General features: G+C 60.8%; 44 protein-coding genes and 2 tRNA genes (1 of these 46 running past the window's edge). 31 read left to right on the top strand and 15 right to left on the bottom strand.

The features are described 5' to 3' along the window. The 3 genes in view from D0T11_RS13390 to D0T11_RS13380 are tightly spaced (each overlapping or abutting the next) and all read left to right on the top strand, a layout consistent with a single transcriptional unit that may run on beyond the window. Positions 1 to 386, top strand: the 3' end of a protein-coding gene (locus tag D0T11_RS13390) for a tetratricopeptide repeat protein (RefSeq protein WP_119656304.1). The gene continues 1,426 nt to the left of window position 1, outside the view; the window shows 386 of its 1,812 coding nt (coding positions 1,427-1,812); the start codon falls outside the window, past its left edge; the stop codon is at positions 384 to 386. Then, positions 379 to 1,140, top strand: coding sequence for a DUF4292 domain-containing protein (locus tag D0T11_RS13385; protein WP_119656303.1), 762 nt, complete (start codon positions 379 to 381; stop codon positions 1,138 to 1,140). The genes D0T11_RS13390 and D0T11_RS13385 overlap by 8 nt, the downstream gene beginning before the upstream one ends. Next, a complete protein-coding gene (locus tag D0T11_RS13380) occupies positions 1,124 to 2,476 on the top strand; it encodes a murein hydrolase activator EnvC family protein (protein WP_245990862.1) in 1,353 nt (450 codons plus the stop codon). Before D0T11_RS13385 ends, D0T11_RS13380 begins: the two co-directional genes overlap by 17 nt. A 310-nt stretch (positions 2,477 to 2,786) precedes the next feature. On the opposite strand, the gene D0T11_RS13375 is transcribed toward D0T11_RS13380, so the two are convergent. Next, positions 2,787 to 3,740, bottom strand: coding sequence for a GAF domain-containing DNA-binding protein (locus D0T11_RS13375; protein ID WP_119656302.1), 954 nt, complete (start codon positions 3,738 to 3,740; stop codon positions 2,787 to 2,789). A 320-nt stretch (positions 3,741 to 4,060) separates the two neighbouring features. On the opposite strand from D0T11_RS13375, the gene D0T11_RS13370 reads away from it, so the two are divergent. The 12 genes from D0T11_RS13370 (at position 4,061) to D0T11_RS13315 (ending at position 23,429) form a co-directional block, all read left to right on the top strand. Next, entirely contained in the window at positions 4,061 to 4,285 is a 225-nt protein-coding gene (locus D0T11_RS13370) for a Sec-independent protein translocase subunit TatA/TatB (RefSeq protein WP_119656301.1), read from the top strand. 12 nt (positions 4,286 to 4,297) lie between these two features. Beyond that, a complete protein-coding gene (locus D0T11_RS23485; protein ID WP_119656300.1) occupies positions 4,298 to 4,672 on the top strand; it encodes a Sec-independent protein translocase subunit TatA/TatB in 375 nt (124 codons plus the stop codon). 114 nt (positions 4,673 to 4,786) lie between these two features. Then, complete coding sequence (gene gatA, locus D0T11_RS13360; RefSeq protein ID WP_119656299.1) at positions 4,787 to 6,226, top strand: Asp-tRNA(Asn)/Glu-tRNA(Gln) amidotransferase subunit GatA; 1,440 nt, start codon at positions 4,787 to 4,789, stop codon at positions 6,224 to 6,226. A gap of 252 nt (positions 6,227 to 6,478) precedes the next feature. After that, complete coding sequence (locus D0T11_RS13355; protein ID WP_119656298.1) at positions 6,479 to 8,458, top strand: LysM peptidoglycan-binding domain-containing protein; 1,980 nt, start codon at positions 6,479 to 6,481, stop codon at positions 8,456 to 8,458. 144 nt (positions 8,459 to 8,602) lie between these two features. Further along, positions 8,603 to 9,256 (top strand): hypothetical protein, encoded by a 654-nt coding sequence (locus D0T11_RS13350; RefSeq protein WP_147374650.1) that lies wholly within the window; start codon positions 8,603 to 8,605, stop codon positions 9,254 to 9,256. Between the two features lie 312 nt (positions 9,257 to 9,568). Continuing rightward, positions 9,569 to 10,162, top strand: a complete 594-nt coding sequence (locus D0T11_RS13345) for a hypothetical protein (protein ID WP_119656296.1) — start codon at positions 9,569 to 9,571, stop codon at positions 10,160 to 10,162. Positions 10,163 to 10,320: 158 nt separating this feature from the next. Beyond that, a complete protein-coding gene (locus D0T11_RS13340) occupies positions 10,321 to 12,597 on the top strand; it encodes an NADP-dependent malic enzyme (protein WP_119656295.1) in 2,277 nt (758 codons plus the stop codon). 286 nt (positions 12,598 to 12,883) lie between these two features. Further along, a complete protein-coding gene (ruvA, locus tag D0T11_RS13335) occupies positions 12,884 to 13,489 on the top strand; it encodes a Holliday junction branch migration protein RuvA (protein ID WP_119656294.1) in 606 nt (201 codons plus the stop codon). A gap of 131 nt (positions 13,490 to 13,620) precedes the next feature. Further along, positions 13,621 to 21,108: a T9SS outer membrane translocon Sov/SprA gene (gene sov, locus D0T11_RS13330; RefSeq protein ID WP_245990859.1), complete on the top strand. Its 7,488-nt coding sequence runs from the start codon at positions 13,621 to 13,623 to the stop codon at positions 21,106 to 21,108. A gap of 198 nt (positions 21,109 to 21,306) precedes the next feature. Next, on the top strand, positions 21,307 to 21,687 hold the full coding sequence (gene gcvH / locus D0T11_RS13325; RefSeq protein WP_119656292.1) for a glycine cleavage system protein GcvH: 381 nt from the start codon (positions 21,307 to 21,309) through the stop codon (positions 21,685 to 21,687). A 24-nt stretch (positions 21,688 to 21,711) separates the two neighbouring features. After that, positions 21,712 to 22,119 carry a VanZ family protein gene (locus D0T11_RS13320; RefSeq protein WP_119656291.1) on the top strand — a complete coding sequence of 136 codons (408 nt, stop codon included), beginning with the start codon at positions 21,712 to 21,714 and terminating at the stop codon, positions 22,117 to 22,119. Continuing rightward, on the top strand, positions 22,116 to 23,429 hold the full coding sequence (locus D0T11_RS13315; RefSeq protein WP_119656290.1) for a M28 family metallopeptidase: 1,314 nt from the start codon (positions 22,116 to 22,118) through the stop codon (positions 23,427 to 23,429). The genes D0T11_RS13320 and D0T11_RS13315 overlap by 4 nt, the downstream gene beginning before the upstream one ends. Before the next feature lie 455 nt (positions 23,430 to 23,884). Here D0T11_RS13315 and D0T11_RS13310 read toward each other — a convergent pair whose 3' ends face one another. Both D0T11_RS13310 and D0T11_RS13305 read right to left on the bottom strand, forming a co-directional pair. Further along, positions 23,885 to 24,430: a hypothetical protein gene (locus D0T11_RS13310; RefSeq protein ID WP_119656289.1), complete on the bottom strand. Its 546-nt coding sequence runs from the start codon at positions 24,428 to 24,430 to the stop codon at positions 23,885 to 23,887. Positions 24,431 to 24,767: 337 nt separating this feature from the next. After that, positions 24,768 to 25,667: a YicC/YloC family endoribonuclease gene (locus D0T11_RS13305; protein WP_119656288.1), complete on the bottom strand. Its 900-nt coding sequence runs from the start codon at positions 25,665 to 25,667 to the stop codon at positions 24,768 to 24,770. A gap of 145 nt (positions 25,668 to 25,812) precedes the next feature. Between D0T11_RS13305 and D0T11_RS13300 the strand changes: the two genes are divergently transcribed. The 4 genes from D0T11_RS13300 (at position 25,813) to D0T11_RS23360 (ending at position 33,083) form a co-directional block, all read left to right on the top strand. Next, positions 25,813 to 28,638, top strand: a complete 2,826-nt coding sequence (locus tag D0T11_RS13300; RefSeq protein ID WP_119656287.1) for a TonB-dependent receptor — start codon at positions 25,813 to 25,815, stop codon at positions 28,636 to 28,638. Between the two features lie 115 nt (positions 28,639 to 28,753). Continuing rightward, positions 28,754 to 30,406: a T9SS type A sorting domain-containing protein gene (locus D0T11_RS13295; RefSeq protein ID WP_119656286.1), complete on the top strand. Its 1,653-nt coding sequence runs from the start codon at positions 28,754 to 28,756 to the stop codon at positions 30,404 to 30,406. 183 nt (positions 30,407 to 30,589) lie between these two features. Continuing rightward, a complete protein-coding gene (locus D0T11_RS13290) occupies positions 30,590 to 31,792 on the top strand; it encodes a glycosyltransferase (RefSeq protein ID WP_119656285.1) in 1,203 nt (400 codons plus the stop codon). A 25-nt stretch (positions 31,793 to 31,817) separates the two neighbouring features. Then, entirely contained in the window at positions 31,818 to 33,083 is a 1,266-nt protein-coding gene (locus D0T11_RS23360; protein ID WP_119656284.1) for a lipopolysaccharide biosynthesis protein, read from the top strand. Positions 33,084 to 33,104: 21 nt separating this feature from the next. Here the strand turns inward: D0T11_RS23360 and D0T11_RS13280 are convergent, their stop codons facing one another. Both D0T11_RS13280 and D0T11_RS13275 read right to left on the bottom strand, forming a co-directional pair. Beyond that, positions 33,105 to 33,917 (bottom strand): class I SAM-dependent methyltransferase, encoded by an 813-nt coding sequence (locus tag D0T11_RS13280; protein WP_119656283.1) that lies wholly within the window; start codon positions 33,915 to 33,917, stop codon positions 33,105 to 33,107. A gap of 185 nt (positions 33,918 to 34,102) precedes the next feature. Beyond that, positions 34,103 to 35,083 carry an AAA family ATPase gene (locus D0T11_RS13275; protein ID WP_119656282.1) on the bottom strand — a complete coding sequence of 327 codons (981 nt, stop codon included), beginning with the start codon at positions 35,081 to 35,083 and terminating at the stop codon, positions 34,103 to 34,105. A 349-nt stretch (positions 35,084 to 35,432) separates the two neighbouring features. Between D0T11_RS13275 and D0T11_RS13270 the strand changes: the two genes are divergently transcribed. Beyond that, entirely contained in the window at positions 35,433 to 37,118 is a 1,686-nt protein-coding gene (locus tag D0T11_RS13270; RefSeq protein WP_119656281.1) for an SBBP repeat-containing protein, read from the top strand. A 74-nt stretch (positions 37,119 to 37,192) separates the two neighbouring features. Here D0T11_RS13270 and D0T11_RS13265 read toward each other — a convergent pair. From D0T11_RS13265 to mutS, 3 genes are all read right to left on the bottom strand, one after another. Further along, a tRNA-Leu gene (locus D0T11_RS13265) sits at positions 37,193 to 37,276 on the bottom strand. Between the two features lie 535 nt (positions 37,277 to 37,811). Then, positions 37,812 to 37,887 (bottom strand) — tRNA-Gly (locus D0T11_RS13260). Between the two features lie 239 nt (positions 37,888 to 38,126). After that, positions 38,127 to 40,946: a DNA mismatch repair protein MutS gene (mutS, locus tag D0T11_RS13255; protein WP_119656280.1), complete on the bottom strand. Its 2,820-nt coding sequence runs from the start codon at positions 40,944 to 40,946 to the stop codon at positions 38,127 to 38,129. A 187-nt stretch (positions 40,947 to 41,133) separates the two neighbouring features. Between mutS and D0T11_RS13250 the strand changes: the two genes are divergently transcribed. From D0T11_RS13250 to D0T11_RS13235, 4 genes are all read left to right on the top strand, one after another. Beyond that, positions 41,134 to 41,676 (top strand): RNA methyltransferase, encoded by a 543-nt coding sequence (locus tag D0T11_RS13250; RefSeq protein ID WP_119656279.1) that lies wholly within the window; start codon positions 41,134 to 41,136, stop codon positions 41,674 to 41,676. A 155-nt stretch (positions 41,677 to 41,831) separates the two neighbouring features. After that, a complete protein-coding gene (locus tag D0T11_RS13245; protein WP_119656278.1) occupies positions 41,832 to 44,522 on the top strand; it encodes a T9SS-dependent M36 family metallopeptidase in 2,691 nt (896 codons plus the stop codon). Positions 44,523 to 44,605: 83 nt separating this feature from the next. Next, complete coding sequence (locus D0T11_RS13240; protein WP_119656277.1) at positions 44,606 to 45,031, top strand: hypothetical protein; 426 nt, start codon at positions 44,606 to 44,608, stop codon at positions 45,029 to 45,031. Beyond that, the gene (locus tag D0T11_RS13235; protein ID WP_119656276.1) at positions 45,028 to 45,804 is read left to right on the top strand and encodes a J domain-containing protein; all 777 of its coding nucleotides are present in this window, start codon (positions 45,028 to 45,030) and stop codon (positions 45,802 to 45,804) included. Before D0T11_RS13240 ends, D0T11_RS13235 begins: the two co-directional genes overlap by 4 nt. Positions 45,805 to 45,899: 95 nt before the next feature. Here D0T11_RS13235 and D0T11_RS13230 read toward each other — a convergent pair whose 3' ends face one another. Together D0T11_RS13230 and D0T11_RS13225 are read right to left on the bottom strand one after the other, a co-directional pair. Next, positions 45,900 to 46,673 carry a TerC family protein gene (locus D0T11_RS13230; RefSeq protein ID WP_119656275.1) on the bottom strand — a complete coding sequence of 258 codons (774 nt, stop codon included), beginning with the start codon at positions 46,671 to 46,673 and terminating at the stop codon, positions 45,900 to 45,902. A 152-nt stretch (positions 46,674 to 46,825) separates the two neighbouring features. Continuing rightward, a complete protein-coding gene (locus D0T11_RS13225) occupies positions 46,826 to 47,314 on the bottom strand; it encodes a YajQ family cyclic di-GMP-binding protein (protein ID WP_119656274.1) in 489 nt (162 codons plus the stop codon). A gap of 154 nt (positions 47,315 to 47,468) precedes the next feature. Between D0T11_RS13225 and D0T11_RS13220 the strand changes: the two genes are divergently transcribed. Together D0T11_RS13220 and D0T11_RS13215 are read left to right on the top strand one after the other, a co-directional pair. After that, complete coding sequence (locus tag D0T11_RS13220; protein ID WP_119656273.1) at positions 47,469 to 47,918, top strand: GNAT family N-acetyltransferase; 450 nt, start codon at positions 47,469 to 47,471, stop codon at positions 47,916 to 47,918. An 86-nt stretch (positions 47,919 to 48,004) separates the two neighbouring features. After that, complete coding sequence (locus D0T11_RS13215; protein ID WP_119656272.1) at positions 48,005 to 48,472, top strand: PaaI family thioesterase; 468 nt, start codon at positions 48,005 to 48,007, stop codon at positions 48,470 to 48,472. Between the two features lie 174 nt (positions 48,473 to 48,646). On the opposite strand, the gene D0T11_RS13210 is transcribed toward D0T11_RS13215, so the two are convergent. The 3 genes from D0T11_RS13210 to D0T11_RS13200 all read right to left on the bottom strand — a co-directional run bounded on the left by D0T11_RS13210 (position 48,647) and on the right by D0T11_RS13200 (position 51,431). Next, the gene (locus D0T11_RS13210) at positions 48,647 to 49,672 is read right to left on the bottom strand and encodes an NYN domain-containing protein (protein ID WP_119656271.1); all 1,026 of its coding nucleotides are present in this window, start codon (positions 49,670 to 49,672) and stop codon (positions 48,647 to 48,649) included. A 652-nt stretch (positions 49,673 to 50,324) separates the two neighbouring features. Further along, positions 50,325 to 51,065: a metal-dependent hydrolase gene (locus D0T11_RS13205; RefSeq protein WP_182888397.1), complete on the bottom strand. Its 741-nt coding sequence runs from the start codon at positions 51,063 to 51,065 to the stop codon at positions 50,325 to 50,327. A 153-nt stretch (positions 51,066 to 51,218) separates the two neighbouring features. Next, positions 51,219 to 51,431: a hypothetical protein gene (locus D0T11_RS13200; protein ID WP_147374649.1), complete on the bottom strand. Its 213-nt coding sequence runs from the start codon at positions 51,429 to 51,431 to the stop codon at positions 51,219 to 51,221. Between the two features lie 198 nt (positions 51,432 to 51,629). Here D0T11_RS13200 and mfd point away from each other — a divergent pair, with 198 nt between their 5' ends. From mfd to D0T11_RS22565, 4 genes are all read left to right on the top strand, one after another. Then, on the top strand, positions 51,630 to 55,190 hold the full coding sequence (gene mfd / locus D0T11_RS13195) for a transcription-repair coupling factor (RefSeq protein ID WP_119656268.1): 3,561 nt from the start codon (positions 51,630 to 51,632) through the stop codon (positions 55,188 to 55,190). Between the two features lie 142 nt (positions 55,191 to 55,332). Continuing rightward, positions 55,333 to 55,725 carry a hypothetical protein gene (locus D0T11_RS13190; protein ID WP_147374648.1) on the top strand — a complete coding sequence of 131 codons (393 nt, stop codon included), beginning with the start codon at positions 55,333 to 55,335 and terminating at the stop codon, positions 55,723 to 55,725. Further along, positions 55,725 to 55,961: a type II toxin-antitoxin system HicA family toxin gene (locus D0T11_RS13185; protein WP_119656266.1), complete on the top strand. Its 237-nt coding sequence runs from the start codon at positions 55,725 to 55,727 to the stop codon at positions 55,959 to 55,961. Before D0T11_RS13190 ends, D0T11_RS13185 begins: the two co-directional genes overlap by 1 nt. 83 nt (positions 55,962 to 56,044) lie before the next feature. Beyond that, the gene (locus tag D0T11_RS22565) at positions 56,045 to 56,182 is read left to right on the top strand and encodes a hypothetical protein (protein ID WP_182888396.1); all 138 of its coding nucleotides are present in this window, start codon (positions 56,045 to 56,047) and stop codon (positions 56,180 to 56,182) included. A 48-nt stretch (positions 56,183 to 56,230) separates the two neighbouring features. Here D0T11_RS22565 and D0T11_RS13180 read toward each other — a convergent pair whose 3' ends face one another. Beyond that, positions 56,231 to 56,878 (bottom strand): HNH endonuclease, encoded by a 648-nt coding sequence (locus tag D0T11_RS13180; RefSeq protein WP_119656265.1) that lies wholly within the window; start codon positions 56,876 to 56,878, stop codon positions 56,231 to 56,233. Between the two features lie 3 nt (positions 56,879 to 56,881). Continuing rightward, positions 56,882 to 57,472 (bottom strand): AAA family ATPase, encoded by a 591-nt coding sequence (locus D0T11_RS13175; protein ID WP_245990856.1) that lies wholly within the window; start codon positions 57,470 to 57,472, stop codon positions 56,882 to 56,884. A gap of 94 nt (positions 57,473 to 57,566) precedes the next feature. Between D0T11_RS13175 and D0T11_RS23605 the strand changes: the two genes are divergently transcribed. Further along, the coding region (locus tag D0T11_RS23605; RefSeq protein WP_449547769.1) for a transposase-like zinc-binding domain-containing protein at positions 57,567 to 57,671 on the top strand (105 nt) is incomplete at its 3' end.

Genomic DNA, 57,671 nt, shown 5'->3' with positions numbered 1-57,671 from the left:
CCTACGAGGCGGCACTGGTGTTCGATGCCAACAATGCCCAGGCCCTCAACAACTACAGCTACTTCCTGTCGTTGCGAGGCGAGAAGCTGGACCGGGCCAAGGAAATGGCGGGCAAGCTGGTGAAAAACCACCCCGACAACCCCACCTACCTCGATACTTACGCCTGGGTGCTGTACCGTCTCAAGGATTACGACGGGGCCCGGCTCCAGCTCGAAAAAGCGTTGCGCAACACGTCCGATGCCACCGTGGTAGAGCACTACGGCGACGCACTCTTTCAGCTGGGCGAAGTAGACAAGGCCCTTGCCGAATGGCAGCGGGCCCGCAAGCTGGGCGGCGCGTCGTCGCTCATCAACCGCAAGATCAAAGACAAGAAGCTATATGAGTAACCGCCTCGTGCTGGTGCTGCTGAGCGCCCTGGTGCTGTTGGGCAGCTGCAACCGCAAACTGCTCCCGGCCCGCACCAAAACCAGCTCCTCGGCCTCCATGCCGGAGGCCGTGCGGGCCGCCAACGTAGACTTCCGGTTTATGACGGCCAAGGGCAAGGCCCAGTTCGGCGACCAGGCCGGCAACATCAACCTGCGCATCCGCAAAGACAGCGTCATCTGGATTTCGGCTTCGCTGATCGGCATTGAGGGCGGCCGCATCTACATCACCCGCGACTCGGTGCAGGTGCTCGACAAGCTCCACCGCGAATACTACGCCGGCGACTTTGCCTACCTGAGCCAGCGACTGAACGTGCCTATTACCTTTGACATGTTGCAGGCCCTGCTGCTGGGCAACTACCTGGCCCCCATCAGCCCAGCCACCCAGCCCGTCATCACGACCGAAGGCCCCGTGCAGCGCATTCGCTACGAGCAGGCCGGTCTGCTCATCATGCAGCTGGTGGATCTGGCCCAGGGTCGGCCCCAGCAGCTGCAGGTGCAGTCACCGGCCACCGAAAACCAGCTGCTGGTGGAATACTCCGATTTTCAGCCCCTGGAAAACAACCCGCAACCGTTTGCCTTCACGACTGCCGTGCAGATCAAGCAGGGCAAATCGGCTCCCACGATGCTCACGCTGACCTATCGCGCCGTGGATGTGGACAAGGAGCGGCTACAGTTCCCGTTCTCGGTTCCGAAAGGCTATGCGCGTAAAAAGTAACTCTTGGCTGCTGACGGTGCTGTTGCTGGCCGGGCTGGCGGGTGCCACTGCGCCCGCCTGGGCGCAGCGTACCCGGAGCAAATCGAAGGCCCAGCTGGAGCGTGAGCGGCGCACCACGCTCCAGCGCATCCAAGAAACCAGTCGTATTCTGGCCCAGACGCAGGAAAAGAAGCAGGCTTCGGTGGGTCAGCTAAACGCTATTCAGGAGAAGCTCACCGTTCAGCAGGGGGTTATCAAAAACATCAGCTCGGAGCTGCACTACATCGAAACCGACGTGCAGCAGACCGAAAGCCAGGTGCAGCGCACGCGCCAGAGCCTGGAGCAGCTCAAGGCCGAATACGCCCGCCTGATTTACGCGGGCTCCAAAACGGCCAACGGCTACAACCGGCTCATGTTCCTGTTCGCCGCCGAGTCGTTCAACCAGTTCATGCTCCGCCTGCGCTACATCCGTCAGTATACGGAGGTGCGCCAGGCCCAGGCCGCCCAGATCGTGAGCACCCAGCAACGCCTGAGCACCCAGTTGCTGGGCCTGAAGGCGAAAAAAGAAGAGAAGGGCTCCTTACTGAACACCCAGCTGTCGGAGAAGCGCACGCTCACCACGCTCAAAACCCAGCAGGATCAGGTCATTACCAAGCTCACGCAGCAGGAGCAAGGGTTGCGCAAGGAGCTGGCCGCCCGGCAGCAGGCCGTGGGCCGGCTCGACAACCTGATTGCCCAGCGCGTACGCGAGGAAATTGCCCGCGCCGCCCGCGAGGCCGCCCGCAAAGCCGCCGCCGCCAGGGCCCGGGCCGCCGCCGCCGCCGCTGGTCGCAGCCCGGGCACAACCTCCCGTACGCCCGCTACTGCCGCTGCCGAAGCCGCCGCCGCCGAAAGCGCCGAGCGCGTCGACCGCGTGACGCTGACGCCCGAAACGGCCAAGCTGGCGGCCTCCTTCCATGAAAACCGGGGCAGCCTGCCCTGGCCGGTGGGCAAGGGCTTTATCAGTCAGCGCTTCGGACGCCACAACCACCCGGTGCTCAAAAACGTGGTGGTGGAAAACCGGGGTGTCGATATTCAGACCAATGCCGGCGAGCCAGTGCGGGCCGTGTTCAGCGGCACGGTGCTCACGGTGGCCAGCGTACCCGGCATGGGCACCATCATCATGGTTCAGCACGGCGACTACTTCACGGTGTATGCCAAGCTGCGCAGCGTGAGCGTGAGCGAGGGCCAGACGGTATCGGCCCGCCAGCCCCTGGGCACCGTGGCTACCAACGCCGAGGGCACCTCCGAAGTGCAGTTCCAGGTCTGGCACAACAGTGCTAATCTCAACCCCGAAAACTGGCTGGGCCGCAAGTAGTACTGGTTGATGGTGGGTGGATTACGGTTTTGGGCGGGTTATCGGAAAGCTAAAAACCCTAAACCACCACCCACCAAAAGGCCAAAAAAAACACCGTACAGAGTACGGTGTCTTTCCGAGCTATGAAAACAAACTTAGCTATCAGAATCCCTCCCCTGCCGCCGCCGGGGGCCAAAACCCGCGGCAACCAACAGGGATAATCCCCGATAACCAGTCGAAAGATACGGGGGGGGATGGCGGCTGGTACGTCAAATTCGCTGAATGATGCTGTTCGCTCGGTGAAGCCGAGAAATTGAGGTGCGGCGCGGGGCTAGATAAGATTCAGCCGGCTCAGCAGGGCTGCTTTGAAGGAGCTGCCGATGGGCACGGGCAGCAGGCTCGCCGCGCCTTCCACGCTGCGGCCGGCTTCCACAATTACCGCGTCGCTCTCAATGGCAATTATCCGGTCCAGGCGCACGATGTACTTGCGGTGGACGCGGGCGAACTCGCGGGTGGGCAGTTTGACCTCCAACTCCTTCATGGTGCTGTACACGGTATACCGCTCCCGGCCCGAGTAGATGTTCACGTAGTCGCCCAGGGCTTCTACGTAGCGGATATCAGTGGTTTTCACCCGGATCAGCTTGTGGTCCTGTTTGATGAAAATTTCGTTTTGCCCCCCGTTCAGGTAGAGCGACTCGGCGGTATCGTTGGCCATGCGGAGGAGCCCTTCCAGCTTGCTGCGTTCTTCTTCGAGTAAAATGCGGGCCCGGCGCAGTTCTAGGTGGGCCACTACTTCCCGGGCCAGAATGCAGAGTGCTTCGCGCTGGGCTTCGGTGAGCTGACGCGGCACCGTGTCGATGGCACAGATGGTGCCCAGCGCCAGGCCTTCGGGCGTGATGAGTGGGTAGCCCGCGTAGAACCGGATGTGCGGTTCGCCGGTCACCAGGTCGTTGTTTTCGAACAGCGGATTCCGGCGGGCATCTTCCACCTCGAACAAGGTATCCGACTCGATAGTGTACTGGCAGAAGGCCATTTCGCGCGGGGTGCTGTGGAGCCACGGCAGGCCGGTGCGGGCCTTAAACCACTGTCGCTCCTCATCGAGTAACGATACCAGGGAAATGGGGGTATCGCAGATAAAGGCGGCCAGCTTCACCAGATCATCAAACGACGACTCGGGCGGCGTATCCATTATCTGATAGGTGCGTAGCGCCTCCAGCCGCCGGGCCTCATCGGCGCGCGAGGCCGATTTGCGCTTGCGGGAAGAGGGAAGCTGTTTGGTAGGCATTAAAAGAGGTGTCGGACGTGAAAAAGAATGCGAGCGGCAATGCGTCTTTTCTTCAAATAAGCCCACAAAATCCCGCACTTGCCCCGTTAAACCGTTGAATAAGCGGATTTGCCTGATTAATGAATTTCTTTTCTGGTTGGACCCGATTGGGGTGGATGAAGAGAAAATAAACCCGCCCGCTGCCCCGGCCCGGCCCGCAGAAATGGGGCCGCCGGCGGAACTGTTTTTCAAATTATGCGGTACCTTTACCAATCCCCCAGCGTACAAGGCTGCGTATACTCAGCTTTGACACCCTAAACCTGGCCGCACGGCCTGTTGCTATGAACTTTGCCACCCTTTTGCTTGGAATCGGTAATTTTGGCGGTACCGAAATCCTGCTTATTGCCGTTGTCCTGATCCTGTTGTTCGGGGCCAAGCGCATTCCGGAGCTGTTCCGGGGCATGGGCCAGGGCATCCGCGAATTCAAGGACGCCTCCAAGGAGGAAAAGCCCGAATTCCGCGACCGTCCGGTGAACCCGAACGACCCTACGGCTCCTCGTCAATAATCCCCCGCACTCATGCACACGCCTCTTTTTCTTTTCTTAGGTGACCTCGGTGGCGGTGAGCTGATGCTCATCATGGTGGTTATCCTCATTTTCTTCGGGGCCAACAAAATTCCCGAGCTGGCCCGGGGACTGGGCAAGGGCATCCGCGAATTCAAGGATGCTTCCCGCGAAATCCGCAGCGAAGTGGAGAATTACGGCCAACCCCAGCAGCAGCCCTACCAGCAGCAGTTCAACCAGCCCCCTTACCAGCCCGAAGCGGCTCCGGCCCCGCCCGTAGCGGAGGTGCCGGCCCCTACCCTGGCCCCGCCCATGGATGGGGGGAGTATTCCGCCTGTGGCACCCGCTGCCCCGGCTGAAGAGCGCCCCCGCCTCGATCAGCTGAGCTAATAAAAACAGAACCGCCGGTAGCGAAACCTACCGGCGGTTCTGTTTTTTGCCCGCCGGAGTCGTATTTTCGCGGCACTGCTCCTTACTTCAGGCTTCGTACTTAATCTTTTCGTCTTGAGACGCTTCAACTCCCTCACGGAAGTTCGCCACGAGCTGGCGGCAGGCACCACGTCCTGCCGCCAGCTCGTGGAGTATTATCTGGATAACATCCGCCGCAAACAGCACCTCAACGCCTTCCTGGAAGTGTGGCCCGAGGAAGCCCAGGCCCAGGCCGCCGCCGTAGATGCCAAGCTGGCCGCCGGTACGGCCGGCCGGCTGGCGGGCATGGTCATCGGCCTGAAGGACGTGCTGGCCTACGAGGGCCATGCCCTGCAAAGCAGCAGCCGCATCCTCGACGGCTTCAGGTCCTTGTTCACGGGCACGGCTGTGCAGCGGTTACTCGACGAAGACGCCATTGTCATCGGCCGTCAGAACTGCGACGAGTTTGCCATGGGCGCCTCCAACGAAACGTCCTACTTCGGGCCGGCCCGCAACGAGCTGGACCCCGACCGGGTGCCCGGCGGCTCCTCGGGCGGCTCGGCGGTGGCCGTGCAGGCCGATCTGTGCCTGGCTTCCATCGGCTCCGACACGGGTGGCTCGGTGCGGCAGCCGGCGGCTTTCTGCGGCATCGTGGGCTTCAAGCCCACCTACTCGCGCATTTCCCGCTACGGCCTGATTGCCTACGCCTCGTCGTTCGACCAGATTGGCACGCTCACGCGTTCGGTGGAAGACGCGGCCCTGCTGCTGGAAGTGATGGCCGGCCCCGACCAGTTCGACAGCACCGTGAGTCAGCGCGCGGTACCGGCCTATAGCCAGCAGCTCGCGCCTGCGCCCCACTACCGCATCGGCTACATCCAGGACTGCCTGGAGCGGCCGGGCCTGAACCCCGAAATAAAGGCGGCCACCGAACGGGCGCTGGATCAGTTGCGCGGCCAGGGCCATCTGGTGGAGGGAGTGGAGTTCCCTTACCTGGACTTTATCGTGCCCACGTACTACATCCTGACCACCGCCGAAGCCAGCTCCAACCTGAGCCGCTACGACGGGGTGAAGTTCGGCTACCGCGCCCCCGACGTGACGGACCTGGAGTCGCTGTATAAAAAAACCCGCGCCCAGGGCTTCGGTCCCGAGGTGCAGCGCCGCATCCTGCTCGGCACCTTCGTGCTCTCGGCCAGCTACTACGACGCCTACTACACCAAGGCTCAGCGGGTGCGCCGCCTTATCAAGGAGAAAACCGATGAGCTGCTGCGCGACTACGACTTTCTGGTGCTGCCCACCACGCCCACCACGGCCTTCCGCATCGGCGACGTGAACAAGGATACGCTGGCCATGTACCTGGCCGATATTTTCACGGTGCAGGCTTCGTTGGCGGGCGTACCGGCCATTTCGGTGCCCAACGGCCAGGATTCCGAAGGCCTGCCCATCGGCCTCCAGATTCTGAGTGGGGCCTTCCGCGAGGAGCACCTGCTGGCCTTTGCCAGTTCGTTTACCCAGGCGTCGGCTCCGCAGGTAGCGTAGCCGGCAGGGCCGATAAGTCCGTTGCGGCATGGGCGGAGCGAGTGGCCGGCGGTAGCTGATTCTGCTGACGGGGGTTGCGCACTCTGCCCATGCCGCAACCGACTTCTGCGCTGTTTCGCCCGCCCGGTTGGCTGGCCGGGAGTACCGGCGCTGGCTTTTCTGATAATCCGTGCTATTTTTGGTAAACACGCTGGGCTCAGGCTCAGCGTTTTGCGTCTTTGGCTTACCGGCCTTCTTTCCTAAGCAAGTAAGATGAAGAAGAAGCTGATGCGGGCCGCAGTTCCCGTTTTACTGGCCGCCCTGCTGGCCCGCTCCGCCGAGGCTCAAGTGCGCCCCAACCTGCCCCCGCAAGCCCCCGGCTCCGCTGACTCGCTCCGTGTGAGCCTGGAGTTGCTGCCCGATTCGCTGGCTGCCGTACCCGCTGCTCCTGACTCGGCGCGGCTGGCCTGGCTACGCACCGCGCCCGAGCTGCGCGACCTGGTGGGCGACCGGATTGGCTGCCTGGAAACCGATGTACCCCACGTGTTCAACAACCACGTGCTGTCCTTTGTACGCCTCTTTACCGAGCGCCAGCGGGCCTATACCCAGCGGGTGCTGGAGCGGGAGAACCTCTACTTCCCCCTCTTCGAGAAGTACCTCACCAAGTACAACCTGCCCACCGACCTCAAGTACCTGGCCGTGGTGGAGTCGGCCCTGGTTCCGACCGCCAAATCGCGGGTGGGAGCTACGGGGCTCTGGCAGTTCATGGGGCCTACCGCCAACGACCTGCGCCTGCGCCGCGACGACTGGGTAGATGAGCGCATGGACCCCGAAAAGGCCACTGAGGCCGCCTGCAAGCACCTGCGCTACCTCTACGGCGTGTTCCACGACTGGGAAATGGTGCTGGCCGCCTACAACTGGGGCGCGGGCAACATGCAGCGGGTAATGCGCAAGACGGGCAAAAGCACCTACTGGGAAGTGCATTCGAGTTTGCCGGCCGAAACCCGCAACTACGTGCCCACCTTCACGGCCCTGCTGTACACCATGAAGTACGCCCAGGCCCACCAGCTGCACGCTCCCACGCTCAAGTACCAGTATGCGCAGGTGATGGATACGCTCCAGCTCGGCGGCCGGGCCTTCGACCTCACCCGGCTGGCCCGGGCCTGCGGCTACGACGATTCGCTGGCACTCCTGCGCCTGAATCCGGAGCTGCGCAAGCCCTACCTGCCGGCCGGCTACCGGAATTACACCCTGCTCCTGCCCGCCGCCGCCCGTCCGGCCCTGGCCGTTGCCGACCGCCACACGCTGTTTGCTTACTGCCAGCCGGTGGCCGATTTGCCCCGGCCACTGGCTCCGCGCGCCGTGGCCCTGAACGGAGTCAGGGCTTTCCCGGGCCGCAGCCTGGTGGCCGACGCGGCCCCGCGCGAGCCGGTGCACGACGCGTCGCCGCGCTTCCGCCGCGTGCGCCACACGGTGAAACAGGGCGAAACCGTAGCCTCCGTGGCGGCGCGCTACGATGTGAGTAGTGCCCAAGTGCGCCGCTGGAACGAGTTGGGTAAAAGCGCCTCCCTGGCGGGCCGTCGGCAGCTCGTGGTGTTCGTAGCACTGCCGCCGGAGCCTGCCGCCGCTACGGGCAGCGTAGCCGCCGCGCCCGCGCTGCCCCGGCCCGTTGTGGCCCCGGAGCGCGTAGCCGCCAGCAAACCGGCCCCACCGGCCGAGGTGCCCGCCACTGCCCCGGAAACTGTGGCGGTGGCCCCGCCTCGCCCGCAACCCCGGTCGTCGGCCCGGAATGGTAGCCGGGTAGCGCCCGCAGAGACACTGGCTGCCGCCGATGACTCGGTACCGGCAACCTACGTGGTGCTGCCGGGAGACTTCCTGGAGAAAATCGCCACGGCCAACGGACTGACCATTGCGCAGCTGAAAGCCTGGAACCAGCTCACTAGCTATGTGCTCCAGCCCGGCCAGACGCTCAGCCTGCGCGCCGCTACCGAAGCCGCCGAAGATTTGGCCGAAGCCACCCGCGAAGTGGCTGCGGCCGCCCAGGCTCCGGTACGCCGCGCCGCCCGCCCGGTTCCGGCACCAACTGCTTTGGTGGTGCCGCCCGCGCCCCAGCTCCATCTGGTGCAGCCCGGTGATACGCTCTATAACATCTCGCGCCGCTATCAGGGCCTGACAGTGGAAAAGCTCCGGGAACTCAACCACCTGCAATCCGACGCCGTGAAGCCCGGCCAGAAGCTGATTGTGAAGAGCTAACCGCATTATGTGCTTATCCGGGACGTAATGACCCTATAATTCTGAAGTGCCCCTACTGGGGCACTTTTAATTTCAGGAGCATGCAACCCCCTAATGGCTGGGCTGGTCAGCCCGTTACCCACTAACCCTTCATTCTGTCACGTTATGAAAACGCACATCCGCCTTCCCTTTCTTGCTTACTTAGTCACTAGCTGCGGTCTGTTGGTGGGTACCACCGGCTGTCAGAAGGAAACTGCCATCCCGGTGATTCAGGAGGCAGAGCCCCAGCCCGCCCTGTTCGATTTCAGCCGCCAGTTCACCACTGCCGCTGGTGACACCGGTATCAGCCAAACGTATCCCGCTTCCGGCGTCAGCTATCAGGCACAACGCCTGCCTGCGGGCCTGACCGTTCTGCTCTCGCCGAAACCCGACTTGCTGGTGGCCGGCCCAGGAGCAGACCCTGGCGCGAAGGATTTTGAAACGCTTTCGTTTAGTATTCCAACGGCTCAACTCACTACGGCCGGCACGGGAGTTTACCCCCTGGTTCCGGCCGGAGCCTCTTTCGAATACCGCTACGGACGGCGCTACGGCACCGATCCTGGCACAACTTCGATGAGCTATCGAAGCAGCAATACCACCTACTCGGGCACCATTACGGTTACCAAATACAGCCAGCAACATAAGGCAATCAGCGGCAACTACGAACTCAGGCTCACCAGCATCCCTCATCCAGTGTACCAGCTTGGCAGCTTGCCCGCTCCCGACCGGGTGAATGCCACCATCAAAGGCACTTTCACCGATTTGCTTCTCACCCGCTAACACCACAAAAAAGGGGCATAGCTTTCTTTTCGCTTAGTTTTGCTTCAACTTAACAAACGACCACGTAAACGAAGTGCCCTTAGCCCAGACGCGTCAGGCCGCCTGCGAGCGATTGATTCCGCTCGCAATGGCTTAAAACCAATTCGCCAACAGTATCCCCTACGATAAGAACCCTGTTATTTGATTTGTAAATATAAAACCAGTTAAACGGAACTTTTTTTGCTCGTTTTGGCACGGTTGTTACGAACCGCCTGTTATCCCCTAATCTCAACTTCCCCGCTTATGTCACCCCGTATCCTACTATTCGCTTCTATGCTCACGACTTCGCTGCTGGGCACTTCCTGCAGCAAAGACTGCGACCCTACTCCAGAACCCGTTGCGGCGACGCACATTCAGGCCGCCACCCTGAATGTGTTCTTTGAATACGCCGGCTCTGCCGACGGGCGCTCGGTAAGCTACTTGGCTGATAAGCCAACCGGACAACTAGCTTCCGACCGGCTTACCCTGACGCTCAACAATACATTTCCTGCTGTCGGGCCTTCCGATAAAGTGGTATTCGTGCTGGCTAAAAGCCAGCAAAAGCCTGGCCTGGTTGGCACTTACTCGTTGGCTTCCCAGCCCGATGCCAGCAAGGGCGACGTGCAGACTACCTTCTTTCGCTACAGTTCCATCAAGGAAAACACGGACAATTACGTAGCCAGCAACCTAAACCAGCTGAGCGGCTCCTTCATCATCACGGCCTACGACGCTGCCCGGCAACTTATCAGCGGTACTTACGAAATCAAGGCGGCCGGCATCCGCGACGTCTTCACGTTCCGGCCCAATTTCGACTCCAACCCCGATTCGCGTCGCTTGGGCGACTTGCGGGTGCACGGCAGCTTCCAGGAAATTCCACTGCTCCCGTAGCGTCCGCTGCTCCTATTCCCCGGAACCGAAAAGCCCCAAACCCTGCCCGGTTCGGGGCTTTTCGGTTCCGGGTGGGGCGTGTACCTTTGAAGCTGGCTCATTTTGCCGCATCTTGCTTCCTTGACCTTTTTTCGGAAGCTCAACCATTGCCCCGCCTCATGCTCAAGATAAATAAACAGGACGCCCTCGATTACCACTCCCGCACGCCCGCCGGCAAAATTGAAGTGGTACCCACCAAGCCCGTCAGTACCCAGCTCGATCTGGCCCTGGCCTACTCGCCGGGTGTGGCCGAGCCCTGCAAGGAAATTGCCGCCGACAAGGATGCCGTGTACAAGTACACGGCCAAGGGCAACCTGGTGGGCGTTATCAGCAACGGTACGGCCGTGCTGGGCCTGGGCAACATCGGGCCCGACGCCTCCAAGCCGGTGATGGAGGGCAAGGGCGTGCTGTTCAAGAAATTCGCAGGCATCGACTGCTTCGATATTGAGATTGACGCCACCGACCCCGACGAGTTCATCCGCATCGTGAAGTCGCTGGAGCCCACGTTCGGTGGCATCAACCTCGAAGACATCAAGGCCCCCGAGTGCTTCCGGATTGAAACGGCCCTGCGCGAGCAGATGAACATCCCGCTCATGCACGACGACCAGCACGGGACGGCCATCATCTCGTCGGCCGCCCTGCTGAACGCGTTGGAAGTGGTGGGCAAGAAGATTGAGGAGATTCAGCTGGTGGTGAGTGGGGCCGGCGCGGCCGCCATTTCCTGCCTGCGCCTGTACTTGGCTCTGGGCCTGAAGCGCGAGAATGTGGTGGTCTTCGACAAGGACGGCCTCATCACGCCCCGGCGCACCGACCTGGCCGACATGCAACTGTTCTTCGCCACCGAGCGGCCGATTTCCACGATGGCCGAAGCCCTTGATGGGGCCGATATGTTCCTGGGCCTCTCGGCCGGCAACGTGCTGGTTCCCGAGTGGCTGCTGAAAATGGCCCAGGACCCCATCGTATTTGCCCTGGCCAACCCCGATCCGGAAATTCCCTACGAGCTGGCCATGGCCACCCGCGCCGACCTGATTATGGCCACCGGCCGCACCGACCACCCCAACCAGGTGAACAACGTGCTGGGCTTCCCCTACATTTTCCGGGGCGCACTGGACGTGCGGGCCACCGAAATCAACGAGGAGATGAAGCTAGCCGCCGTGAAGGCCCTTTCGGACCTGGCCAAGGAGGCCGTGCCCGAGATGGTGAACCGGGCCTACGGCGACAACACGCTCAGCTTCGGCCGCACCTACCTCATTCCTAAGCCCCTCGACCCGCGCCTGATTACCACCGTGAGCCCGGCCGTGGCCCGGGCGGCCATGGAAAGCGGCGTGGCTCGGGTCCACATTACGGACTGGGCCGGCTACGAGGACGATATCCGGGCGCGGCTGGGCGTGAACCAGAAGCTGATGAACCGCATCACGTCGGCGGCCCGCAGCAACCCCAAGCGGGTGGTGTTTGCCGAGGGCGACAACTACAAAACGCTCAAGGCGGCCCAGATTCTGCGCGAGGAGGGTATTGCTTTCCCCATTTTGCTGGGCAACCGCAACAAGATCGAGCGCATTGCGGCCGAAACGTCGCTGGACCTAGAGGGCTGCGAGATTATCGACATTATCCGGGAAGAGGCCAAGCGCGAGGAGTATGCCGAGCTGTTCTACCAAAAGCGGCAGCGCCGGGGCATCACGCTGTATGAGGGCCGCCGGTTGCTGCGTGAGCGGAATTACTTCGGCTCCATGATGCTGGAAACCGGCGCGGCCGACGCCTTTATCACCGGTCTGAGCAAGGACTACGGCAAGTCCATCATGCCCTCGTTGCAGGTGATTGGCGTGGCCGAGGGCACCAAGCGGGTGGCCTCCATGTACATCATTCAGCACAAAAAGGGGCCGTTCTTCTTCGCCGATACCACCGTTAATATCGACCCGTCGGCCGAGGATATGGTGGGCATTATCGGCCTGACGGCCAACGCCGTGAAGTTCTTCGACACCGAGCCCCGGGTGGCCGTCATCAGCTACTCCAACTTCGGCTCCAACCCCGGCGAGCTGCCCGACAAGGCCCGCCGCGCCACCGAGCTGGCCAAGCAGCGCTACCCCGACCTGGTACTGGACGGCGAAATGCAGGCCAACACGGCCCTCAACGCCGAGCTGCTGCGCGAGCAGTACCCCTTTTCGGAGCTGGCGGCCAAGGGCGGGGCCAACACCCTCATTTTCCCGAACGTTATCAGCGGCAACATTGCCTACAAGGTGCTCCAGGAAATCGGGGGGGCGGAAGCCATCGGGCCGGTGCTGATGGGCATGCGCAAACCGGTACACATCCTGCAACTTGGCGCTTCCATCCGCGAAATTGTGCACATGGCCGCTATTGCCGTGGTAGATGCCCAGCAACCCGGCGGCAAAGGGTTGTAGTTAGCGCCTAGGAGAAACGTCATTCCGAGCGGAGCGAGGAATCTGGCGTGCTGTCGTTGTATGAACATTTCAACGACAGCACGCCAGATTCCTCGCTCCGCTCGGAATGACGTTCTTTTTTTGGGATCTTTCCTGCATTGGCCGCCACGCTGCTTGCTACCCGTTCAGAATCTGTCCCTTCATCCGTTCATCATCTAGGTCGAAAGGAGTGTGTAACTTGGCACAAAACCCGTGGCTCCGGCGTTGCGCTGGTTTCTCCGCTACTTTCCCAACTCCCCCCCCACGCATGATTGCTTACGTTGACGGCAAACTCGCTTATAAAGACCCGGCTCAGGCTATACTGGATGTAAACGGCATCGGCTACGAAATCCGGATTTCGCTGGCTACGTATTCCAAGCTGCCGGCCGAAGAGGAAAAAATCAAGCTCTACACCTACCAGCACATCAAGGAGGACGGGCAGACGCTGTATGGCTTTCTCGACCCCAACGAAAAGGCCCTGTTCATGCAGCTGATTTCGGTGTCGGGTATCGGGCCGGGCACGGGCATCGTGATGGTGTCGTCGATGTCGGTGGGCGAAATCCGCCAGGCTATTGTGAGCGAAGATGTGCGCGCCATTCAAAGCATCAAGGGCGTTGGTCCCAAAACGGCCCAGCGCGTGATTCTGGAGCTTAAAGACAAGCTGCGCAAGGACGAATTGCTGGCCAAAGCGGGCATTGATACCGTGCCGCTGGCCAAGGCACACAATACCAGCCGCGCGGAAGCGTTAGCAGCCTTAGTGATGCTGGGCTTCGCCCGGGCCGCCGCCGAGAAATCACTCGACCAGGCCCAGCGCAAGCACGGCAACGACCTGACGGCAGAGGAATTGATTAAATTCGCTCTTAAGTCTAATTAGGCGTTTTTGGCTTTTCGTTGCTCGTTTTTCGCTCCTCGTTTAGGTTGTCGCCTTATTGTTGTTCCGTGGGCGAAAAACGAAAAACGAGCAACGAAAAACGTCTCCATTCTCCTTTCGACCGATCCTGACGCTTGACTACCGGTAAGAAATTCTCTGTTATCTGCCTCGTAGCCGTGGCGTCGTTGGTGGCCTGGTGGGCCCAGGCGCTGCCGCTGGTCAGCGGGGCCACGCCGTTCGCCATGCGCCAGCTGTGGGCAGCTTGGCTGCCGGGCGCTACCCGCCCCGCCCTGCGCGTGCTGGCCGCCGATACGCCCCGCACCGATACCACCCGCTACCGGCCCGGTACCCGCCCCCGGGTAGCCCCCGAGGACCGGCGCGGCTCCCGGTTCTCCACCCAGCGCCGCCGCTCCCCGCTGGTGCTGCCCCTGCCCGCCAACGTGCAGCTCGACGTGCAGGCCGACGACAGCCTCCAGAACTTCGACATCCGGGAAGGCATCGGCTCCGACCTCAACTACCGCGACCCGAGCCGCATGACGTTCGAGGAATATTCGCGCTGGCAGCAGCAGAAAGCCGTGCGCGACTACTTTCGGGAACGCTCGAACGGGGGCGTGGCCGGCGACCAGAACCAGCCCGACAACCGCCGCCTGATTCCTAAAATCTACCTCGGCCCCATGGCCGACCGTATTTTCGGGGGCAGTTACGTGGATATCCGGCCCCAGGGGGCCGTGACGCTGCGCATGGGCTACCGGGGCAACCGCAACGAAAACCCCACCCTGACGCTGCGCCAGCAGAAGGTGGGCGACTTCCAGTTCGACCAGAACATGAACCTCAACCTGAGTGGTCAGATTGGGGAAAAGCTGCGCCTCACGTTCAACTACGACACCCGCGCGGCCTTCGACTTCGAGAACAACATGAAGCTCGACTACACGGGCTTCGACACCGATATTATCCGCAAAGTAGAGCTGGGCAACGTGAGCCTGCCGCTCAACAACTCCCTCATCACGGGGGGCCAGAACCTGTTCGGGGTAAAAGCCCAGTTCCAGTTCGGGCGCCTGGGCGTAACCACCATTGCCAGCACCCTGCGGGGCCAGGCCGACGAGGTGCGCATCCAGAACGGGGGCCAGAGCCGGGCCTTCGAAATCAAGGCCAGCCAGTACGAGAAGGACCGGCACTTTTTCCTGAGCCAGGCCTTCCGCGACCGGTACAACTCGTCGTTGCGCAACCTGCCCACCATCCAGAGCGGGGTCAACATCACCTACCTCGAAGTCTGGATTACCAACGACAACCGCCAGAGCGACAACCTGCGCAACGTGGTCACGCTCATGGACGTGGCCGAGCCCCGGCGCGTGTACCGCCAGCAGTTCCTGAAATCATCCGGCGCTAACGCCCAGGCCGATAACCAGGCCAACCTGGAGTTTGACCGCATCCGGGGCCTGACCGGCTTCCGCGACGAGCTGGTGATTGACAACGCCCTGGCCGGCACGCTGAACCTGGAGAAGAACAAGGACTTTGAGCACGTGCGGGCCCGCAAACTCGACCCGCGCGAGTACACCTACAACCCCCAGCTGGGCTACCTCTCGCTCAATACCCAGCTACTGCCCGAGCAGGTGCTGGGCGTATCCTACCAGTACATCTACAACGGCAAAACCTACACCGTCGGCGAAATTCAGAGCGACTACGCGCAGGTGGGTTCCAACCAGGTTATCTTCCTGAAGATGCTCAAGGCCACCAACCCCGGCGTGGGCCTGGTCGACTTCAACGACCCGAGCGTTAACCTGCCGCAGTTCAACCCCAACAAAGCCACCAACAACGCCAACCTGCTCACCGGCAACCTGCCCACCTGGGATCTGATGATGAAAAACATCTATCCCCTGAACGCCAACCAGCTCAACCGCGACAATTTCCAGCTCCAGATTATTTACAAGGACGACATCACGGGCGTCGACCTGATTTCGCTGAAAGAAGGGCAGAAAATTCAGAACAAGCCGCTGATTGAAGTCTTCAACCTCGACAACGTAAATCCCAACAACGACCGGAACCCCGACGGCAACTTCGACTTCTTCCCGGGCATTACGGTGGATACCGAGCTGGGTAAAATCATCTTCCCCGAAGTAGAGCCTTTCGGCAACTTTCTGGCTACCAAGTTCGACAGCCTGGCTGAGCCCGCGCTGTTGGACAAATACGTGTACCGGGAGCTCTACAACCAGGTGCAGAGCGACGCCCAGCAGCGCCAGGAGAAAGACAAGTTTTACCTGCGCGGCCGGTTCCAGGCCACCAGCACCGACGAAATCAACCTGCCCGGCATTGGCATTGCCGAGGGCTCGGTGCGGGTGCGCGCCGGCAGCACCCTGCTCCAGGAGGGCGTCGATTACCAGGTGTTCTACGACCAGGCCAAGGTAAAAATCCTCAACCCGGCCTACCTCAACTCGGCCAACGAGCTGCGGGTGGAGTTCGAGAAAAACGCCTTGGTGCAGGTGCAACCCCGGCGGCTGCTGGGCGCCCGGTTCGATTACCGGCTGTCGCCGGACATGAACTTCGGGGCCACGGTGCTCCATTTGCGCGAAAACCAGGCCCCCGGCATCAACCGCGTGAATATCGGCGACGAGCCCAACAACAACACCATCTACGGCTTCGATGTGAACATGCGCCGCGAGTCGCGGGCGCTGACCAAGTACCTCGACGCGCTGCCGTTCATCTCGACCAAGGAAATTTCCACGGTATCGTTCAGCGGCGAATTTGCGCAGCTGCTGCCCAGCCAGAGCAAGCTGGGCAACCCCGGCGAAGAAAACGGGGTGTCCTACCTCGACGATTTCGAGAATGCCCGCACGCCTTATACCCTGGGCGGCACCAACTCGGCCGTTACGTGGCGGCTGGGCTCCACGCCGCTGCCGTTGCGCGTCACCTCCCCCACCGACCCGCTGGCCGTGGCCTACAACCGCGCCAAGCTGGCCTGGTACACCATCGACCAGACCTACTACACCAACGGCCAGAGCAAGCCGGGCAACATCGGACCCGGCGACCTGAAAAACCACTACGTGCGCGGCATCAAGCGTACGGAGGTATTCCCCAACCGCGATGTGGGTACCACCGGCAACTCCTTCGAAACCAGCTTCGACCTGGCCTACTTCCCCGACCAGCGCGGCCAGTACAACTACACGCCCGACTTCGACCCGACCCGCCCGAGCTTCTTTGCCCAGACCGGACCCGCTGCCAACGCGGCCCGGCAGGCGGCTATTGCGCGCGAAATCACCTTCGATACCGATTTCGACAATGCCAACGTGGAGTACCTGGAGTTCTGGCTCATGGACCCCTTCCTGGCCGGCAAAAACGGGCAGGTCATTGACAGCGACGGCCACAGCGTCAACAACGACACGGGTGGGGAGCTGTTCATCAACCTAGGGTCGGTTTCGGAGGATGTGCTTTCCGACAACAACCAGTACGAGTTTGAGAACGGCATTCCGGCCGACCCCAACGACCTGGCCCTCGAAACGACGCCCACGCCCTGGGGCCTGGCCTCGCGCCGGCCGTTTCTGACTGATGCCTTCAGCGCCGCCCCCGGGGCCCGAGTCCGTCAGGACGTGGGCCTGGACGGCCTCAACGACGGCGGCGAGCAGGCCAAGTTCGCCGGCTACCAAGCCGTGCCCGACCCCGCCGCCGACAACTTCCGCCACCACCTCGACCCGAGCTACGACCAGGCCAACGCCAAAATTCTGGCCCGCTACAAGAATTTCAACGGCATGGAGGGCAACTCGCCCGAGGGCAGCCAGCTCAGCTCCACGGCCTTCCCCGACAAGGAGGACCTGAACCGCGACAACGTGCTCTCCGATGCCGAGCGCTACTACGAGTACCGGATGCGCCTGCGCCCCGGCTCCCTGGAAATAGGCCAGAACTTCATCGTGGACAAGGTAACGTCCATCATCACCGACAGCGACAAGGACCCGGTGACCTGGTACCAGTTCCGCATTCCGGTCCGCTCCCCCACCGGCGTGGTGGGCGTGCCGGCCGGCCAGGACTTCGGCTTCAAATCCATCCGCTTTCTGCGCATGTACCTCACGGGCTGGCAGCAGCCGGTGGTGCTGCGCATGGTGCAGCCCCAGTTCGTGGCCAACCAGTGGCGGCGCTACCTGAATAAGATTGCCGAGCCCGGCACCATCGTCAACCCCGACACCGACGCCGACGAGTTCAGCATTTCGACGGTGGGCCTGGAAGAAAACGGGCTGGCCAACGTGGCCGGCACCAGCGCCATTCCCTACGTGCTGCCGCCCAACATCCGCCGCGACCGGGAGTTCGGCTCCAGCACCGTGAACCGCCAGCAGAACGAGCAGAGCCTGCGCCTGGTGGTGAGCGGCCTGCGCGACGGTTTCTCGAAGGCCGCCTACAAGAACCTGAGCCTGAACATGCTGCGCTACAAGAAGCTGCGCCTGTTCCTGCACGCCGAAACCCAGGACCGCAACATTCCGGACGGCGACGTGCGCGGGGGCGTCCGGGCCTTCGTGCGCCTCGGCACCGATTACATCCAGAACTACTACGAATACTCGCTGCCGCTCACCATCACTAAGGCCGGCCAGAAGTCGGTGGATGAAGTGTGGCCGGTGGAAAACCGTATTGATTTGAAGTTGCAGCAGTTCATTGATGCCAAGGCCGCCCGCAACGCCCAGGCCACCTCGGGCATCGACTACGGCCGGCCCTTCGTGGTGAGCTTCCCCGATGGCTCCTCGATTACGGTTGTCGGCAACCCCGATTTGTCGTCGGTGCAAGGGGCCATGATCGGCATTCTGAACCCCAAGGACGACGGGGCCAACAAGTCGCTCACGCTGTGGGCCGATGAGCTGCGGGTGCTCGACTTCGACAACGAAAGCGGCTGGGCGGCTACTGCCCGCTTCAACACCAAGCTGGCCGACGTGGCCAACATCACGGCCACCGGCAGCTACCTCACCACCGGTTTCGGTGGCCTCCAGGACAAGCCCCAGCAGCGCTCCACCGACAACATCACCCGGGGCGATGTGAATGCCACCGTGGCGGCCGAGAAATTCTTCCCCGAGAAGCTGGGCCTGCGGGTGCCGGTGCTGCTGCAAGCGGGCATCGAAACCCGCGCCCCCAAGTACGACCCCCTCGACCCCGACACCAAGCTGAGCCAGAGCCTGGAGAAGTTCGAGACGGCCGGTGAGAAGGCCGCTTACAGCAAGGAAGTGGTGGACCAAACCAGCCAGCGCAGTATTTCCCTGCTCAACGTGCGCAAGGAGCGCACCAACGCCGAGCGCAAAATCCGGCCCTACGACATCGAGAACTTCGCCCTGAGCTACTCGCTGACTGAGCGCCTGCACACCGACATCCGGACCGACCGCGACTACACCCGCACCTACACCGGGGCGCTGGCTTACGTGTACCAGGCCACGCCCAAAAACTACACGCCCCTGGCCCAGGTGAAGGCCTTCGACTCGCCTTATCTGGCCCTGTTCAAGGAAGTCAACTTCACGCCTTTGCCCTCGCGCTTCTCCTTCCGGGCCGACCTGGACCGCCGCTACAACGAGCGGTTCCTGCAACGCACCCTGGAGCCCGGCCAGGTACCCGTGACGGACGGTATTCCGGGCGTGTTCCAGAAGTCGTTCTACTTCAACCGCATCTACGACCTGCGCTGGGACTTGACCAAGGCCCTGGCCCTGGACTACACGGCCACCAACCGCGCCGTGGTGGACGAAGGCGTCGGCCGCAGCATCGGCAACTCCGATGAGGCCCAGCGCAACCGCCAGCAGCTGCGCGACAACCTGTTCAAGCGCGGGGGCCGCACCACCAACTTCAACCAGACGGTGGCCCTCACTTACCGCCTGCCCCTCGACAAGTTTCCGCTCACCGACTGGCTCTCGGCCGATGCCCGCTACGCGGCCAACTACAGCTGGCAGGCGGCCTCCACGGCATTGCGGGCTCCGCTCAACCCGGCCAACCTCACCGACACCACGACGGTACCGCTGCAACTGGGCAACACCATCCAGAACAACCAGGAGCGCAGCCTGAACGGCAAGATTGACCTGGTGAAGCTCTACAACAAAGTGCGCTTCCTCAACATCATCAACAACGCCCCGCCGCCCCAGCCCCGCGTTAAGCTCGACCCCAAGACCACCAAGCCCGGTCAGGTGGGCGTGGCCGATGCGGCTCCCGCCGACTCGGTGAAGGTGCCGGAGTTGCGGGTGCTCAAGGCCATTCTGCGCTCCTTGATGACGGCCCGCTCCCTCAACTTCACCTACACGAATTCGGCGGGGACCCTGCTGCCGGGCTACCTGCCCAACACCCGCTTCTTCGGCTTCAACGATGGATTCGAGGCCCCGGGCCTGCCCTTCATCCTGGGCCAGCAGCCGGGCCTGGACAACCTGTTCAACAAGGCCTACAACAACGGCTGGTACACCAACAGCAGCCAGTACCTGAACACCCCGCTCAGCTCCCTCGAAACGGAAGCCCTCACCCTGCGCACCACCCTGGAGCCCTTCCGCGACTTTAACATTCAGCTCGATGCCCGCAAGAACTCCGTGCGCAACCGGGCTGTGTTCTACCGAAACATCATCAACGACACCACTTTCATTCCCATCACCAATATTCCCACGGCCAGCAACAACCTCGGCACCGGTACATTCACCATCTCCTTTATCTCCGTTCAGACGCTGTTCGGGGACCTGAGCAACAAGGGAGTGACGTCGAAGGCGTTCAACCGCTTCGTGGATAACCGTCAGTTCGTGCAGGCCAAGTTGCAGGCGGCCCAGGATGACAGCAACGTGGGGGGCAGGTACGGTTTCAACTCCCAGGATGTGCTGCTCCAGGCCTTCCGCGACGCCTACCAGGGCCGGTCGTCGGATGGCTACACGGCCCAGGCTTTCCAGCCCCGCATCCGGATTCCGGTGCCCAACTGGAACATTGCCTACAACGGCCTCTCCCAGCTGCCTTTCGTGCAGCGCTACTTCCGCTCGTTCACGCTCAACCACGTGTACTCCTCCACCTACAACATCGCGGGTTACACTACCTCAGCCAACTACCCCACCGAGCCCCAGGGCCTGCCTGACTTGTCCAACCAGTCCAACCAGGTCATTCCCTACTACCTCGTCGGGCAGGTGTCCATTGCCGAGCGGCTGGCCCCGCTCATCGGGGCGCGGTTCCAGACCACCGGCCGCCTGACCGGCAACCTGGAATACCGCATCGACCGCACCGTGGGCCTGAACACCTCCAACGCCCAGATAACCGAGTTGCGCCGCACCGATATGGTAATTGGCGTCGGGTTTGCTACCAACCGGCTCAAGCTGCCCTTCCGCATCGGGGGCGAGCAGCGCATCCTGCGCAACGAGCTCAACGCCCGCCTCGACCTGAGCATCAGCGACAACTACGCCGTGCAGCGGGCCATTCAGGACGTGGTAGACCCAACTTCCACTACCCCGGGCGATGTCGGCCGGCCGGTGGGCACCGTTACCAACGGCACCCGCCAGATTCAGCTGCGCCCCACCGTGGACTACGTGCTCAACCAGCGTCTGAACCTGCAATTCTTCTTCACCCAGAACATCACCGCGCCCCGGGTGAACGGCTTCCGTAATACCGCCACCGAAGCCGGCATTCAGCTCCGCTACAGCCTCTCGCAGTAAATGAGTGCGGTAGTGAAATAGTGAGTTTGACGTTCCGAGGGCCTTATTGCACCGCTTGCGCAAATAGGTTCGAGAAACAGCAACCTCACCATTTCACTATTTCACCCTCTCCCCCTGAACCATCTCACCTTTACCTTGTACTTTTGGCGCGGTGCCTAACGGCCCTGCATCCTCACCCTCACTACTTAGCACCACCCCATGAATCTGCCCGCCACCCTCAAGTACACCAAAGAGCACGAATGGATCCGCATCGAAGGCGACGTGGCCTTCATCGGCGTCACCGACCATGCCCAGAAGGAACTCGGCGACATCGTGTATGTGGACATTGACACGCTTGACAAAGAGGTTGCCCAGAACGATATTTTCGGCACCGTGGAAGCGGTAAAAACGGTTTCCGACCTGTTCAGCCCCATCAGCGGCACCGTACTCGAAATCAACGACAAGCTCGACGGCAGCCCGGAGCTGGTCAACTCCGACCCCTACGGCGACGGTTGGATGATCAAGATGTCCATCAGCACGCCCGCCGAGCTAGAGGGTTTGCTGTCGGCCGAAACCTACGGCGAGTTGGTGGGCGCTTAGGCTGCCTGCTCCGCTCCGTTGGCTATGTCAGCCTCCGCGCCGCCCACGCCACCCCGGCGGGCCTTTGTGGTCCTGCCGCTGGCCTGGGCGGCGTTTATTTTGGTGAGCACGCTCACTCCCGCCAACTCCATGCCGCCCACGCCCCACTGGGAGCTGCTGGCTTTCGATACGGCCGCCCACGCGTTTGTTTTCGGGGTGCTGGCAGTGCTGGCCACCTTCTCGGCCCGGCGGCAGCGGTGGTGGCCGGGGCTGCGGGCGCGGGCTTTCGGCACGGTGCTGGTAGCAGCCATCGGCATGGGGGCCGCCATCGAGCTGCTACAAATGGGCATGGATTTGGGCCGCAACGGCGAGTGGTCGGATATTTTGAGCGACGCCCTGGGTGTGGTGGCCGGCTCGGCGCTCATGTGGTTCACCCGACGTTTCTGGCAATGAACCGATATGCTGCCCGTTTTCGTGCACTGGCTGTTGCAGGGCTTCTGGCCACCTGCCTGCTGCTCGCCCCGGCCGCCGGGGCTCAGAATATGGTCCGCGCCCGCCAGACTGTTGCCTACCTATCGGCCCCGGCCCGGCACGGCCGGGGCTACGTGAACCACGGCGAGCAACGGGCCGCCCGGTACCTGCAACACCGCTATAAGGCGCTTGGTCTGCTCCCGCTCAGCCCCGGCTACCGCCAGCCGTTCTCGCTTCCCATCAATACCTTTCCCGGGCGGGCCGAGCTGCAAGTGGACGGACAGGTGCTGCGCCCCGGCCTCGATTTCATTGCCGCCCCCACCAGTGGCCCCGGCCACCTGCGCGGCCCCGCTCACCGGCTCGACACCCTGGTTTTTTCTCAACTCACGGCCCAGACTGCCCTGCTGGCTACCCGGCTCACCGGCGCGGTTCTGGTGCTCACCCAAGCGGAAGAGCGCCGCCTCGCCAGTCTGCCGGCGGCCGTGCAGGCACACCTGGCGTCGGCCGCCGCCCGCGTCACGCTGGTTTCTGTCAAGCTCACCGCCAGTCTGGCCGGCGAGCAGGCTGCGCGGCCCCACCTGGAAGTGCTGGCCAGCCGCTGGCCCGCCCGGGCCGGCACCGTTGCGGTGCGGCTTGATGCCCGGCGGTATGCTGCCTACCCCACCCAGAACGTGGTCGGCTACCTGCCCGGCACCGCCCGGCCAGATTCCTTCCTAGTCGTATCGGCTCATTACGACCACCTTGGTCAGTTGGGCCGCAGCACCTATTTCCCGGGGGCCAACGACAACGCCAGCGGAGTGGCCATGCTGCTGGAGCTGGCCGCCCACTACGCCCGGCCCAAAAACCGGCCGGCGTACTCAGTGGCCTTCCTGGCCTTCGGGGCGGAAGAGGCCGGGCTGATTGGCTCCCGCTACTTCGTGGAACACCCCCTGATTCCGCTGTCTCAGATCCGGTTTCTGGCCAACCTCGACCTGCTGGGCACCGGCGACGAAGGCCTCACGGTCGTGAACGGCCGGGTGTTGGAACCCCAGTTTGACCAGCTCCGGCAACTGAATGCCCGACACCAGTACGTAGCCTCCCTTGCCGCCCGGGGCCGCGCCGCCAACTCCGACCACTTCTTCTTCTCCGAGCACGGGGTGCCGGCCTTTTTCTTTTACACCCGCGGCGGCAGCACGGCCTACCACGATGTGCTGGACCGTTTTGAAACCCTACCGCTTACTGGCTTCGCGTCGGTCTTCCAGCTCCTGCGGGACTTTCTGAATCTGCAAGGCGCCTCCCCGAAGCGGCCCTAGGCACTACCCGCCGACAGCCGGCCCGGGTTGCCATGCGGGTTCGTCCGGCCTTGGCAGCCCGCTCTTGCCCCCCTCATTATTCTGGGCTGACTCCCGAAGTACTGTTCATTTGAGCGGCACAGCAACGCGCGGCACCTTACACATTTATTGGTTGGCCTACCATCCCAACGACAGCCCTACAGCGGATTTCAAGTTCGTGTACCAGCAGTAGTCGTCTGGCTCCTTCTCTCCTTTTTCATTCCGCGCATCAAGCGGCGTAAGGGGTCGGGGGGAGGCACCACGCGGGAACAGGGCGGCACGCCATCCTGACAGCAGGCCTGGCCGCGGCCTGCGGCTGAGGGTGCTGGATAGTGGGGTCTTAGGGTGCAATAGCCGAAAAGCAAGTATCCCGGAATCATCAACGGGAGGTTGACAATTCCGGGATACTTGCTTTTCGGCGGGAAAGCAGCTTGGACTTAGCCGTTTGCTTTGAACGAACCCATGATCTGCTTGGCAACGTTCTCCCACTCTGGCTTCTGCCGGTCGGCGCAGGTGAAGGTGCACATGAGCAGCTTGCCCTCCACGTCGGTGAAGAAAATCAGCTGGTAAACTTCGTGACCAAGCTCAGGCTTCATCAGCTCCAGGTATCCCACCTGGCGGCCGTTTATCTCTTTCACCCCGTGGTTGAACCACTTGGCTTCTTTGAACTGCTTGGCGTAAATCTTGTAAAAGTTGTCCTGGTACATTCCGATCATGTCCTGATCGGCCGTGTTATCGGTGTACGAGAAAGAGATGCTGGCCTCGTTGCTGTTGGTGTAGATAACGCTCGGGCGGCTCTGGGACTTCGCGTAGTTGAAGTCCATCTGCTGCTCGCTCATCACCTCAAACCCTTTCGGAATCAGGATTTCGACACGCTCACTCAGAACGCGTTTCTTCACTAGCTCTACTTCGGCAAAAGGGCGGGCTGCCATCAGCAGAAGCATCAGGCAGATTACGGGGGCGGTAAGTAAGGCTTTTTTCATAGTAGTAGGCTGAAAAAAGATGGAAATCAAAAATGTGAAGGTTATCCAACGGAGAATAAACTACCTCTGTTTGGATAACACAATTTACGTACAAAAATCTAAAAGGCAAGTTATTTACAAAAAAATAACCTGGATTTCTCCTCGCCTAACACTCGTTTGGAACGATAAAACCCGCCAAAAGAACCCTAAAGGGCATTTTACGGCTTTTCACACCTCCGCATCCGAAAACAGCCAACCCTGAAAAATCCCAAAACTATATCAAGAATAGCCTATGCAGAATGATAACCGCAAAGTTCAATTTGACAGGTGTGGGTACATGCAAGGCAGGCGATGGTATTTACAGGATGTTGTTGATCTGTTCCTTGATTTTTTCGAGTTCCTCTTTCATACTCACCACCAGATGCTGGATGGTAGAGTCGTTGGCTTTGGAACCGATGGTATTGATCTCCCGACCAATTTCCTGCGAAATAAACGCTAATTTCTTTCCCGTGGGTTCGGGCAGGCCGGCCGTTTCGGTGAAGTAGTGCAAATGGTTGACCAACCGCACCTTTTCCTCGGCAATATCCAGCTTCTCAATGTAGTGCAACACCTCCTGCTCGAAGCGGACGCCGTTGAAGTGTTCGTTGGCCGAGATGTCGGCCAGGTGGGTTTGCAGCCGTTGCCGGACCTGCTCGATGCGGGTGGGGTCGTGGCGCTCCACGTCGGCCAGCAGGATGCGGATGCGGTCTATGTAGCCCAGGATCTCGGAAGTAAGGGCCTGCCCCTCGTCGCGGCGAAACTGGTTGACGCGGTCCAGGGCCTGCTGGAGCAGGGGCAGCAGCTCCTCCCAGGGCGTTTCCTCCTCCTGCTCGGTGGCTACCGGTCCATCGGCCGGGATGCGCAGCGCCCCGGGCAGGGCGTGGGCCACGGCCGTTACTTGCTCCAGCGAAAACCCGGTGCGCAGGCTCAGGGCCTGCAACTCCTGGCAGACGGCCACCAGGGCTTCGTGGTTGACCATGGAAGAACCCTGCGCGCCCGTTGCCCGCGGGCGCGTGAAGTCCAGATTAAGGTTCACCTTGCCCCGAATCAGGCTCTTAGCCACCAGATTGCGGATTTCTAGTTCCCGGTCCTGTAGAAAGCGGGGCAGCCGCAGGCTCAGGTCCAGCGTTTTGGAGTTGAGCGACTTGATTTCGACGGTGACGGCGTAGTGATCGGTTTCGCGGGTGGCGATTCCGTAGCCGGTCATGGACTGGAGCATGGGTGGAGGGGCAAAGTGGCCGCAAAAGTAGCGGGTTAGAACAGAAAGTGAAGGGGTTAGGCCGGCAGTAACACAAGCATAACACGGGCGCAATATTAGCATAACAGCGTGGGTATAGCTTTGTGAAACTTTTCCCGACCCCCGTATGCGGCGCTCTTTTCTACTACTTTTTTTCCTCACTATCAGCCACTTGCTCTGGGCCCAACAGGGTACGCTGGTGGGAAAAATCCTCGATAAGAAAACCGGGGAAGGAGCCATTGGGGCCACGGTTATCGTGACGGGCACGACCACGGCCGCCCCCGTTGACCTGGATGGCACCTACACGCTGGGCATCGCGCCCGGCACCTACACCATCAGCGTGCAGTCCATCGGCTACAAGCCCCTCACCTTCCCGGGTATCGTGCTTCGGGAGGGTCAGAAAACGACGCTCAACGGCTCCTTGGAAGAAAGCGCCCAGACCCTGGGCGAAGTGGTGGTAACGGGCCAGAAGCAGACGGGCACCGAAGTAGCCATGCTCCAGGACCTGAAAAAATCGGAAGTGGTGGTGAGTGGCATGAGTAACGACCAGATTGTGAAAACCCTGGACCGCGACGCGGCCGAAGTGGTGAAGCGCATTCCGGGCGTAACCATTCAGAATAACAACTTCATCGTTATCCGGGGGCTGGCCGAGCGCTATAACACGGTGATGCTCAACGATGCCCTCACGCCCTCGGCGGAAGTAGATACGCGCTCCTTCTCGTTTGACGTACTGCCCTCGTCGGTAATTGACCGGATTCTAATTTTTAAGGGTGGTTCACCGGAGTTGCCCGGCGAATTCGGGGGCGGCATCGTGAAGGTGTACACCAAGAACTCGGTCCTCGAAAACAAAACCAGCCTGAGCGTTTCGGGCTGGGGCCGTAGCGGCACTACGTTTATCGACAACTACCAGGTAAGCCCCGGGCGCGGCAACGACTGGCTGGGCTACGACGGCGGCAACCGCCAGCTGCCTGGGAGCACGCCCGCTGAGCTCACCAAAACCAACCAACCGACGTTCCGCAATGAGTGGCTGCCGCAGCGTATTACTGCCCGGCCCGACCTGCGGGTTTCGTTGGGCCTAAGCCGACGTTTTGAGGTGGGCCAGGCCTACGTGAGCAACGTAACGTCGGTGTCCTACTCCAACACGCACGAGCAGAACAACATCACCCGCAGCCGCTATTTGGTGGAAGTGGATCCGGCGACCAACCTGCCCCGCCAGCAATATCTCTACAATGATGAACGCGCGATTACCGGCACCCGCCTGGGCATAATCCATAACTGGCAGGTGCGCCTCAACGACCGCAACCGGCTGGAACTGCGCAACTTTCTCAACCAGTATGGTACCGACGAAGTAACCCACCGCACCGGCCAGATTCTAGACCAGGGCCTCGACCGCGAGGGCAACGCCCTGCACTACCAGAGCCGCACGGTGTACTCGGGCCAGTTGCAGGGCTCCCACGATTTGGGGGCTACGCAGCATACCAACGTAACGTGGGCGGCCGGTTACAACTACGTGTTCCGCGAGGAGCCCGATTACAGCCGCTACAACACCCAGCGCATTACGCCCGCGCCCGGCGATACGCCCAAGTCGTTTCTGGTGGTGGTGCCACCCGATGGCAACCCCTACGACGCCAGCCGCTTCTTTTCCAACCTGAACGAAAATACTTACATGGCCAGTGGCCAGTGGGAACGGCGCTTCCGGGGCCGCGACACGACCAAAGCCAACGAATTCAAGCTGCGGGTCGGCTTCTACGCTGAACAGAAAAAGCGTGACTTCGAGAACCGTTTCTTCTCCTACGTTATTGGCAACGGCAGCACTTTCTACCGCGACCAAGCTCGGTCCAACCGCCTGCTGACACTGCCGATTGAGCAAATCTTCGCCCCCGAGAATCTGGACCCAAGAACCGGTTTCGTGCTCGATGAAGGCACATCGCTCAAAGACCGCTATTCGGCGGAGAACACGCTGGCCGCCGGCTACATTGGGGCCGTTGCTCCGATTTCGGATAAATTCAGCCTTTCCGGCGGAGTGCGGGTGGAATACAACCGCAAGTATCTCAAAAACGGTGACCCGCAGGATACGGCTTACCTAGAGCGCCGCGTAATTCCGATGCCCTCGCTGAACGCGACCTACAATTTCAATTTGCGGTCCTTATTGCGCTTCGGTACCAGTGTATCGGTGAACCGGCCCGAGTTCCGCGAAGTTGCCAACTACCCCTACTTCGACTACGCCAACAACGCCATTATTACGGGTAACAAGGATCTGAAAACGGCCACGATTTACAACGCCGACCTGCGCTACGAGTTCTACCCGACCCGCGCCGAAATGCTCTCGGTGGGCGTATTCTACAAGTACTTTAAGGATGCCATTGAGCAAACCACTCAGTCGGTAGCCACCGAGCAAACCTACCTCACCTTCCAGAATGCCGACAATGCTTACGATATAGGCGTGGAAGTAGAGGCCCGCAAATCATTGGCCGAACTCACCGAGAATCGTTTTCTGCAACACTTCTCCCTGATTCTGAATGCCTCGGTTATTAAAAGCAACGTGCAGTTGAAGGACAACGCTACCAACAACGAATTCGCCCTATCGAACCGGCCGTTACAGGGCCAGTCGCCCTACGTGGTGAACACGGGCATATTCTATCAGGATGACGAGGCCCAGTGGCAGGTTTCGGCCCAGTACAACGTCATCGGCCAGCGCATCAAGTTCGTGGGCGACCAAACCTCCAACTATACCGTCATTGAGATGCCCCGCCACGTCATCGACCTGGCCGTTACGAAAGGGTTTGGACCGCACTTGCAGGTGAAAGCCGGCATTCAGGACATTCTCAACCAGAAAGTGCGGCAGTATTACGACTTCAACCGCAACGGTAACATTGGCGGCAACGAGCGGGGGCCATTCGCCGAGTACCGCCGGGGCAGCTACTCCACGCTGGGCCTGACCTACAACTTCTAAACAATAAAGTAACACGTCGGCAACGAAAGCATAACGCCCATTCCTACGGATGGGCGTTATGCTTTTGGACCTTTGCCTCAGCAAATCTGCCTTTCATACTTCTACCCTCATACCCATGAAAAAGCTTTTACTCCCTGCTCTGCTAGCCTGTGCCGTAGCCGCCGCCGCTCCTGTTGCGCGGGTGCAAGCCCAAACAATTTCGCCCTGCCCCGTGGCCCCCACCGCCACCGTAATTTCGGCGGATATTACGACGGACACCAAATGGACGAGCAACAACATCTACCTGCTCTCCAAGTTTATCTACGTACGGGCCGGCGCTACGCTCACCATTGAGCCCGGCACCATCATTAAGGGCGACAAAGCCGGTAAAGGCACACTCATTGTTGAGCCCGGAGCCAAGATTATGGCCGAAGGCACCGTCGATAAGCCCATCGTTTTCACATCGAACGAACCCGCTGGCTCCCGCAACCGGGGCGACTGGGGCGGCATTATCCTGCTGGGCAAGGCCCCCACGAACTTGGCGGGCACACCCGTTATTGAGGGTGGCGTGGGCTCGACCTACGGCGGCACCGACCCGAACGATAATTCGGGTGTACTCAAGTACGTGCGGATCGAGTTCCCCGGCATCGCGTTTCAGCCGAACTCCGAAATCAATGGCCTGACAATGGGCGGCGTAGGAGCCGGCACTACCATTGACTACGTGCAGGTATATGCTTCCGGCGACGACTCGTTTGAGTGGTTCGGGGGTACGGTGAATGCCAAGCACTTGGTAGCCGTGGCTGCCACCGACGACGATTTTGATACTGACAACGGCTTCCAGGGCAAAATCCAGTACGGCCTGATCATCCGCGAGTCGAACACGGCCGACGTATCCGGCTCCACTGCTTTTGAGTCGGATAACGACAAGGATGGGTCTAGCAGAACCCCCAAAACCGCCCCGGTTTTCTCGAACGTAACGGCCTTGTTGCGGACGCCTATTGGAGCTGCGGCCAACTTTACGCGGTCCATGCACCTGCGTCGCGACACCGAAATTTCCATTTTTAATTCGGTGATTGCGGGCTGGCCTAAAGGGTTGACGTTAGATGGCGCTCCGACCCAGCAGAACGCTACCGCTGGTAAGCTGGTGCTGAAGAACAATGTGATGGCTAACATGACTACCAACTTCGAAGCGGCCGGCGTTACCACCTACGACGTGGCCGGTTTCTGGAACGCGGCGGCTAACGCCAACACCACGTACTCCGGCGTGGGTGAGTTGGGCCTGCGGGCCGGCAATGATGCTCCGGATGCCGATGTAATCCAGGACTTCACGCTGCCCGCCGCTTCGGTACTGAACACGGGCGCTGCTTACACCGATGCCAAGCTCACGGACAGCTTTTTCAACAAAACCGGCACATTCCGCGGAGCCTTCGGAGCTACTAACTGGGTGGCCGGCTGGACCAACTTCAACCCCCAAACTACCTGCTATAACCGTCCCGGCCTGACGCTGGCCTCCAAATCGGTCTCCGACCAGCTCCAGCAGCTGGCCGTAGCCCCGAACCCCACCGCTGGCACCGCCCAACTGAGCTTCAATCTGAAGCGTAGCGGTACCGCCACGGTGCGCGTACTGGACATGACCGGCCGCCAGGTGGCTACCCTGCTCACCAACGGCAAACTGAACGCTGGTACGCAGTCGGTAACGCTGCCCGCGAACCTGAAATCGGGGGTGTACATGGCTGTGGTCACGACCAACGAAACCAGCCAGTCGGTACGTTTCGTGGTGGCTAAGTAGGTTCAACTAATTTATCGTAATTCTAGCGCTTTATCCGAGCCGGCTACCCTGGGGTGGCCGGTTCTTTTATGGTTCGCCGACTGCCAGCCTGCGCCCCGAGGCCGCTGACTGGTGAGGCTCCGGGGGTTCGTTGTACTTTTGACGCCCGGCCTTCCTTCCCTTCCGCTGCCCCCGATTCCGCTCATGCGCGTGTTGCACCTGCCCAAATGGTACCCGAACCGCTACGACGACCAGGATGGCGACTTCGTGGCCCGGCACGTAGCCGCCATTGCCGGGTCCGCCCCACTGGAGCAGCCGTTACAAAGTGCCGTAGTTTTCGCGGCCGTGGCCCGGGGGCCGTTGAAGAAGCTGATTGAGGAAGAAGTTGACCTGGGCGGACCAGTCCCGGTCTGGCGCTATTACTACCGCGCCCAGCCCACCGGCTTTGCCCCGCTGGATAAGCTGCTCAAGCTGGCCCTGTACTTCTGGAGTCAGCACCGGGGCTACCGGCGCGTCTGCCAACACTGGGGCCAGCGGCCCGACCTGGTGCACGTGCACGTGCTGCTACGCACCGGCCTGTGGGCGCTCTGGTTACGGCAGCGCCACCGGATTCCGTATCTCGTCACCGAACACTGGACGCGGTATTTGCCGGGCCGGGGCGGCCGTATCAGTGGGGTGAGGCGGTATCTTTCCCGGTTGGTAGTGCGGCGGGCAGCAGCGGTGCATACCGTGTCGGAAAACCTGCGGCAGGCTCTGGGGGCCTTGGATATTGCCCACCGGCGCACCTTCATCATTCCCAACGTAGTGGACACGGACCTCTTCCGACTGCCCGCCGAGCCCGCGCAACGGCGGGGGCTGCTCAACGTGGCCGCCTTCAATGAACAAGCCAAGAACCTGAGCGGCACCCTGCGCACCGTAGCCCGGCTCCGGACCGAACACCCGGCATTGGGCCTCCACCTGCGAATTGCCGGCTACGGCCCCGCCGAAGCTGCTATGCACCAGTTGGCAGCCGAGTTAGGTCTACTGGCTGATGGTACGGTGGAGTTCCTGGGCAAGCTAACCTCGGAGCAGGTAGCGGAGGAAATGCGCCAGGCCCAGGCCTTCGTCCTGTTTTCCAACTACGAAAACCTGCCCTGCGTGCTGATTGAAGCCCAAGCCAGTGGCCTGCCCGCCGTGGCCACCCGCGTCAACGGCGTGCCGGAACTGCTGCCCCCCGATGGCTCGGCCGGCTTGCTGGTGGAGCCCGGCAACGAGGCGGCCCTCTACGACGCGCTGCTGGCGGTGCTCCGGGCTCCGGCAGGCCGCTTCGATGAGCACCTTCTGCGCGAGGGAGCCGTAGCCCGGTTCAGCTACCCGGCCGTGGGCGCGGCCTTCCGGCACGTGTACCGGCAGATGCTGGGGGCCTAGCCGTTTCTTCGTTTCTTCGCCCCCTATGCTACGTCGCGTCGTTCAGAATTTTGCCACCCGCCTGGTCACGGCCCTGCTCAGCTTTGGCATAGTCTGGCTGACAGCCCGCTACCTGGGGGCGACGGGCCGGGGCGCGGTGAGCCTGTTCGTGACGGACTGCGCGGCTATTCTGCTGTTCATCGGGCTGCTGGGGGGCTCTTCGCTCATTTACCTGGCCCCGCGCCGCAACCTCTGGCACCTGCTGCTGCCGGCCTACGGCTGGGCGGCCCTGATGTGCGGGCTGGGCACGGCCGTGGTGGCACTACTCCGGCAGCCCGAGCCCACTTACCTGCTGCACCTGGGGCTACTGAGTTTGTTGCAGGCCTTCTTTTCCATCAATACTGCCCTGCTGCTGGGTCGCCGCCGCGAGGGCACCTATAATCTGCTCACGCTGGCCCAGATAGTGCTGCTGGCCGGGGCGCTGCTGGGCGCTTTCACGGCAGGAGCCTCTTGGCTCACCGTGGAAACCTACTATTACGCGGCCTACCTGGCGTTCGGGCTACCGCTGCTGCTGAGCCTGGTGCCCCTGCTGCGCCTGCCCGACCCCCGCCGACGCCTGGGCCGGCGCCTGCGGGCTACCACCCGGGAACTGGCCCGCCACAGCCGGGGGGCGCATTTTTCCAACATCCTGGCCTTCGCCAACTACCGCCTCGGCTACTACTTCGTGGCCTACTTCGTGGATACCCGGGCGGTGGGCATTCTGTCGGTGGGCGTGGCCCTGATGGAGGCCATCTGGCTGATTCCGCGCAGCGCCGCGCTGGTGCAGTACGTGGACTTAGTGAATGCCCGGCCGGGCGAGCCGCTGCCCGAATCGGCGCTGCGAGTGGGCCGGCTGGCCGTGCTGGCCACGGCGGCGGCCGTGCTGGTGCTGGTGGCCGTGCCCCCGGCCCTGCTCACGGCCATTTTCGGGCGCGAATTCGGTCCGGCCCAGGCCGTGATGCAGTTGCTGGCCCCCGGCGCGGTGGTGATGGCCGTGCAGATGCTGGTGAGCAGCTTTTTTGCCGGGCGGGCCGACTACCGCATCAACAATGCCGCCGCCGTGGTGGGCCTGGCAGTAACGCTGCTGGGCGGCGGGCTGCTGATTCCGCGCCTGGGTATCCGGGGCGCGGCCTTGTCAGCCACCCTCTCCTACTACGCGTCCACGGCGTTTCTGGTCTGGCATTTCCGCCGCGCCACCGGCCTCGGTCCCACCGCCTTCCTGCCCGGCCCCGCCGACCTCACCCACGCATGGCGGCTGGTGCGGCGGCGGTAGGGGCCAACAAACCCGCTGTTTTTAACCTACCCGCACCGTCACCTCGAAAACCGGGTGGGGGTCGGCCAGCGGGTCGGGAGCCTGGGTGGGCTGCGGCTGGGGCGAGTAGAGGGCGCAGAGCGTGTTGCCGACCTGCGTGAGCTGGCCGGTAGCCGTAGCGGGCAGGCCGTCGAGGATGCCCGCCAGCACTTCCCAGCGGGGCTGGCCGGGCTGGCGGCTGGCATCGTGCCACACCACTACCGTATCGGGGCCGACCAAATGCTCGAAAACCCGCCGGGTATCGGTGCGCACGGCCTCGTAGCGGTGGTCGCCGTCGATGAAGATCAGGTCGAAGTGGCCCAGCGCGGCCAGATCGAAGGTGGCCGAGTTGCCGTGCAGGTGGCGCACATTGGGCAGGGGCCGCGAGAAAAAGCCGTGCAGTTCGATATAACGTTCCGACAAACCCAACGCGCGTAGCTCATCAGCCGCAAGGTTCAGCGTCTGAACTTCGGCCGCCACGGCCGCCACATTGGCCGCGCTTTCGCCCCGCCACGTCCCGATTTCAAAATACCGACACCCCGGCCGCTGCCGGGCCAGCGTCCGCAGCAGGGCCAGGTCGGTGGGCAGCGAGCCCCCGTCGCGGAAGGCAAACGGGCGCACAATTTCGCCAGCGGTGGGCAGCAGCGTGTTCAACGCCACAACCGGCAGTCCGGCCGCCGTTGCGCCCCACCGGGCCGCATGGGTCAGCCCCCGCGCCTGCCAGCCCGATTCGTCGGCGGCCAGCACGTGGTTCAGCAGCCAAGGGTTGCGGACCAGACCCGCCAGCCCGCGCAGGGTTTTGGTCAGCTTTGACATGAATTATGAATTATGAATTATGAATTATGAATTATGAATTATGAATTAAAGGTATAATCGAGGCGACCTGCCAGGGTTGCGCTGGAGCAGCTTTTTATTCTGATTTTTCGTATTCATTCTATCATTTAGAAAGTTCTAATTCATAATTCATAATTCATAATTCATAATTCATAATTCATAATTCATTAACTGATCGGAACTTTGCGGAGGATGGCTTCGATCATGTCCTGGGTGCGGATGCCGTCAGCTTCGGCTTCGTAGTTGAGCAGGATACGGTGGTTGAGCACATCGGCGGCCACTTCCTTGATGTCTTCGGGCAGCACGTAGTCGCGCTCATCGAAGTAGGCCACGGCCTTGGCGGCGCGGTGCAGGGCAATGCTGGCCCGCGGGCTCACCCCAAATTGCAGGTACTGCTGAAACTCGGCCAGGTCGTACTCAGCGGGCTTGCGGGTGGCAAACACCAACTCGATGATGTACTTCTCCAGCGTTTCCGAAATCTGTACCTGGTTGATCTGGTGGCGGATTCCGAAGATATCCTCCCGGGTCAGGACTGGGTTTACCGCGCCCACGTAGCTCATGTTGGCCATACGGCGCATCACCTCCAGCTCATCGGCCTTCTTGAGGTAGTCCACGTGCACCTTCAGCATGAAGCGGTCGACCTGGGCCTCGGGCAGCGGATAAGTACCTTCCTGCTCCACGGGGTTTTGGGTGGCCAGCACCAGAAAGGGCAAGTCCAGCGGATACGTGGTTTCCCCGATGGTTACCTGCTTTTCCTGCATGGCTTCGAGCAGGGCGCTCTGCACCTTGGCCGGGGAACGATTCACCTCGTCGGCCAGCACTAAGTTGGCGAAAATCGGCCCCTTCTTTACCTCAAATTCCGAGCGACTCTGGTTGTAAATCATGGTGCCCACCAAATCGGAAGGCAGCAGGTCGGGGGTGAACTGCACCCGCTGGAAGTGCAGGTGCAGCACTTTGGCCAGCGTGCTAATTGTCAGGGTTTTGGCCAATCCCGGCACCCCTTCCAGCAGCACGTGTCCGCCGGTGAAGAGGCCGATGAGCAAGCGGTTCACCATGTACTGCTGGCCCACCACCACTTTCCCCACCTCGGCGAAGGCCTGCTTGATCTTCTGTTGATAATCGACGGGGGAAGGTGAGGCAGCAGACATTGAAACGGGAAAAAGCACGGGCAATGGCCTTAAAGGTAGAAAAACAGGGCCGTTTGCCCCTCATGGCTTGATAGCAACTTGCGGCGGTAAACATGCTTCCAGCTTTAGGAAGAATCCGGCAGTTATTTTATTGTAAATAATCCATTATTTTTTATAATTAAATTTCGCCAATAGTGTATCTTCGTAGTTCCGGAACTACTCTGGTGTTGTGCGGCAGGATACGTGAGAAGGGGTGCTGCGCGGCGGTTGCCCGAAAGAGAATTGCGGATTATCCGGCAGCCGGTACGGGGGATAGGTCTGGCAGAAAGCCCGTTACGGTCTCTTTTTTCTACCCTTTTCCGCTATCCGCATGAAACCATTCTTCCTCTGTCTGCTGCTGCTCAGCAGCGCCGGTGCCTTCGGGCAGGCCGGTTATTTCTGGGTCAACCAGCTTGCCAGCTCCGCTAACTCAGCCTCGGCCAACGCAGTAGCCACCGATGCGGCGGGCAACAGCTACGTTACCGGCTCGTTCAGTGGTACGGCGCAGTGGGGCAGCCTCAGCCTCACCAGTCGCGGCCGCACCGACCTCTACGTAGTTAAGTACAGCTCCGCCGGCAAAGCCCAGTGGGTAGCCCGGCTCGGCAACGACCTTTCCGCCCCCGATCCCTACTCGGCCAACTATGCCCGCTACACGGCCAACGGCACCGCCATTTCGCTCGACGGCCAGGGCAACGTGTACATCGCCGGGGGCTTCACCGGCAAGGTAAGCGGCGACTCGGGCGGTCAGCTCCGCAGTTTCAGCGAGGACAGCTTCACCACGGGTTTGATTGCCAAGCTCAACGGCCGCGGCATTTTCCAGTGGGCACAGCGGTTTGGGGGACAACAATATGCCTGCCACGCCTACGACATTGCGACGGACGCGGCAGGCAACAGCTACCTCACGGGGCAGTCGGACGACGGCCGGATGGAGTTTGGCGGCGCTGTGGTGGGCAACAACAGCCGGCGGGTGCTGTTCGTGGCCCGTTACACCACAACTGGGGCCGTCAGCTGGTCCCAGGTGTCGGGCAATGCCATCGGCTACGGGGCCAGCGGTTCCGCCGTGCTGCTCGATAAGCAGGGCAACTGCCTGGTCGGGGGCTTCTTCAACCACGATATGGTTCTGGCAGGCACTTCGCTCACTACCCCTTCGGCCGACTCCTACCTGGCCAGCTTTGAGCCTCGCACGGGTAAGCTGCGCTGGATTCAGCAGGGCGGCGGTACCGGCGACAAAACCATCAGCCGGCTGGCGCTGGACCGTCAGGGCAACATCTACGCGGCTGGTCACTACGGGGCCAATACAACGCTCAACGGCCAGGCCCTACCGGCTTTCGGCGGCAACACGGATATTTTTCTGGCCCGCTACTCGCCGGGTGGCACGTTGCAGTGGGTGCTCCCCCTGGGCACCAGCGCCGATGAATACCCCGTAGGCCTGGCCACGGAGGCGGATGGCACCAGCACCCTGCTCAGCACCTTCTACCCGCCCAGTGCCTCCTCCCAGCCCCAGCAAACCCTCCTTCAAACCTTTAGGCCCGATGGCAGCCTTTACCACACCGAAACGCTGGGCACCAGTGGTTCCTGCGTGGTGCGGCACGTAACGACCCTAAGTCAATCGGGCCGGCTCGTGCTGGCAGGAAACCTGAGCGGCGCAGCTCAGTTTGGGTCCGTTACCCTGCAAGTGCCCACCGGCACGGCCGGATTCGTCGCCAGCCGCCGCCTGCACGTGACACCAGCCAGCCCCAGCCATTACAATCAGCCCGCTCTGGACGTGTCGCCTAACCCGGCCCACGGCTACCTGATGGCTCGCCTGTCGTGGGCGAATCCAGCACTGGTTTTAGCAGGTCAGGCCACGTTGCTCACTTTCATGGGCAAGGTGGTTGCTACGCAGTCTTTAGTTACCAATGGTACTGCCCAGGTTCAGGCTTACTTCGATTGCACCAGCCTCCCCCCGGGCCTTTACGTGCTTCAACTGCGTACCACCGATGGGCTTACCCACTCCCAGGGAGTCGCCATTCAGTAACAGCCGTCAGCAACAGTTCCCAAAACACAACCGGGCTCCCGAACAATGTTCGGGAGCCCGGTTGTAAGCGTTTGTACCAGAGACGGGACTCGAACCCGTACGTCCGTAAAGACAAGGGATTTTAAGTCCCTCGTGGCTACCGATTACACCACTCTGGCAGAGCACTTTAGCTTGTTTTTACCCCGATAATTATTTATCTGGGCGTGACAGTTGGGACAAAGTAACTGCAAATTTTCCAGACGGTGGTCATTATTGATACCATTGCAGTGGTGAAGTTCGAGCGGTATAGGATCACCCTGCCATTCGTGAAGCCTACACCGCTCACAGTGATGCTTTTTCCACCCTTCTTTTAATAGTCTCCCACGAAGCCCATGCGTGAAGGCATAAGGAGAATTTTCCACCAGTATTTCTTCCAAGGAAGCTTTCAGGCCAAATGCCCGAAATCGTGCTCCCTGGTTCCAGGCGGCTTCCGTCCAGTGGCCCGTATCCAACCCCAGGCTAGCCACGCGGGCGTGCACGGTCTTGTAGTTGCCGCCGGCTGGCACCACAAGCCGATGCGGCTTAGCACTTGGCGCACCGACAGGCATTCGGCCACGGCTTGGCGGAATTCATCGTCGGTACATTGGCATTTACGGGTGTTGGCCATGCCGGCAAGAAACGAAAAAACCTGCCGGTTGGGGCAGGTTTCTTACTTGGAGCGGGAGACGAGGTTCGAACTCGCGACCTCGACCTTGGCAAGGTCGCGCTCTACCAGCTGAGCTACTCTCGCTTGAGATTCAAACGCCCTGGAGCGTTTTGGTGTGACAAAGGTAGTACAGGAATCGATGAAGTCAAGACTACGTTCTAAAAAAAGCACCCTAAAACCCTCCTTAGCGGGCTTGGCGCCTGATTTTCAGGCAGAAAAACTTCCTTCCCGAAGCCCGCCGCTTCGCTAAAGTGCTGCACCCTTGCCGGCTGCCCGGCCGCAGCGAACCCGATTCTACGGGCTTCGCCACGGCCGGGCAGCCGTTACTTCGCGCCGCCAACTGCCAGCTTCAGCTCATTCAGCTTCAGCAGGGCCTCAATGGGCGTGAGCGTGTTCACGTCGAGTTTTTCCAGCAGCTCGCGCAGGCGTTCTAGGGCGGGGTCGGCGGGCTCAAACATGCTCAGCTGCAAACTGGGGCGCGGGGCCGAATGCACGGCAGCGGCTGGCTGGGCCTTCGGGCCGGAACGGGCCGGCGCGGCCGCAGCCGTCGGGGCCGGGGTTTCAGCACGGCCGTTCAGGGGTACCACTTTGCCGCCGGTGGCGTCGGCGGCAGTATCATCCAGCCTCATCAGCAGGTCGTCGAACTCAGTGGACTGATCGGGCTCAACGCCGGTAGACGCCCGCTCCTGCTCCAGGTGGTGCATGATTTCGTTGGCCCGCAGCACTACCGCCGTGGGCATACCGGCCATGCGGGCCACGTGGATGCCGAAGCTGTGCTCGGAGCCACCTTCGCGCAACTTGCGCAGGAACAGGATGCGGTTGTCGGCTTCCTTCACGGCTACGTGGTAGTTGCGCACGCGGGGGCAGTCGTCGGCGAGCTGGTTGAGCTCGTGGTAGTGGGTAGCGAACAGGGTTTTGGCCCGCGCCCGGGGCGAGTTATGCAGGTGCTCCACAATGGCCCAGGCAATGCTGATACCGTCGTAGGTACTCGTGCCGCGCCCGATTTCGTCCATCAGCACCAGGCTACGGTCTGATAGGTTATTCAGAATAGACGCCGTTTCGGTCATCTCCACCATAAAGGTGCTCTCGCCCTTGCTCAGGTTGTCGGAAGCGCCTACGCGGGTAAAAATTTTGTCGATAACGCCGATGTGGGCCGCGTCGGCGGGCACGAAGGAGCCGATCTGGGCCAGCAGCACAATCAGGGCCGTTTGGCGCAGAAGGGCCGATTTGCCGGCCATGTTGGGACCGGTAATAACTACAATCTGCTGGTCGTCCTGGTCGAGGCGCAGGTTGTTGGGGATGTACTGCTCGCCGGGGGGCAGCTGGCGCTCAATGACGGGGTGGCGGCCGGCGGTGATGTCGAGCGTGGTGCTGTCGTCGACTACCGGCTTCACGTAACGGTGCTGGCGGGCGGTGGCGGCGAACGAGGCCAGGCAGTCGGCCACGCCGATGGCGCGGGCGTTTTGCTGCACCTGGGGCACATATTCGGCGGCCGTGAGTACCAGCTCATTATAGATGCGCTGCTCGATGATGAACAGGCGCTCTTCGGCGGTCAGAATTTTCTCCTCGTACACCTTCAGCTCCTCGGTGATGTAGCGCTCGGCATTCACCAGCGTCTGCTTGCGAATCCAGGTGGCCGGCACCTTGTCTTTGTGGGAGTTCGTGACTTCGAGGTAGTAGCCGAACACCTTATTGTAGGCTACTTTGAGGGAGGAAATGCCGGTTTCCTGAATGGCTTTCTGCTGGAGCTCGAACAGGTATTGCTTGCCCGAGCCGGCCATGCGGCGCAGCTCGTCCAGCTCGGCGTCAATGTTATCGAGCAGCACGCCGCCCTGGTTGGTGAGGATGGGCGCGTCTTCCCGGATTTTGGTCTGGATTTCCGCCCGCAGCGTGGCGCAGGGGTTGAGCTGGTCGGCCAACTTTTGCAGGGCCTTCACGCCCGAGGCGGCCAGTTCGTCGCGGATGGGGCCGATGGCTTCCAGCGCGCGGGCCAGTTGCAGCAGCTCGCGGGGGTTGATGCGGCGCACGGCCACCTTGGAAATCAGCCGCTCCAAATCGTTGATCTGGCGCAGGTGGGTCAGCAGGTTTTCGAGCAGCTCGGGCGTTTGCAGCAGGGCATCCACGGTATCGAGGCGGCGCTGAATCTGGGCGGGCTCCTTGAGGGGCAGCACCACCCATTTGCGCAGCAAGCGCGCACCCATCGGCGTCACGGTCTGGTCGAGGATGTCGATGAGCGGCACGCCACCGGGGTGCTGGGCCTGCACCAGCTCCAGGTTGCGCACCGTGAACCGGTCGAGCCAAACGTACTTATCCTCCTCCAGCCGCCCGATGCTGCCAATGTGGCCCACGTTGGTGTGCTTGGTTTCGGCCAGATAATGCAGCACGCAGCCGGCGGCCGTAATGCCCTCGTGCAGCCCATCAATGCCAAAGCCCTTGAGCGAGGTGGTGTTGAAGTGGCGGGTGAGCAATTCGTGGCCGTAGTCGTGGCCGAACACCCATTCTTCGAGCGCAAAATGGCAGTAGTCGGGTCCGAAATGCTCCTCGAACTCGCGGCGGCTTTTCTTACAGAACAGCACCTCGGCCGGCTGAAAGTTCTGGAGCAGCTTGCCCAGGTACTCGATGGTGCCCTGGGCCACCAGAAACTCGCCGGTACTGATATCGAGAAAGCTGATGCCGGCCTCCTGCTTGCCGAAATGCACGGCGCAGAGGTAGTTGTTGCTGCGGCGCTCCAGCACGTTGTCGTGCAAACTCACGCCCGGCGTAACCAGCTCGGTTACGCCGCGCTTGACGAGGCCCTTGGCCTGCTTGGGGTCTTCGAGCTGGTCGCAGATGGCCACGCGCTGCCCGGCGCGCACCAGCTTGGGCAGGTAGGTATCGAGCGAGTGGTGGGGGAAGCCGGCCAGTGGGGTTTCCGAAGCCGTGCCCGCTCCGCGCTTCGTCAGCGTGATATCGAGGATGCGCGAGGCTGTTACGGCGTCCTCGCCGAATGTTTCGTAGAAGTCGCCCACCCGAAACAGCAGCACGGCCCCGGGGTAGGTTTGCTTGAGCTGCTGGTACTGCTTCATCAGCGGCGTATCGGCCACGGCGGGCGGCCCCAGCGTGCCGTGGGTGCGCACGGGCTTCTTTTCTTTCTTGACTTTCAAAATCAGTTGCTCTTGTATAGTTGCCGATGTAGGGGCGGGGCTTGTCCCCGCCCGCCGTTCGCGCCGTTTCAACGATTCCGTTCGACCCTGCACGCGGCCCGACCGGCGGGCGGGGGCMAGCCCCGCCCCTACGCCGCTTCATCCGCCAAACACCCCGCGGCCCGGCGGGCGTTCCTACCTTTGCCGGATGCGCAAACTCTCGATGGATGAACTGAACCGGCTGACGGTGGCCGACTTCAAAAATACGCGAAAATTCCCCCTCACCCTCGTGCTCGACAACGTGCGCAGCCTGCACAACGTGGGGGCAGCCTTCCGCACGGCCGACGCCTTCGCGGTCGAGAAAATCTGGCTCTGCGGCATCACCGGCCGGCCGCCCCACCGCGACATCACCAAAACGGCCCTCGGCTCCACCGATTCCGTGGCCTGGGAGTACGCCCCAACTACGCTCGAAGCCCTGCACCAGCTGAAAGCGGCCGGTTACCAGTTGATAGCCGTGGAGCAAACTACCGGTAGCGTGTCGTTGGCCGATTTTGTAGTCGAGCCCGGGCAGCCCTACGCCCTTGTTATGGGCAACGAGGTGTTCGGGGTGGAAGATGACGTGCTGGCCCTCTGCGACGCAGCGGTGGAAATTCCGCAGTTCGGCACCAAGCACAGCCTGAATGTGAGCGTGGCGGCGGGGGTGGTGCTTTGGGATTTTATTGGCCAGATCGGGGACGCTAAAAACGGGTAAAATCGCTACTCAGTTGAAAAACTGGTAAAAACCCGGCATTTAGCTGGCAAGAGTAGCAAAAAGTCCGGCGTTTGTTATGTAGATTTGAAACTGAATTCTACCCTCGCAGGTTGATTTCGCAATCCATTCGCCTACCACATCTACCTCACTTTTTGATGAAATTAACCTCTACTCCTTCTGCGGCGCGCGCGTTGGCTCTGGCAGCCTTGCTGGCCATCCCGGGCCTGGCGGCCGCCCAAAGCGCGCCGGCCACCCAGGCGCTGAGCGCCCTCAAAAGCCGGCAGGCCAGCCTGGGCCTCGCGGCCGAAGACCTGGCCGATGCGGCCGTCACCAGCCAGTACACCGACAGCCACAACGGCATTACCCACGTGTATCTGCGCCAGCGGGTGCGGGGCATTGAGGTGTACGGGGCCGTGGCCGACGTGCATTTCGGCCAGGGCGGCAAAGTAGCCAGCCTGCACAGCAGCTTCCGCTCCAACGTAACGGCCCAGGCGCGGCCGGCAGCCCCCGGCCTCTCGCCGGAGCAGGCCGTAGCCGCCGCTGCCCGCGCCCTGAACATGCCGGCTCCCCGCAGCCTGGCAATTCGCAAAGCCGGCTCCGGTGCCGAAGGCATGGAGTTCAACGATGGAGGCATTTCGCTGGAGAACATTCCGGTGAAGCTCATGTACCTGCCCATGCCCGACGGTTCGCTGCGCCTGGTGTGGGACGTAACCCTGGCCCCGACCAACGCCGAGCACTACTGGAACGCCCGCGTAGATGCTTCGACCGGGGCACTGCTTGATAAGAGCGACTACACGGTTTCCGACAACTTCAGCCTGCTGAACCTGACCCGGCCCGTTACCCAGGCATCGGTAGCGGCGGCTACTCCGGCTCCGGCCCCAACCACCACGGCCAACCGCACGGCAGTACCCAACAGCTACAATGTGTGGCCTATCACCATTGAAAGCCCTTCGCACGGTGCCCGTAAGCTGGTGTCTAATCCTGCCGACGCGTTTGCTTCGCCCTTCGGCTGGCATGACACCGATGGTAAGGCCGGGGCCGAGTACACCATCACGCGCGGCAACAACGTGCATGCCTACGACGACCGCAACGACGTGAACACGTATACGGCGGGCGTTAACGTAAGCCCCGATGGCGGAGCCAACCTCGAGTTTGACTTCCCCTTCGACGCCTCCAAGCCGGCTCCGGCCCTGGCCAACCTCAACACGGCCGTGGTGAACCTGTTCTACTGGAACAACATCATGCACGACATCATGCTCCGCAAGGGCTTCGATGAGGTGAGCGGCAACTTCCAGACCACCAACTACACCGGTCAGGGCCGAGGCGGCGACTACGTGCAGGCCGAAGCCCAGGACAAATCGGGGCTAGCCGCGCCAACCTACAACAACGCCAACTTCTCTACTCCCGGCGACGGTACCCGCCCCCGGATGCAGATGTACCTGTGGGACCAGTCGCTGGCCGATGCCATCATCACGGAACCCGCCAGCCTGGCTGGTTCTATCGATGCCACGGAAGGCGCCTTCACCGTACCGGTAAAGAAAGCAGGTCCGATTAGCGGTAGCCTGGTACTGGCCTCCGATGGCACGACCACTGCGACGGCTACCTTGGGCTGCACACCCTACGCCAATGCCGCTGCGGTTAAGGGCAACATTGCCGTAGTTGACCGCGGCAGCTGCACCTTCCTCGTTAAAGTGCAGCAGGCTCAGGCCGCCGGCGCTAAAATGGTGATTATCGTCAATAACAACCCCGATCAGGCTCCCTTCGGCTTCGTGGGTGACACGACCGGCATCCGGATTCCGGGTGTAATGATCGGCACCAACGACGGTGCCCGCATCAAGCAGGCCCTGGCAGCAGGTACTCCCGTCAAGATGACCTTCTCGGGTAACACCGTTGTTTCTTACCGCGACGGTGACTTCGACAACGGTATTATTGCCCACGAGTACGGTCATGGTATTTCTACCCGCCTCACCGGCGGCCCGGCTACTTCCTGCCTCAACAGCCAGGAGCAGATGGGAGAAGGCTGGAGCGACTTCTTCGCCCTCTGGATGACCACCAAGCCCGGTGACATCGGCGCAACCGGCCGCGGCATCGGTACCTATGCCTCCTTCCAGAACACGGACGGCATCGGCATCCGCCCCACCCGCTATAGCACCGATTTCAAGATCAATCCGACCACTTACGCGGTAATCGGCACCGGCAACTACGCCGTTAATGGCACCACGGTACCCGTTCACGCGGTTGGTTACGTATGGTGCACTGCCCTCTGGGATATGAACTGGGCGCTGATTGAGGCCGAAGGCTACAATGCCGACCTGCGCGGCAGCACCGGCGGCAACAATGTGGCCCTGCAACTCGTGCTCGATGGCTGCAAGCTTCAGCCCTGCGCCCCCGGCTTCATCGATGGCCGCAACGCCATCCTCAAGGCCGACTCCATCAACTACAAAGGAGCCCACGCCGGCATTATCTGGCGCGCGTTTGCCCGCCGTGGCATGGGCTTCAGCGCCAGCCAGGGCAGCAGCGGCAGCCTCACCGACCAGAAGGTAGCCTTCGACGTACCCGCCATCCTGAGCAGCGCCAAGCAGCTCAACGAGAAAATGATGGAAGTGTACCCGAACCCGGCCACCAACCAGATTACGGTTCGTACCCAGGTAAGCAGCGCCGCCCCGGTACGGGTAGAACTGGTATCCTTGCTGGGCCAGCGGGTAAGCGTGCAGATCATTGCCGCCGCCCGTTTGCAGCAGGAAGGCCTCACCATCAACACCTCGGCCCTGGCCGGGGGCGTGTACGTGGTACGCCTGACGACCTCGGAAGGCTCCATCACCAAGAAGGTAGTGGTGCAGCACTAAGTTGCCCCAACCGCCACACGGCACCCGTTTGAAACCCGCCCGGCACTGCGCCGGGCGGGTTTTTGTTTACGTACTTTGGCTTTATGGCTGACTTCCCCCGCCCCGACGACTCCCTGCATGCCCTGCGCCCGACAATTGCTTCCGCAGCCCTGCTGCCCGCCGAAGCCCCCGCAACGGTAGCCGATTTTCTACACGCCGTATTGCGCCCGATCCTGAAGCTCCAGAACCCGATGCTGCTGGCCGTAGTGGCCGATTTTGTGCATGACCACCACGTGCCTCTGGTCCGGGTCGCGCCCCTCGACCAGCAACGGCTGCTGGGTGAGCTGCTGGCCCGCAACACCAAGCTGCGTTACACGGTGGTCGGGTTGGTGACGGGCCTGTTCACCACGGCGGAATTTACCTTCTACCGCCAGCACCGTTCCGAGCTGAACCGCCGCCTGCTGGAGCTATCCACCCGCCGCGTGCAGGATCAGGCCGCCGCCGTAGCGGAACTGAGTAGCCAGCCGTGAGCACCCACTACGCCACGCTGGGCCTGCCTGCCAACGCGCCACCCGCCGCCATCCGGCAGGCTTACCGGCGGCTGGTGCTGCTCACCCACCCCGACCGCACGCCCGATCCGGCCGCGCACCAGCGCTTTCTGGCCGTGAACGACGCCTACGATGTGCTGCGCGACCCCGCCCGCCGCGCCGCCTACGACGCCACCCTGCGGCGGGCGGCGGCTCCGGCTTTCCGGCCGCCGTCGCCCGGTTCGGCCCCACGCAATTCGCCGCCGCGTCATGCCCGGCCTGGCCCTCAGGCTCAACCCCGTCGCCAATCGAAGACGGTCAGCTTCGATCTGCGCCCTTACGCGCGGCCGATCCGGTGGCTGGGGCGGCTTCTGCTGGCTTTCGGGTTGCTGCTCCTGCTGGACTATGGCTGCCTGGATTACACTGCTCCGGCCCGTTGCCTGGCCCTCAAGGTCGCGTCGCCGGACTCCATGACGACCCTTGTGACCACCCGGGGGCGCGCAGACGTTTACGGTCCCTTGCCGGCCGATATACTGGCGGTGCCGCTGCAAGTGCGGAGTTCCCTGATTTTTCGGTTTGTGCGGGAAGTTTTGCTACCCGATGGCCGGGCGTTGCCAGTGCAGCGCCGGGGTACCAGCTTGCCCGGCTTCGTCTGCTTTATGCTCCCGCTGGCGTTGCTCAGCCAATGGTCGTGGTTGAGCCTGGCCATGCGCCTGAACGCACTGATGCTGGCCGGCATCACCACAGTGCTTATTTTACTGCTGCTGCTACGGTAGTCAGGAAGCGCCCCTTTCAGGCACCAAAAAGGCCCGCAGCAGTTGCCACGGGCCTTTTTGGTGCCTGAAAGGGGCGCCTCTCAGCGAGCCAACCGTTAGTCGTACTGGGAGTCGCGCAGCTGCACGGGCTCGGTTTTCTTGCGCAGACGCATGTTGAGCATTTCCACGACCAGCGAGAAGAACATGGCGAAGTACACGTAGCCTTTCTCGATTTCCTGGTGGAAGGCCTCCATCACCAGCATCACGCCAATCATAATCAGGAAGGAGAGGGCCAGCATTTTGATGGTGGGGTTGCGGTTGACGAAATCGGCCACCACGCCCGAGAAGACAATCATCACGGCCATCGACAGAATGACGGCCAGAATCATAATCAGCACGTTGTCCACGAGGCCCACGGCCGTCAGGATGGAGTCGAAGCTGAAGACGATATCGATGAGGATGATCTGAAAGATGACGCTGCCCATCGACACGCTGCCCTTGCCGGCGGCCATTTCCTCCTCTTCCGCGCCTTGGAGCTTGGTGTGGATTTCGGTGGTGCTTTTACCAATCAGGAACAGGCCCCCGGCCAATAGGATCAGGTCGCGGCCCGATACGCCGAAGGACCCGGTTATCCAGGGCAGGTCGAGCGTGAACAGGGCCGCCTTCAGGCCCACAATCCAACTGATGCTCAGCAGCAGCCCGATGCGGAAAAGCAGCGCCAGCAGCAGCCCGATGGTACGCCCGCGCTGCTGCGAGGCCCGCGGCAGCCGGTTGACGATAATCGAGATGAAAATGATGTTGTCGATGCCCAGCACGATTTCCATGAACGTGAGCGTGAGCAGACTCACCCAGGTATGGGCCTGGGAGAAAACCGAAAAATCGAAATGCATCGTAACTGACTGTGGAAAATGGGAGGAAATGCGGAGAAGGTGCGGAATCTGGCAAGCAACACTGCCCTGGGCTTCAATAAACGGTTGGCCAGTGGAGCATCGCGGCCCGCCACGTTTTCCGGCTACCCCCACTCCGCACACGGACAAGTCCCTTACTTCATGTTCACGAATTGGAGGGGCTGGCCGACATCAGTGCGGCGCAGCACGGCAATGGCGGCCTGCAACTCATCGATTTTCTTGGCCGAAACCCGCACCTGATCGTCCTGCATCTGGGCTTCCACTTTCACCTTGGCATCCTTGATGGCCTTAATGATTTTGCGGCCCGCGTCCTTATCGATGCCGGCGCGCACTTTCACCACTTTCTTCATCATAGTGCCGCTGGCCTGGGCCTGGGCCGTGAAATCGAGGGCCGTGCCATCGATGCCCTGTTTAACGAGGCGGGTGAGCACAATGTCTTCGAGGGCCCGCACGCGCATGTCGTTTTCCGAGGTGAGGGTGATGAGGTTGGCTTTCTTGTCGAGGTCGATGCCGCCCTTGGTGTCGCGCAGGTCGTAGCGGGTCTGGAGCTCTTTTTTGGCCGTGTTCACCGCGTTTTCGAGCGTTTGCGGGTCCACTTTGCTCACAATATCGAAAGAAGGCATAGGAAGGAGAGGTAAAAGAAAGAAGAGAAAACACTGCTTTAACGCAGAACAGCCCGCCAAAGATAAGGCCCCGCCGAAATGCCGCCGCGCCAGCTCGCTACAAGCGGACAATAGTGCGTTATTTAGCGCCCATCTGAGCCCGTTGCCCCTGCCCATGTCCGCCAGTTTACCCATCAGCTGCCCCCAAACGCCCGCCGAGTGGGCCGCCTACTACCGCCTGCGCTACGCGGTACTGCGCCAGCCCTGGCAGCAGCCCCCGGGCTCGGAGCGCGCCCCCGACGACGACGCACCCACTACCACCCACGCCCTGCTGTTGGCTCCCGGGGGCTACGCGGCCGGGGTGGGCCGCCTGCACCCCTGCGGGCCGGGCCAGGGGCAGGTCCGGTTTATGGCCGTGCAGCCGGCCTGCCAGGGCCGTGGGGTGGGCCGGCGGGTGCTGCACCACCTGGAGCAGGCCGCCAGCCAGCAGGGGCTCACTGAAATCGTACTGCACGCCCGGGCGCAGGCCGTGCCGTTCTATCAGCGGCTGGGCTACGCGGTAGTGGCCCCCTCACACACCCTGTTCGGCTGCCTGCCGCATTTTTTAATGCGCCGGTTGATTTGAGCCAGTAGCCAGCGGCCGGCTGAAGCCGTATGGCGATGCAGGGAAAAGGAGGTACCTTCTGCCCCTCCTTTTTCTGATTTCCGCCCATGGAACCGTTGCCCGATATTGCTTCCCTCATTGCCATCTACAACCAAATCAATGCCTACGGCCGCGCCAACGGCATGGAGCTGCTCGTGACCGCGCCCGGCGACGTGCGCTACACCATGAGCATCCGCGAAGAGCATCTGTCTTCTCCCGGTACCTGCCACGGCGGCGTGGTGGCCGGCCTGATGGACGCGGCCCTGGGCGCGGCCGCCCTTTCGCTGGCCTTTACGGCGGGCGAGCTGGTTTCAACCGTCGAGTTCAAAATCAACTACCTCCATCCCGTCCGGCTGCACGACCATCTGGTGGCCCACGGCACGGTGGAGCACAGCGGCAAAACCCTCGTCGTGAGCAGTGCCCTCATCACCTGCCCCACCCGCGACAACCTGGTGGTAGCCCGGGGCCTGGGAACCTTCAACCGCTACCCCGCCACCAAGCGCGACTTCCACGACCTGTTGTTCCCGCCTGCGTGAGTGGTTGGTTATTGGTTGTCAGGGAATGACGTTCCTTTTCCCTGACAACTACCGCCCGACAACTCATCAACCACCGCACATAAGCAAGCCGCCGGACTACCCGTAGCTTCTCTACGGGTAATCCGGCGGCTGAAAAATCAGGCTGCTTTTGAGGCGCGGCCTTCCAGGAGCGGCTTACAGGCGCTCGGGGGAGTTGGCCGACTCGTGCTCCTGCTCGTCGCCGTAGTCATCTTCGCCCTCTTCATCACTTTCTTCGCCCTCTTCCATTTCGGGGGCTTCCACTTTGCGCACGTTGCGGGCGCAGTCTTCGTCGCGGTGGTTGCGGCCGACGGTGAATTCCACCCAGTCGCCTTCCTGCAACTCGTTGAAGTCGCCCTCCGCCATGTCGGCATAGCTGAAGAACAGATTGTTGGGCGGCATCACGACGAAGCCGAAGCCATTTTTCAGGTTTTTGATGGTGCTGATGCCCACCGTGCCAACCGGGCCGGCAGCCGTAGGGCCGGTGGGCCGTACGGGCTTGGTGCTGGGGTAAGCAGCCGGCTCGGGCGTGTTCACGAACAGGGCATCCACCAGCTCATCGCCGTCGACCAGGCCCTGATCGATAATTTCGTGCATCTGCACCGGGTATGTAGCCTGGTCGAGCAACTGCTGCGAGGCGCGGGTAACGCGGTTTTCACCCTTGAAATCGGTGTATTTGAAGTCCCAGTTGAGCAGCATCACGCGGGTACCCACGGTGTTGAGCTTCTTGATCAGGGGCGCGTAATCGGAGTCGCCGGCGATAAGCACGACTACGTCCAGGCTCTTGTGAATAGCCAGTTCGAGGGCCTCCAACGACAACCACACGTCGATGCCTTTCTCCTGCAAGCGGCCGTCGCGCGTTTTCAGGGGCATGTAGTGGGTGCTAATACCCATGTTCATGAGGATATCGTCAAGCAGACGGTCGTGGAACAGACGGTCTTTGTCGCGGGCTTCGGTAGCGGAGAGGCGGCCGCGGAAGAAGTGGGAGTTGATAATCTGGCTGAGCCGGACATCGACATCCTCTTCCTCGGCTACCTGGTGCCGAATAAATTCGTGCAGCCCTTCCAGGCTGATGCGAGCTTTACGGTCGTGCTGAAAGTAGTAGTAATCACTAATTTTCAGGAAATAATTACCGTCGTAGAAAACGCCGATCCGGATCAGCGGGCTATTCATCTGGTTCATACGAAATTGATTTGAGCGCAAAAAAAGGTGTGTGTGATTAAGTAAGAGCGGGTAATCGGGGCAGAAAAGCTGATGACGGGCACCAGCCAGGGCAAAGATACGAGTTGTCGGAGTTTTGGTATTGCAATAATCCACAGTCTCTGGCGGGGAGCAGCCCAACGGGTCAGGCAGCTCAGCCCACTGAAAACACTCGGAGTCCGTGGCAAGCAGTTCGGGCTGGTTGGCCCGGCTGGACGTGCGGCCCGGGAACGGGCGGGCCGCTCACCCCCAGCGCTCTATCCGCATAGCGAGCGGAACAGGGGGTGTCGGATGTCTCACAATATTAAATCATAGCTATCTAGTAAACCAAATATAAGAAATACAATTACCATTAGATTCGTCTAACCTGGTTTACCCACCCGATTGCTTCCCGGGGCATCTGGCCGAGGGGGAGTTCGTTTTTAAATCCAAGTTTCCGCCAAGGCAGCCAAAGCAGGAGTTGAAGGTAAGTGTCCGCCAGGTTTCCGGACGGGAAACTCGGCCGATAGTCCTTTTCCGCAGCCCAATTCGGGTTAAATGCAGACCAAAGAGACACCATATCGTCCGGCAGATTGCTTCCATTCCCCGGAATTGGCTTTTTTTTTACCAACCACCGCCCGGTAGCAGTCCTCCTTTAGAACTCCAGCCGGCTGAGCACCAGCGCCAGTACCAGCAGCCCGTAGCCGGTGCAGATAGCCACTTCGAGCAGGTTGCCGCTGCGCGAACCAGTCCGAATAAGCGGAATTTTAAAGCTGATATCAACCAGCGGCATCAGCCACTTCACGCCGGCCTTGGTGAGCGAGTCGGCCAGCAGGTGCGACACGTAGCCGCCTCCCGCAAACAGGGCCACCCCGTGCCAGCCCAGGCTCTGGTTGGCCAGATGGCCGATGTAGGTCCAGGCGGCGGCGGCCCAGAGCGTGTGGGTGTAGGTGCGGTGGCTGCTGAACGGGGCCAGGCACACGAAGCTACCCAGCATGCTCAGCCACACAAACCCGGTATAAAGGCCCGCTACCACCGTGCACAGGCCCGTAAAGAGCAGCGCCAGCCGCCGGGTGGCCTCGCCTTGCATGGCCCCCCCGATCAGCCCAAAGGCCAAAGCCACCGTAAAGGCCAGCCGCCGGTCGGCGCCCGGCAGCAGCTGCCAGTAGGCGTAGGCGGCCATGCCGGCCGCCACCGCCACGAAGGCCCAGCGCACGTAGTGCTGGGCAAAACCCAGGCGCTTGCTGAGCCGGGAGCTGGGGTGGTCAAGGTCGGGGGCCAGGGCCGAGAAGCCCGCCAGAGCAATGCCGGCCGGCGAAAACGGCACGCCCGGCACGAGGCCGGCCACGGCCACGCCGGTAATCAGGCCGATGGCCAGGTGAGAAGAACCGCGCAAAAGGATACTGAGTTGCTAGTTGTTGGTTGTCAGTTGTTGGTAAAATTACTGTCATCCTGAGCGGAGCGAAGAACCTTGTACCATCTGAACTACTGGTGGTACAAGGTCCTTCGCTCCGCTCAGGATGACAAACATTTCCCCCATTACCGCCTTCTACCAGCCGCCGCTGCTGCCTTTGAGGCCGCCGCGCAGGCCCTGCACTTCGTTTTCGAGGTGGGCCAGGCCCTGGCGGAAGGCCACTTCGGCGGCGGCCCGCTCCGGCTCGGGCAGGGGGCCATCCTGGCGCACGTGCTCACTGAGCTGGCGCAGCTGCCGCACAATGTCGTCCCACTCGTCGCCGCCGGGGGCGGGCTGCTTGTCTGCCATAGCCATGCGTCCGGGTTCGGACTCTGTGCCGCGTGAAGCCGGAAGATACGGCGGGAGCGGCAGAAAGTGGCGGAAACTTTCGGGGGCCGGCCGGGGTATTGAGGTGCGCGCCGCCCGCGCCGTCTGCTTGCCCTGCCCGACCGGATTCGCCCCCGGCCGGGCTTCTACCTTTGCCTTCTCTCCTAGCCGCTTCGCGTTTTGCAGGTTTCCGACTTCCTCAAGCTCTACTTCCTCGACCCCACCGTGCTGACCGTGGGCGCCCGCCTCAACCCGGCCACCCGCCACTCACTGCGGCCCGCCGGCCCGCCCGTGGGCGCCGTTGAGCCGGCCGTACGCCTGCACCTGCGCGGACTGGTGGGCTCCCAGGATGCCGTGCTGGCCGCCGCCCTTCACCACGAGCACCCCGACCAGCACCACCTGTTCGTGCTCCATGACCGCGACGAGGCCGCCTACTTCCTGGCCGACCTCCAGCACCTGCTGCCCGACGAAGACCCGCTCCTGTTCCCGAGCTCCTACAAGCGCCCTTATTCCTTCGATGAGACGGAAAACGCCAACGTGCTTATGCGGGCCGAGGTGCTGAACCGATTGAATACGCATCGGGGCACGAGTGCCTCATCTCCCCAGCCCCCTTCTCCTTCAGAGAAGGGGGAGCCTGCCGTAAAAAATACAGGAGAGTCGTCAGGCTCCCCCTCTCTGAAGGAGAGGGGGCCGGGGGATGAGGCCACGGAGGTGGGCACCCTCATCGTCACCTACCCCGAGGCGCTGTTCGAGAAGGTCATCAACAAGAAAAGCCTGGTGGCCAACACCTTTGTCATTAAGGTGGGCGACAAGCTGGATGTGAACTTCATTAGCGAGATGCTGGCTGAGTACGACTTCGAGCGGAGCGACTTCGTGTACGAGGCGGGCCAGTTTGCCGTGCGCGGGGGCATCGTGGACATTTTCAGCTACGCCAACGAGCTGCCCTACCGCATCGAGCTGTTCGGGGATGAAGTGGAAACCATCCGCACCTTCGACCCCGAAAGCCAGCTTTCCGTGGACAAGAAGGCCCAGGTGAGCATCATCCCGAACGTGCAGACCAAGCTGCTCCAGGAAACCCGCGAAGCCTTCCTCGACTTCATTCCGAAGAATACGGTGGTCTGGGCCAAGGACCTGCGCCAGGCCCTGGACGTGGTGACCGAGTCGTTTGAGCGGGCCGAGGCGGGGTTTCAGGAGCTGCTGGCCGTGGCCGGCGGCACCCAGGTGGTGAGCAAGCCCGAGGGCCTCTTTGAAACCGGCAAGAGCTTCAAGAAGCTGCTGGAGCCGTTTCCCATTGTGGAGTTCGGCAAGCGGTTTTACTTCAAAACCGGCGAGGATTTCACCTTCACGGCCAAGCCCCAGCCCAGCTTCAACAAAGACTTTGCGCGGCTGGTGAAGAACCTGCACGACAACCAGCTCAAGGGCTACACCAACATTATTGCCGCCGAACAGGTGCGCCAGGCCGACCGGCTGCGCACCATTTTCGATGAGCTCGACAACAACGTGCAGTTCCAGCACCTGCTGATGGGGTTGCGGGAGGGCTACATTGACGAAACCCTGAAACTGGTGGTGTACACCGACCACCAGCTGTTCGAGCGGTTCTACCGGGCTCAGGAAACCCGCAAATTCTCCAAGAAAAAGGCCCTTACCCTCAAGGAGCTGCGCACGCTGGTACCCGGCGACTACGTGGTGCACCAGGACTACGGCATTGCCCGCTTCGCCGGCCTCACCCAGGTCGAAATCAACGACCGGCTCCAGGAAGCCATCCGGCTGATTTACCGCGACGACGACGTGCTCACCGTCAGCATTCATGCCCTGCACAAGATTGCCAAGTACAGCGGGGCCGAGGGGTCGCCGCCGAGCATGAGCAAGCTGGGCTCGCCGGAGTGGGAGAACAAGAAGAAGTCGGTGAAGAAGAAGGTAAAGGACATTGCCGCCGAGCTCATCCGGCTGTATGCCAAGCGTAAAACCGCGCCCGGCCACGCCTTCGCCCACGACTCATTCATGCAGGCCGAGCTGGAATCGAGCTTTATTTACGAGGACACCCCCGACCAGGCCAAAGCCACCGAAGACGTGAAGCGCGACATGGAGGTACCCCACCCCATGGACCGCCTCGTGTGCGGCGATGTGGGTTTCGGTAAGACCGAAGTGGCCATCCGGGCCGCCTTTAAGGCCGTGGCCGATGGCAAACAGGTGGCCATGCTGGTGCCCACCACCATTCTGGCCATGCAGCACTACAAAACGTTCCGCGAGCGGCTCGGCAACCTACCCGTGACGGTGGAATACGTGAACCGCTTCAAAACCAGCAAGCAGATCAAGGAGACGCTGGGCCGGGTGGCGGAGGGCAAAACCGACATCCTCATCGGCACCCACCGCCTCACCAACAAGGACGTCAAGTTCAAGGACCTGGGCCTGCTCGTGATTGATGAGGAGCAGAAGTTCGGGGTGAAAACCAAGGACAAGCTCAAGGAAATCAAGGTGAACGTGGACACGCTCACGCTGTCGGCCACGCCCATTCCGCGCACCCTGCACTTCTCGCTCATGGGCGCCCGCGACCTGAGCGTGATTGCCACGCCCCCGCCCAACCGCCAGCCCGTGCAAACGGAGCTGCACGTGTACGACGAGCTACTTATTCGGGACGCTATTTCGCGCGAAATCAAGCGGGGTGGACAGGTGTTTTTCGTGCATAACCGCATCAAGGATATCGAGGAGCAGGCCAGCATGATCCTGCGCCTCGTGCCCGATGCCCGCGTGTCGTACGTGCACGGGCAGCTGGACGGCAACGTGCTGGAAAAGCGCATGATGAAGTTCGTGGACGGCGACTACGACGTGCTGGTGAGCACCACGCTCATCGAGAGCGGCCTCGACATTGCCAACGCCAACACCATCATCATCAACCGCGCCCACATGCACGGCCTGAGCGACTTGCACCAGATGCGGGGCCGCGTGGGCCGCTCCAACAAAAAGGCCTACTGCTACCTGCTCACGCCCCCGGTGGCCGGCCTGCCGAGCGACGCTCGCAAGCGCCTGAGCACCCTGGAGGAATTCTCCGACCTGGGCGCGGGCTTCAACGTGGCCATGCGCGACCTCGACATCCGGGGGGCGGGCAACCTGCTGGGCGGCGAGCAGTCGGGCTTCATCAACGATTTGGGCTTTGAGACCTACCACCAGATTCTGGACGAGGCCGTGCAGGAGCTCAAGGAAACCGAGTTCCGCGACCTGTTTCTCGGCGACCCCACCCAGCGCCTCCAGCAGGCCGCCGGGGCGGCCGGACCCAAGGAGTGCAACATCGAAACCGACCTCCAGGTGCTCATCCCCGACCGCTACGTGAGCAGCGTTTCGGAGCGCCTGCAACTCTACAGCAAGCTCGACCGGGCCAAAAACCCCGAGGACCTGCGCAAGCTGCTCACCGGCATCGTGGACCGCTTCGGGCCGCTGCCCGAGGAAGTGGAGCAGCTCGCCGACATCGTGCGCCTGCGCTGGCAGGGCCGCCACGCGGGCTTCGAGCGCCTCACCTACAAAAAGAACGTGCTCAAGGGCTTTGTGCCGGCCACCAACAACGAGGCCTACTTCCAGGGCCCCACCTTCGGCAACATCCTCAGCTACGTGCAGACTCACCCGAACTCGGCCAGCATGAAGGAGCGCAAAGAACAGCTCATCATCTCCTTCGAGGACGTGAAAAGCGTGCAAGCCGCCAAACGGATCCTGAGCGAACTGGGGAGTGAGGAAGCGGTGGGGATGTAGGGAGCGAATACGCCATTACCAGAATGTCAGGCTTCGGCTGCGCTCAATATGACGTTCTGATGGCGTGGGAATCAAACGCTGCTTCCAGCTTGTTACTCCGTAGAGTATGTTCTAACTTGCTCTACCTACATTCAATAAGACCGTGGCAAAACTGAAATATCGGGGTACGCGGCAAGGCCCAAACGGTAAAGTAATGGAAGTAGGCTTGTCCCTACTAGCCTACCGCGACGAAGACCTACACGTCATTTTTTCGCCCGCGCTGGACATGTTTGGCTATGGTCATACCGACAAAGAAGCCCGGACGTCATTCGATGAAACGCTAGAAGAATTCCTGCGCTACACGGGCAACAAGGGCTCCTTGCAAAATGAGTTAGCGCGCTTGGGCTGGAAAACGGCTGGCCGAGCCAGCAACCGCACCTATAAAGCACCTGAATTCAGTCGGCTGCTTCGCCAGAACGACCAGCTTCAGGATATCGTCAACCACAAGGAATTCCGGAAGTACGACCGGAAGGTAGAGCTTCCCGCCTTGGCCTAATGACCATCAAGACGCTCCGCAATGTGACCATCCGGGAGTATCGCACGTTTCTGGAGCGGGTGGGTTGCCAGTGTACGCGCACGAAAGGCGGCCACGAACACTGGACTCGCAAGGATTTGAGCCGCCCCATCACGTTTCAAACCCATATCGAACCAGTGCCGGAGTTCATCCTCAAAAACGGCCTGCGGATTCTGGGAATGAGCAAAGAAGAATTCTGGACCGTGCTCGAGCAGTAGCTCACCTTCAAGAAAAACCTACTCAAGGGCTTCGTGCCGGCCCCTACTTCCAGGGCCCCACCTTCGGCAACATCCTCAGCTACGTGCAGACTCACCCCAACTCGGCCACCCTCAAGGAGCGCAAGAAGCAGCTCATCCTCAGCCTCGAAAACGTGACCAGCGTGGCCGTCGCCAAGCGCCTGCTCAGCGAGCTAGGCAGCGAGAAGCCGGTGGGAGTATGACAACTTATAGTTTAAAAAAAGATGCAACCATATAGACTGTACGCCTTTTTAAATCTGTAAGAGTGAGAGCAATTGCTTAGTACACATTGAATATGGCTTATTTGGCTGTACTTCTTTAATAATTTCATCTTTTAATATATTTTTTAATAAGTCGTTTTTTTGTCTTACATAAAGCTCTATAAGACGTCTTATTTCATTTATTCTTTCTAATCTCTTTTCAATCAAATCCACTCTATTCAATTGTATAGTTTGTTCAGTTATAAATCCTCTATCATTTCCAGGCATAGGATATATCCATGGCCCTAATGAAAACAATGACAATTCGGGATCTTCGCTATATGGATTTATGAATGGCAAATTATCATCATAATTATCACTCTTATTAATATTACATTTTGGACATGCCAAACCAAGGTTATTCCATTCAAAGGTTAGGTCTGGGTATTTATCTTTCGCTTTAGGCTTTATATGTTCAATGTGTTCATATGCAACATGTGACACATTGCTTTCGCAGTACATGCATTTTCCTCTCGACTCCTCTTTTAAGATACTCTTAACTTCTGTCTGATTATAGTTTGATGATAAGCTACTAGGCACAACTTCCCCTCGGGCAATATGACCCATAAGTAAAGTAGTCCAATGGTTTTTATTATTAGCCAATACTATAGGCTCTGGCTTTTTATCAATTTTTACCATTACCTAAGACTTATTGTTCATGTCAATAACTTTATACATTGCCATGGGCATGAACTCTTCTAAACCTACTTCTTTTAACTCTCTCCTCATATTTATAAATGAATTTTCATCTATATCACTCTGTATATATTTATCTACGATATCATTTAACTCTTTTTCAACCCAGATGGGCATAGTAAAGGGAACACCTAAGACTTCATCTAATATCTCATTGGCTGTTCTTGCTTTTTCAAGTAGATCTAGTTTTTGACTAAAAATTCTCTTACTATCATTATATCTTAATGCATATACATTAGAATCTTTAACAGAGCCTATTATAAGCGGACTATGAGTTGAGACTATGAACTGAACATTGGGGAAAGCAATTATTAAGTCAGGCAATAGTGATCTTTGCATGGTAGCATGCAAATGATTTTCTATTTCGTCAATTACAACAGTAATATAATCGTCATTAAGTTGGGCCACATTGTATATCTGCCAGCTTAAATCTATGATTGCACTTATACCACCAGATGCACCGTCTAATATAAAATTACCTGTATCAGTTACTAACAATATTTCATAATTGACGATAGAAAATTCAATAAATCCCAAACTTTTTGGTAAAACTTTTTTTAAAACATCTTGGAATCCCAAGTAATATCTTTTTGGCGGTGGTATAATGCGGGGTGAGTAGTATCTTACTCCCATGCTTCAGACCACGTTGACGTGTGGCAAGTGCAGCAGTGCTGACTTGCGCAAGAACGGCAGCCGCCACGGCCAGCCCAAATACCAGTGCAAAGCCTGCCGCCAC

Origin of the sequence: Hymenobacter rubripertinctus (assembly GCF_003583925.1) — a bacterium.
GTDB classification, from domain to species: Bacteria; Bacteroidota; Bacteroidia; order Cytophagales; family Hymenobacteraceae; genus Hymenobacter; species Hymenobacter rubripertinctus.
Note: the sequence above shows the minus strand (reverse complement) of the source record. Positions and strands in the feature narration are given on the sequence as shown.

What these genes read in the sequence shown, in the direction of transcription:
- D0T11_RS13385 (WP_119656303.1), top strand. Translation starts at nt 379, where the DNA reads ATGAGTAACCGCCTCGTGCTGGTGCTGCTGAGCGCCCTGGTGCTGTTG.
- D0T11_RS13380 (WP_245990862.1), top strand. Translation starts at nt 1,124, where the DNA reads ATGCGCGTAAAAAGTAACTCTTGGCTGCTGACGGTGCTGTTGCTGGCC.
- D0T11_RS13375 (WP_119656302.1), bottom strand. Translation starts at nt 3,740, where the DNA reads ATGCCTACCAAACAGCTTCCCTCTTCCCGCAAGCGCAAATCGGCCTCG.
- D0T11_RS13370 (WP_119656301.1), top strand. Translation starts at nt 4,061, where the DNA reads ATGAACTTTGCCACCCTTTTGCTTGGAATCGGTAATTTTGGCGGTACC.
- D0T11_RS23485 (WP_119656300.1), top strand. Translation starts at nt 4,298, where the DNA reads ATGCACACGCCTCTTTTTCTTTTCTTAGGTGACCTCGGTGGCGGTGAG.
- D0T11_RS13355 (WP_119656298.1), top strand. Translation starts at nt 6,479, where the DNA reads ATGAAGAAGAAGCTGATGCGGGCCGCAGTTCCCGTTTTACTGGCCGCC.
- D0T11_RS13350 (WP_147374650.1), top strand. Translation starts at nt 8,603, where the DNA reads ATGAAAACGCACATCCGCCTTCCCTTTCTTGCTTACTTAGTCACTAGC.
- D0T11_RS13345 (WP_119656296.1), top strand. Translation starts at nt 9,569, where the DNA reads ATGCTCACGACTTCGCTGCTGGGCACTTCCTGCAGCAAAGACTGCGAC.
- D0T11_RS13340 (WP_119656295.1), top strand. Translation starts at nt 10,321, where the DNA reads ATGCTCAAGATAAATAAACAGGACGCCCTCGATTACCACTCCCGCACG.
- ruvA (WP_119656294.1), top strand. Translation starts at nt 12,884, where the DNA reads ATGATTGCTTACGTTGACGGCAAACTCGCTTATAAAGACCCGGCTCAG.
- gcvH (WP_119656292.1), top strand. Translation starts at nt 21,307, where the DNA reads ATGAATCTGCCCGCCACCCTCAAGTACACCAAAGAGCACGAATGGATC.
- D0T11_RS13320 (WP_119656291.1), top strand. Translation starts at nt 21,712, where the DNA reads ATGTCAGCCTCCGCGCCGCCCACGCCACCCCGGCGGGCCTTTGTGGTC.
- D0T11_RS13315 (WP_119656290.1), top strand. Translation starts at nt 22,116, where the DNA reads ATGAACCGATATGCTGCCCGTTTTCGTGCACTGGCTGTTGCAGGGCTT.
- D0T11_RS13310 (WP_119656289.1), bottom strand. Translation starts at nt 24,430, where the DNA reads ATGAAAAAAGCCTTACTTACCGCCCCCGTAATCTGCCTGATGCTTCTG.
- D0T11_RS13305 (WP_119656288.1), bottom strand. Translation starts at nt 25,667, where the DNA reads ATGCTCCAGTCCATGACCGGCTACGGAATCGCCACCCGCGAAACCGAT.
- D0T11_RS13300 (WP_119656287.1), top strand. Translation starts at nt 25,813, where the DNA reads ATGCGGCGCTCTTTTCTACTACTTTTTTTCCTCACTATCAGCCACTTG.
- D0T11_RS13295 (WP_119656286.1), top strand. Translation starts at nt 28,754, where the DNA reads ATGAAAAAGCTTTTACTCCCTGCTCTGCTAGCCTGTGCCGTAGCCGCC.
- D0T11_RS13290 (WP_119656285.1), top strand. Translation starts at nt 30,590, where the DNA reads ATGCGCGTGTTGCACCTGCCCAAATGGTACCCGAACCGCTACGACGAC.
- D0T11_RS23360 (WP_119656284.1), top strand. Translation starts at nt 31,818, where the DNA reads ATGCTACGTCGCGTCGTTCAGAATTTTGCCACCCGCCTGGTCACGGCC.
- D0T11_RS13280 (WP_119656283.1), bottom strand. Translation starts at nt 33,917, where the DNA reads ATGTCAAAGCTGACCAAAACCCTGCGCGGGCTGGCGGGTCTGGTCCGC.
- D0T11_RS13275 (WP_119656282.1), bottom strand. Translation starts at nt 35,083, where the DNA reads ATGTCTGCTGCCTCACCTTCCCCCGTCGATTATCAACAGAAGATCAAG.
- D0T11_RS13270 (WP_119656281.1), top strand. Translation starts at nt 35,433, where the DNA reads ATGAAACCATTCTTCCTCTGTCTGCTGCTGCTCAGCAGCGCCGGTGCC.
- D0T11_RS13250 (WP_119656279.1), top strand. Translation starts at nt 41,134, where the DNA reads ATGCGCAAACTCTCGATGGATGAACTGAACCGGCTGACGGTGGCCGAC.
- D0T11_RS13245 (WP_119656278.1), top strand. Translation starts at nt 41,832, where the DNA reads ATGAAATTAACCTCTACTCCTTCTGCGGCGCGCGCGTTGGCTCTGGCA.
- D0T11_RS13240 (WP_119656277.1), top strand. Translation starts at nt 44,606, where the DNA reads ATGGCTGACTTCCCCCGCCCCGACGACTCCCTGCATGCCCTGCGCCCG.
- D0T11_RS13230 (WP_119656275.1), bottom strand. Translation starts at nt 46,673, where the DNA reads ATGCATTTCGATTTTTCGGTTTTCTCCCAGGCCCATACCTGGGTGAGT.
- D0T11_RS13225 (WP_119656274.1), bottom strand. Translation starts at nt 47,314, where the DNA reads ATGCCTTCTTTCGATATTGTGAGCAAAGTGGACCCGCAAACGCTCGAA.
- D0T11_RS13220 (WP_119656273.1), top strand. Translation starts at nt 47,469, where the DNA reads ATGTCCGCCAGTTTACCCATCAGCTGCCCCCAAACGCCCGCCGAGTGG.
- D0T11_RS13215 (WP_119656272.1), top strand. Translation starts at nt 48,005, where the DNA reads ATGGAACCGTTGCCCGATATTGCTTCCCTCATTGCCATCTACAACCAA.
- D0T11_RS13210 (WP_119656271.1), bottom strand. Translation starts at nt 49,672, where the DNA reads ATGAACCAGATGAATAGCCCGCTGATCCGGATCGGCGTTTTCTACGAC.
- D0T11_RS13200 (WP_147374649.1), bottom strand. Translation starts at nt 51,431, where the DNA reads ATGGCAGACAAGCAGCCCGCCCCCGGCGGCGACGAGTGGGACGACATT.
- D0T11_RS13185 (WP_119656266.1), top strand. Translation starts at nt 55,725, where the DNA reads ATGACCATCAAGACGCTCCGCAATGTGACCATCCGGGAGTATCGCACG.
- D0T11_RS13180 (WP_119656265.1), bottom strand. Translation starts at nt 56,878, where the DNA reads ATGGTAAAAATTGATAAAAAGCCAGAGCCTATAGTATTGGCTAATAAT.